Genomic DNA, 55,459 nt, shown 5'->3' with positions numbered 1-55,459 from the left:
ACTCGGCGGCGGCAACGGCGGCAAGGACCGAGGTAGGGACCGGACCGCGGGCAGCCCACACCAATACCCGCACAGGTTTACGGGAGACGGCATCTAGTTCGAGGCAGGCTGAATACACACCGTCTTCGGTGATCACAACTGCCAGGTCGCTGGTCAGTGATCCGCCTGTCGGGCACTCAACGATCCAACCGCGCTCCTTCAGTCTGTCGGTGATGTGGCGGGCGGTTAGCAAGTGGAAGCCTGGGTCATTGGCAGTAATCTGCTCGGCGTACTCGTGTCCGTCAGCCGTGAGGCGGGGAATAGCGACAAAGAAGCCCTGCACGCCGTCATCAGAACTGCTCTTACGTCTGGTGATCAGCTTGCTGTGAAAGACAGCCACCATGTAGGCCGGAACGTGGCTGGTGTAGGCCTTGCACTCAGCCAGTGCAGTCTGGCGGGTAATTTCATGGGAGGCTACAACGTCCAGCTCAATGCCATTAGCGGTGGTGTTGAGCCGCTCGGTGGTGGGTTTGCCGTAGCCGTAGGCATGAAGCAACCGGGCGACAAAGCTCTCGAACAGCCGCCCCCGGGCAGTGCCGACCGCAGCCGGCGTCGTACCAGAGGCAAGAATCAGGATGACCGGATCGGTGACGGTTATCGGGCTGCTCGGTGTCATCTGCTCATCACCTGGTCGCGCCACCGCTGCTCCTCGTCCCACTCAGACTTGTGCCGCCCGTCACACTGAAAGACAGCGTAGTACTAGATGGCACAGGCACGTCATGGTGAAGCAGCAGTAGCACCAGGCGGGATGAAAGCGGTGGTCGTCAGCTTGGCAACCGAGTAGAGGCCGGGCCTCGTCGCTCGGTGTAGCTGGAGCGACGAGGCCCGATGTGCAGCCTCTACTGACGACCCGTCAGTCCGGAATGGCTCCCGGTGCACAGTGGGTGCACATGAGGACGAGGGCAGACGAGAACCGCCGAGAGCTCACGAGAGGCGTTTTCGCAGGTCGGATGCCGTGTAGTGGCGGTTCGCCGAGTGGACCCAACAACCTCGGTTTAGAGGTCGTAGTACAGCTCGAAGTCGTGCGGGTTCGGGCAGGAACCGTCCGGGCCCGGGTCGCCGCCCCCTCCCGCGTCGCGGCGCAGGAGAGAACCCTCACTTGGTGACACCGCCCCCTCCCGAGTGCGACCGCCAGGGACGTGCGCACTGGCCTGCTACGTTGCCCTATTGGGGCCCATGAGGTGCATCACGAGCGCCGGAGGCGCGGGGTGGGGCAGTAGACGGTGCCGCCTTCGAGTGCAACAGTTAGCCCGGGGGCGATCTCGGTGAAGCCCGCGTCGCGGACCACCGGGAGGCCGCTCGCCACCAGCTCCGCCCACGCTTCCGGCGTCGGCGTCCGCACGGCGAGCGCGAAATCGGACTCGGCCCATTCCTTGCGCTGCGCCTCGTCCAGCCGCCACCAGGCGAGCTGGGCCGCGTGCCCGGTCTGGGCCATCGTCTTGCCCGCGCTCATCTCCACGTCCGGGTTGAGCCACAGCACCGGCAGGCCCGCCTGGGGGGCACCGATCTCCTCGGTCTCCTCCAGGTCCGTCCCCGAGACCTGCAGCTTCGCGAGCTCCTTCGGCCACCCGTCCAGCGGGACCGGCGGGAACACCCGCACCTCCGCCTCCCGCCCCCGCACGGTGATCCCGGGCAGTTCGCCGGCCCGGCGCCACTCCCCGCCCCGGGCCCGCCGGACCACCTTGCGGATCCGCGCGTCCTCCCACGCGGCGACCCGCTCGGTCCACTCGCCGTCCGCCTCGGTGACCCGCGGGTCGGCGAGCAGCGTGAGCACGGCGCGGGCCGAGGTCTCCAGCGCGTCCGTCCGCCCGGGCGGCGTGGCCCGCTCCATCCGCACCACCAGCGGCAGCACGTACTGCGGCCGGCCGTCGCGGTCGTCCGAGGTGGGCACGGGAACGGGGGCATCGAACGGAGAAGTCACCCGTCCAGCATGCCAGCCCCCCGGGTCACCCGATCACGGCAGGTCCCGCCCGGCCCCAGCCCTCTGCCGCACCCGTCGGTCACACCCGCCGGCCACACCCCGCCGGCCACACCCGCCGGCGGCTACCGCAGCCGCTGCCGCAGCTCGTCCACCGCCGCACGGATGCCCGCGCTGTAGGCGTCCTCCGGCAGGGCGTCCAGGCTGCGGACGGCACGCTCCAGTTGCTCGCGCGCGAGGTCGGCCTCGCCCAGCTTGAGGTGGTCGGAGGCCAGGTTGAGGTGCAGCGACGGGTAGAACGCCCGCACCTGGAGCGCGGACTCGTACGTCTGGGCCCGCTCGGCGGTCAGCGAGTCGGCGGCGGCCAGCGCCCGGCGGTCCCACTCCAGTTCGGCCCGCGGGTCGTCCTGGAGGTCCGCCAGGTAGTGGGCGAGCACGCAGCGGTGGAAGACGTCGCCGCGCTCGCCGAGCGCCTCCCACAGCGCCTCGAAGCTGGCCCGCGCCTCGGCCGTACGGCCGCGCTGCGCCGCCTGCACGCCGTCCAGTCCGAGCGCGATCCGGGAGAGGAACTGGTCGTCCCCGGCCGCCGGGAGCCCGTCCGGGCCTGCGGGCACGTCGCGCATATCAGATACATCGGACATGTCCGCAGCCTAGCCGCCGCCCCCGGAACGCGCCGGACGGCGGGTCAGCGCCGGTAGCCGCGCTGGCCGTCCCGCTCCTCCGCGTCCTCGTAGGCCAGGAACCAGCCCTCCGGGTGCGTCGCTGCCAGCAGCAGCTCGGTGCGCTGCTCGGTGGCGAGCTCCGGGTCGCCGTCGTCCGGCCCGTAGACGCCGAACAGCTCGTCGTGGCAGCCGTCCCAGTCGTAGTCGTACAGGTCGGCGGGCAGGTCGCCCATCATGTCGGCCACCGACTCGGGCTGCGCGCCGAGCAGCGCGCGGGCGTCGAGGAGGGCCATCCGCAGCGCGATCTCCTCGGCCAGGCAGCGCGGCAGCGGCCACTCGCCGAGCGCGAGGTCGTCGGCCAGGTCGTCGAACGCCCGGGCCATCCCGCGGCGCCAGCCCCGGTGGAGGCGCCAGGTGCGCTGGGGCAGCCGGGCGAAGACCGTCCAGTCGGCGTCCTCGCCGTCGGCGACCGGGTCGTCCCCGTGCTCGTCGAGGTCGTCGTACGCGGCGTCGGCCAGCCCGAGCAGCTGGGCGTGCAGGAGGCACGCGGTGCGCGGGGTGAGCGTCCAGTCCCCGCCCGCGCCGCCGCCGTCCTCGTCGTCGCCCTCCAGCGGGAACAGCTCGGCGAAATCCGGCGCGAAGTCCTCGGTGACGCTGATCTCCAGCGTCCCGCCGATCGCCTCGACGCCCGGGATCGCGGCCACCAGCCGGTCCGGGTGCAGCAGCGCGCCGAGTGCCGCGTTGGCGTCCTCGGCCACCTCGCGCAGCAGGTCGCGGCGCTGGCCCGCCGGATCGATGCCGTCGAAGTCCAGTTCCTCCACGGCCGCGATCGCCGCGGCGCGCAGCGCCGGCCAGTTGGTGATCCGCAGGCCCAGCACCACCGTCGCCTCGATCTCCTGCGCACCGGAGTCCTCCGCCGCGCCCGGCCCCTGTGGATGATCGCTTCGCTCGCCCATGGGGCTACGGTACGGCTTTTCGGCCGCCCGATCACCGGTCTGAACCAGCTTCCGGACACCTTGTCCGCCACGCCCCGGCCACGCCTCTGTCACTCGGACGCGCGACGGCGGCAGGATGGGCCCCATGGCTGACATCAACGAGTACGGCGGCGGGCAGGGCCCGAACGCCGACGTCCTGGTCGTGACCACCAACGACATCCCCGGCTTCCGCGTCGACCACGTGATCGGCGAGGTGTTCGGGCTGACCGTGCGCAGCCGGCACATCGGCAGCCAGATCGGTGCCGGGCTGAAGTCGCTGATCGGCGGCGAGCTGAAGGGTCTGACGAAGACCCTGGTGGAGAGCCGCAACGAGGCGATGGAGCGGCTGGTCGAGCAGACCAAGGCGCGCGGGGGCAACGCGGTCCTGATGATGCGCTTCGACGTGACAGAGGCGGCGGACGTCGGCACCGAGGTCTGCGCGTACGGCACGGCGGCCGTGATCTCCCCGACGACCTGAGGCGGCCGGTCCGGCTGGTCCGGGCCCCCAGGGGGCTCCGGGGGGCTCCGGGGCTCCCCGGAGCCGCCCGGGGCTGCCGGGCACTGCGGGGAACACCCGCCCCACCCCCCGATGTTTCATCGGCGTGACTGTTTACGGTGCAACCGACGACGCGGGGCAGCGGCGGGTGGACGTCCTGGTGGCGGGTGCCGGGCAGGCGGGCCTGTCCGCCGCCTACCACCTGCGCCGCCGCGGCTTCGCCCCCTACCGGGCGGACGCCGACGGCGGCTTCGTCGTGCTCGACGCGGGGAGCGGTCCGGGCGGCGCGTGGGCGCACCGCTCGCCCTCCCTGCGGATGGCCACCGTGCACGGTTTCCACGACCTGCCCGACGCCGAACTGCCCGCGCCCGACCCGGCCTCCGCCGCCCGCGAGGTCGTGCCGGGGTACTTCGCGGCGTACGAGGCGCGGCACGCGCTCCCCGTCGTGCGCCCCGTGACCGTCCACGCGGTGCGCGCCGAGTCGGACCGGCCGGACTCGCGGCTGCTGGTCGAGACCGACCACGGCACCTGGTCCACCCGGGCATTGATCAACGCCACCGGCACCTGGACCCGCCCGTTCCTGCCGCACTACCCGGGCCACTTCGCCGGGCGGCAGCTGCACTACGTCGAGTACCGCGGGCCGGCGGAGTTCGCCGGGAAGCGCGTGCTGGTGGTGGGCGGCGGGGCGTCCGCGATCCAGGTGCTGTCGGAGGTCGCGGCGGTCGGCGAGACGGTGTGGGTCACGCGGACCCCGCCGGTCTTCCACGAGGGGCCGTTCACTCCCGAGTACGGGCGGGCAGTGGTCGCGAAGGTCGAGGAGCGGGTCCGCCTGGGACTGCCCGTGCGCAGCGTGGTGAGCGTGACCGGGCTCGGCCCGTCCGTCGCGTACCGGCGTGCCGAGGAGCTGGGCGCGCTGCACCGCCGGCCGATGTTCGACCGGCTCACCGAGCACGGAGTCGCCTGGGGGGACGAGGAGTCGGCGGTGGACGCGATCGTGTGGGCGACCGGCTTCCGCCCCGAGGTCGGACACCTCGCCCCGCTCGGGCTGCGCTCCCCCGGCGGCGGCATCGCCCTCACCGGGACCCGGGCCACCGCCGATCCGCGCGTCCACCTCGTCGGCTACGGGCCGTCGGCGAGCACGGTCGGCGCCAACCGGGCCGGGCGCGCCGCCGTCAACGACCTGGTCCGCCTGCTCGGCGACCCGGCGGGGGATCTGGCGGGTGAGCCGACGAGGCGTCCCGACCCGGTCGGGGTCTGACGTGGTCGGGGTCCGACACGGTCCGGGCGCGGTCCGGGCGCGGTCCGGGTCCAGCTGACGGCGGTCCGGCGGCAGGTCCCGGGTCAGCTCAGCGGTCGTAGTCGACCGTCACCCGGTCCGTCAGCGGGCGGGCCTGGCAGGTGAGGACGTAGCCCGCGGCCAGTTCCTTCTCCTCCAGCGCGAAGTTGCGGCGCATCTCCACCTCGCCGTCGGTGACGAGCGCGCGGCAGGTGCCGCAGACGCCGCCCTTGCAGGCGAACGGCAGGTCGGGGCGGGAGCGCTGGGCCCCGTCGAGGATCGAGCGGTCGCGCGGGAGGGAGAGCGTGCTGCCGCGCCCGTCGAGGACGACGGTGACCTCGCTGTGCACGCCGTCCGCCCCGGCGTCCGCCGCGTCGGGGTCGTCGGCCCGCTCCGTGACCGGCTCGTCCTCGGCGTGGAACAGCTCCTGGTGGACGCGCTCGCCCGGCACGCCCAGTTCGGCGAGCAGGTCCTTCGCCCCGGCGACCATGCCGAACGGGCCGCACAGCCACCAGTGCCCGACCCGCCCGACGTCCACGAGGGCGCCGAGCAGCGCGCGCACCCGCTCGGGGTCCAGACGGCCGCTGAGCAGTTCGGCGTCCCTGGTCTCCCGGGACAGCACGTGGACCAGCTGGAAGCGGCCGAGGTAGCGGTCCTTCAGGTCGGCCAGCTCGTCGGCGAACATGACGGTGTCGCTGCGCCGGTTGCCGTAGAGGAGGGTGACGGTGGAGGCGCGGTCGGCGGCCAGGACGGACGCGGCGATCGACAGCATCGGGGTGATGCCGGAGCCGGCCGCGAGCAGCACGTGGTCGGCGGGGACGCCGAGTTCGGGGCTGAACAGGCCGGTGGGCGTGAGCACCTCCAGCTCGTCGCCGACCCGGGCCTCGCGCACCAGCCGACGGGAGAACAGACCGCCCGGCACCTCGCGGACGGCGATCCGCAGCGGGCCGCCGGCGGGGGCGCAGATCGAGTACGAGCGGCGCTCGTCGCAGCCGTTCACCTCCTGGCGCAGCGTCAGCGTCTGCCCGGGCCGGAACGCGTACGCGGCGGCGAGCGCGTCCGGCACGGCGAAGGTCACCGCGACGGCGTCCTCGCAGAGCCGTTCGATCCCGGAGATCCGCAGGTGGTGGAAGACGGGGCGGCGGGCGGCCGCGGGAGCCGCGACGCTGATCCCGGCGCTGGTCTCGGCGCTGGTCTCGGCACTGGTCTCCGTGCCGGTCTCGGCACTGGTCTCCGTGCTGGCGGCGGGCATTCAGATCTCCTTGACGCGTTCGAACGGCTCGCGGCAGGCGCGGCAGCGCCAGAGGGCCTTGCAGGCGGTGGAACCGAACCGGGACAGCTCCTCCGTGTCGGCGCTGCCGCACTGCGGGCACGGCACGGGGGCGGCGGAGGCGGCCGTCCGGGTGGGGCCCAGGGTGAGCGCGACCGGCGCCGCACCAGCGGCCCCCGCGCCCGGGCGCGGCGGGGCGATGCCCGCCTCGGCGAGCTTGCGGCGGCCCTCGGCGGTGATCATGTCGGTGGACCACGGCGGGTCCAGCCGCAGCCGCACCCGGACGTCCCGGTAGCCGGCCGCGCGCAGGCGGCGGTCGACGTCGGCGGCCATCTCCGCGACGGCCGGGCAGCCCGAGTACGTCGGGGTCAGCCAGGCGGTCACCGCGCCCGTGGCGCCGTCCGCCTCGACGTCGGCCAGCACCCCCAGGTCGGCCAGGGTGAGCATGGGCAGCTCCGGGTCCGGGACGGCCGCGGCGATCGCGCGGGCCAGGTCCCGCACGGTGGGCTCCACCGACACGCCCGCGCCCGTCACCACGTCGCCCCCGGGTGGGCGCGGGCCACCACCTGCAGTTCCGCGAGCAGCGGTCCCAGTACCTCCGTGTGCACGCCGTCCCGGCCCGCGCGGCCCAGGACGGTGGCCAGCGGCAGCACGTCCGGCACCGTCAGCCCCGCCTCGGCGAGGACCGCGGCGAGCGAGCGCAGCACCGGTTCGCGCAGCACCGCCGGGTCGACGCCCACGCGCAGCTCCACCGGGTGCGCCGTGAACAGCTCCTCCAGCAGCGGCCACACCGCGTCCAGCCCGGCCTGCATGCGCGCCGACGAGTACGGCGTGCCGTCGCCGAGCCGCAGCGTCCAGGCGGTCGCGTACTCGCGGTGGTACGCCAGCTCCTTGACGCCGCGGGCGGCGACGGCCGCGAGCACCGGGTCCGGGTGGGCGCTCAACACCTCGTACAGCGCGCCGCGGGCGGTCGCGAACACGAGCAGGCGGGCGACCGAGTGCGCGAAGTCGCCGTTCGGCGTCTCGACGAGGCGGACGTTGCGGAACTCGTGCTCCTCGCGCCAGTACGCGAAGTCGTCCTCGGTGCGCCCGGTGCCGTCCGCCTGGCCGGCCCTGGTGAGCAGCAGGCGGGCCTGGCCGAGCAGGTCGAGGCCGAGGTTGGCGAGCGCGACCTCCTCCTCCAGCTCGGGCGCGCGGGTGCACCACTCGATCAGCCGCTGGGCGAGGATCAGGGCGTCGTCGCCGAGCATCAGGCAGTAGGCGGCGAGGTCGGCGCCGTCCACGCCCTCGGGCAGGGCGCTGTCCACGCCGAGCAGCGGGTCGGCGAAGCCCGTCCCGTACGCCCAGCGGCCCTCGCCCTCGGGGCCGGGGGCGGCCTCGGAGAGGCTGAGGTAGACGTGGTCGTCGTCCGGTGCGGCGGCGGTGCCGGCGGGTGCGGTGTGGTCGTGCACGGTGGTTCCCCCGTCAGATGTGCGGGACATCCTCGGGGATGTCGTAGAAGGTCGGGTGGCGGTAGACCTTGTCGCCGCTGGGCTCGAAGAACGGGTCCCGCTCGTCCGGGGTGGAGGCCGTGATCGCGTCCGAGCGGACCACCCACAGGCTCACGCCCTCGTTGCGGCGGGTGTAGAGGTCGCGGGCGGCGAGCAGGGCCATCCGGTCGTCGGAGGCGTGCAGCGAACCGACGTGGACGTGGTTCAGGCCGCGCCGGGGGCGCACGAACACCTCGTACAGCGGCCAGCCGGCCTTGGCGGCGCCGTCGACGTTGGACTCGGTCACTTTCCGTTCTCCTGTTCGGTGCTGCTGGGCTGCTCGGCGGTCCCGTGCTCGGCGGTCCGGTACTCGGCGCCCCGGTGCTCGGTGCCCCGGTGCTCGGCGACGCGCTTCTCCGCGTAGGCGACGGCCGCCTCGCGGACCCAGGCGCCGTCCTCGTGGGCGGCCCGGCGGCGCTCGACGCGCTGGGCGTTGCACGGGCCCTGGCCCTTGATGACGCGGGTCAGCTCGGCCCAGTCGGGCTCGCCGAAGTCCCAGCCGCCGCGCTCCTCGTTCCGGCGCAGCTCGGGGTCGGGGAGGGTCACGCCGAGGTGCTCGGCCTGCGGGACGGTCATGTCCACGAAGCGCTGGCGCAGCTCGTCGTTGGTGTGGCGCTTGATCCGCCACGCCATCGACCGGGCCGTGTTCGGGGAGTCGGCGTCCGAGGGGCCGAACATCATCAGCGACGGCCACCACCAGCGGTCGACCGCGTCCTGGACCATCCGGCGCTGGGCCTCGGTGCCGCGCATGAGGGTCATGAGCAGCTCGTAGCCCTGGCGCTGGTGGAAGGACTCCTCCTTGCAGACCCGGACCATCGCGCGGGCGTACGGGCCGTAGCTGCAGCGGCACAGCGGCACCTGGTTGCAGATCGCGGCGCCGTCGACCAGCCAGCCGATCACGCCGACGTCGGCGAAGGTGAGGGTCGGGTAGTTGAAGATCGAGGAGTACTTCTGGCGGCCGGAGATCAGCTTCTCGGTCAGCTCGGCGCGGTCGACGCCGAGCGTCTCGGCGGCGGCGTAGAGGTAGAGGCCGTGGCCGGCCTCGTCCTGGGCCTTCGCGAGGAGGATCGCCTTGCGGCGCAGCGACGGGGCGCGGGTGAGCCAGTTGCCCTCGGGCTGCATGCCGATGATCTCGGAGTGCGCGTGCTGGGCGATCTGGCGGATCAGGGTCGCCCGGTAGGCGTCGGGCATCCAGTCCCGGGGCTCGATCCGCTGTTCGGCGGCGATCACCGCCTCGAACCGCTCCTCCTGCGTCTGTGCGGGGACCGGCTCGGCCACCTCTGCTGTCACCACGGTCCCCTCTCACGTGCCTTCGCCGCGCATCAACCGACTGACCGTTCGGTCGGTACCATTCTGCGCGGCGAGGCAGGGCCCTGGCAAGGGATGAGGGTGGCGGGGATGGCGCGGGTGACGGGGGATGCGGGGACGCAGGGGCGCCGGGAGGTGCGGGGGTGCGGTGCGGGTGGACAGACAGATGACAGCGAACAGATTTCAAAATCTGTTCGCTGTCATCTGTTATCTGTTCGCTGCCATCTGTTCGTCGTCAGTCGTCGGCCGCTCGCCCGTCAGCCCTCCGCGCGATCCCGCAGTCTCGGCAGCGGCACCGCGAGGAGCGCGGCGAGCAGGGCGATCCGGGGCGCGAGCTGATCGATCCGGATGTACTCGTGCCGGGCGTGCGCCCCGGCGCCGACCGCGCCGAAGCCGTCCAGCGTCGGCAGTCCTCGCGAGCCGGGCAGGTTGGTGTCCCCCGCGCCGCCCGCCGGACCGCCGTCGAGCTGCTGCCCCAGCACCGCCGCGAGCGAACGGACGTGCCTCAGCAGCGGATTGCCCGAGCGCTCCGGCCACGCCGGACGGCTCGACAGCACCTCGGTGCGCACCCGCGCCCCCGGTCGCAGGGCGGTCAGCCGGGCCAGGTTGTCGAGCGTCCGGCGCTGCGCCTCGGCGGTGGAGAACCGCAGACCGAGCTCGGCCTCGGCCCGCCCCGCGACGACGTTCGCACGCGAACCGCCGCTGATCCGACCGGCGTTGAGCTCCGTTCCGGGCTGACCGGCCAGGCCGCGGACCACGACGAGCTGGTCGACGAGCTCGTCGACGGCCGACACCCCGTCGCGGGAGTCGTTGCCCGCGTGGGCCTCCCGGCCGGTGACGGTGAGCCGCACCCGGCTGCTGCCGCGCCGGGCGGTCTTGAGCCGGCCGTCCGGATGCGGCGGTTCGAGGCCCAGGACGGCTGCGGCGCCCCGCAGTTGGCGCTCCACGAGGCGCCGCCCGTCCGGGCTGCCGATCTCTTCGTCGGACACCACGACCACCCGAACGCTGCGGTGCGGCCGCTGCCCGAGGTCGGCGAGGAGCGCGAACGCGCCTTCCAGGACGGCGAGGCCGCCCTTCATGTCGACGACGCCGGGACCGGTGAGCGTGCCGTCCTGTTCGGCGACGGGCCAGTCGGCGAGGGTGCCGACGGGCCAGACGGTGTCGTGGTGGCCGACGATGAGCAGGTGGGGCAGGGTCTCGTCCTGCCCCGCCCACTCCAGGACGAGGTGGTCGCCGGCCGGACCGGGTTCGCGACGGGCGGTGGCTCCGGTGGCACGGAAGCCGGCGGCCAACTCCTCGGCGAGGGCGTCGAGTCGGGGAGCGTCACCACTCGGGGACTCGATCCGCGCCAGGTCGGCGCAGCGGCGTCGGACGCCGCCAGCGAGGGTCCGGGCGCGGGTGCTGAGGGCCTGCGGGAGCCCGGGGAGGGCAGCGGTGGAGGCGGGTTGGGCGACGGCGCCGGGCCGGGCCTCGACGACATGGGCGTCGGCAGCACGGGTCTCGGCGCGGGCCGCAGCGCGGGCCTCGGACCGGGCCTCGGACCGGGTTTCGGACCGGGCCTCGCCCTCGGTGGCGCCAGGCACGGTCGCCCTCCCGGTGGCGGTCACAGTGGCGTTCACGGAGGAGGCGGCCTTGGGCACCGGCGCGGAGGCTGCGGTGGACGTCGTCCTGGGCGTGGACTTCGGCGCGGTCGTGGCGGGCGCCGTCGCGGCGGGTGCGGCCTCGGCGGGCGCAGTCGCGGCGGGCGCGGGTGCGGCGGGTCCGGGTGCGGCCGGTGCAGTCGTGGCGGCCGCGGTCGCACGCGGCGACCCGACGATCTGGGGACTCAACGCTCGCCTCCTCGGCCGCCGCCGGTATTCAGCGGCCGCACCGGCCGGCCGGTCCATCCGGCGTGCCGGACCCGGGCGGGCCGGGCCGGGCGGCCGGATTGGTGGGCGGTCCGTCCGGACGGCCCGTCCGGCCCAACTGCGGTGGAACGGCTGGTCGGCGTGCTTGGCATTGCGTCCTCCTCGCTCGATCCGGTGGCTCCGGTTCACCCGGTGCCCCGTGGACGGCGGCTTCGTAGCGGTGGGCGCGGTGAGCGCACCGCAGGGAAGCCGAGATGTGAGCCTAGAAGAACCGTTCGGCTTCCTGCGAGGTGGCCCTGCTCCCAGCGTGCCGGGCCGGACCCAGCCTCGGGCACCCGTCGGGGAACGGCGGCGGACGCTCGGCGTGCGGGCCCGGTTCGGCGCGCGGACGCGGTCGCCGGATCGCGTCCACCTCCACCATGGACCCGCCGCCGCGCTTCGGCAGCGCAAACCGCCAAGGCGCCGCATTTCCACGCCGGATGGGTGACACGGGCTCAGCGCGCGGTACGAATCCGGGGCGCGACCAGGGGCATCGGGGTCACCCGCCGGGCCGGGAGCCGGAGGCGGTGCCGGGACGCGCCGGGCTCAGGCGCCGTCCGCCACCAGCCCTGCGTCGCGTGCGATCAGCGCGGCCTGGACGCGGTTGCCGACGCCGAGGGCGGTGAGGATCCGGCTGACGTGTGCCTTGACGGTGCTCTCCCGCATCCCGAGGACACCCGCGATCTCGGCGTTGGAGAGTCCGTCGGCGAGTTCGCGCAGCACGTCGGTCTCGCGCGGGGTCAGCCCGGAGACCCTGTTGCGGGCCGCGACGGACCGGGGCGCGCCCGTGCGGTGGTAGCGGTCGATGAGGCGGCGGGCGGCGGACGGGTGGAGCATGCCCTGTCCGCCGGCGACGACGTGCACGGCCCGCGCGATCTCGGCCGGCGGGGTGTCCTTGAGCAGGAAGCCGTCGGCACCCGCGGCGAGCGCCCGGTAGACGTATTCGTCCAGGTCGAAGGTGGTGAGCGCGATGACGCGCGGGGCCTCGGGCAGCTCGCGCAGGCGGCGGGTGGCGGCGATGCCGTCGAGGCGGGGCATCCGGATGTCCATCAGCGCGACGTCGATCCGTCGGGCGGCCGCCAGTTCGACGGCCTGGAGGCCGTCGGCGGCCTCGGCGACGACGACGAGCCCCGGGTCCTGGGCGAGCAGGTCGACGAGGCCGAGCCGGACCAGTGCGTCGTCGTCGACCACCATTGTGCGGATCATGGGACGTCCTCGGGCAGCGGGGGCGGAGTGGGGGTCAGGAGGATGGGCGGGCCGGGCACTATGTCCGGATCCGGTCTGTCTGTCGACGGCCTGGCCGAAACCGGCCCAGCGGAATCCGGCCCTTCCGCGTCCGACTCGGCCGAAACCCGACCGTCCGGATCCGGTCGGCCTGGCCGCCGCCGCGGACCGTCCGCTCCAGCCGACACCGCCCCATGCGCGGCAGGGACCTCCGGGAGCGCCTGCGACGGGCGCTCCGCTGCCGGGAGGCGTGCCGAGAGGCGGTAGCCGCCACTGCCGTCCGGCCCGGCGTCGAGGTGTCCGCCGAGCGCGGCGACACGTTCGGCGAGCCCCACCAGGCCGTAACCTCCGCCACTCGCACAGCCGTTGGGCGTCGCCGATCCTGGACCATTACGAACCTCGACGGTGGTGGCCGGGGCTCCGTAGCCGACCCGGACGGTGACGGGTGCGGCGTGCGCGTGCTTGCGGGCGTTCGTCAGCGCCTCCTGGACCAGCCGGTGCACGGCCAGGCGGTGGGTGGTCGGGACGGTGTCGGGATCGCCGACGAGGGCGAGTTCGACCTCCTGTCCGGCCTCCACGGCCTCGCCGACCAGCTCGGTGAGATCGCACAGGGGAGGCGCCGCCACCCGCGCGGACTCCTCCGCCCGTGACCCCGGTTCACCGTCCTGCGGCCTCGGTTCACCGTCCAGCGGCCTCGGTTCGCGCGACTGCTGCCTGGGCGGCGAGTCGGCGCGCAGCGCCCCGAGGACGTCGCGCAGGTCGTCGAGGGAGTGGGCCGCGGTGGTGCGCAGGAGTTCGAGCCGGTGGGTGAGCCGGTCGGGGTCTTCGGCGACGGTACCGGCCCTGGCCTGGTCGCGCAGGACTCCGGCGTGCAGCACGAGGAGGCTCAGGCGGTGGGCGAGGACGTCGTGCATCTCCCGTGCGATGCGGGCCCGTTCGGCGGATCGGGCCTGCTCGGTGCGCAACTCCCGTTCGCGGCTCAGTGTTTCGACCTGTTCGCGTAGGGTGCGGATCAGGACGCGGCGACCGTGCAGCCAGAGGCCGACGGACAGTGTCGCGGCCTGGAGCAGGAGTTGGGATCCGGTGGTGCCGGCCCAGCCGACCAGTGTGTCGGCCCGGGTGGCGTTGAGCACGGCGATGGCGGTGCCGCCGACGACGGCGGGACCTACGCGGCCGAGATAGGCGAGGTGGTAGACGCTGAACAATCCGGGCAGGGCGCGGTTGAGCAGACCGCCGGTGAGGACCGGCAGCACGGCGGAGGCCACCGGACACCGGCGGGCGAGGAGCAGGGAAAGCGAGGCGAGGGTGGCTGCGACGGCCTCCGGCACACGCAACGGATCGTCCGTGCGGGACCAGTGGACGAGCGCTTCCTCGACGGCGAGCGCGAGGACGGCGAGCAGGAGCAGCGTGTCGACCCATGGGCGGCGGCCGGGTCCGTACCAGCCGAGCGGGCCCGTGCGCATCGGCCCACCCCCGCCCTCTCCCGACGATCCCTCCATCCGTCCGGCTCGATGCTACGGGCGGCCGACGCGGCGCGGCCCCCTCCTTGCGGTCACCGGGGCCCTCGACTTTCGTCAGGGGTCGGCGTGGTCCGACGGCCGATTCCGGGAACTTCGGGCGCTCCTAGCGTCGACGGCATGACGAACGAATGGTCCGACTCATCATTCCCGCAGGGCAGTTCACCCCAATCGGCGACCCGCGACCATCTCCTGTTCTTCGCCGAGGCACTGCGCACCTTCCACGACACCGGTGCGCTGGCGCCGAGCAGCGCGGAGCTGGTGAACGCGCTGGTCATTCCGGCGACCAGCCGTCCGAACCGGCCGATCTCGGTACTGGAGGTCGGCGCCGGAACGGGTGTGGCGACCCGGCGGCTGGTCCAAGTGCTGCGCCCCGGCGACCGGTTGCACGTCGTCGAGGCGAACCCGCGCTTCGCGGACCGGCTGCGCGAGGACCGGGTGCTGGCCGCGCGTCCGGCGGGGCTCGAACTGCGGCTCTCCGCTTGCCGGGTCGAGGAGCTGGACGATGCGGCGGGCCCGGCGGGCGGCCGCTACGACGCGATCGTGTCGGGGCTGCCGTTCACCAACTTCGAACCGGCGCAGGTCCGAAGGCTCCTGGACCTGTACGTGCGGCTGCTCGTCCCCGGCGGCGAGCTGACGTACTTCGGCTACCTGGGGACGACGGCCGCCCGGACCCTCACCTCCGGACCACGGCGCGGCGCCCGGCACCGGGCGGTGGTCCGCCTGCTGCGACGGTTCGAGGCGGCGTACGGACTGGGCGAGCGGACGGTGTGGCGCAACCTGCCCCCGGCACGGGCCTGCCTGCTGCGCGCCCCGGGCGGCCGGGCGGCCTGGGACGCGGCGCCGCGCACCGGACTCCGCCCCCTGGCCGGCGAGGACACGGCCACGGTATCCGGCGAACCGACGGGCGACGCGGCTCCGGCCGCTCGATGATGGACCGGGGCCACGCCCGGCCCCGCGATTCCGGCAGCGAGGAGCCCACGATGACCCTGTCCGTACGTGATGCCGAGGAGCGGAATCGCTTCGAGGCCTGGGTGGACGACCGCATGGCGGGCTTCGCCGAGTACCTGCGCAGCGACAACCTGGTGGTGTACCCGCACACGGTGGTCGAACCGGACTTCGAGGGGCAGGGCGTCGGGGGCGCGCTGGCCCGCGCCGCGCTGGACGACGCCCGCGCCCGGAACCTGCCGGTGCTGGCGACCTGCCCGTTCATCAAGGCCTGGATGATCCGCCACCCCGAGTACACGGACCTCGCGTACGAGAACCGCAGCCGGGTGAGCGACTGATGGGCGGCGACGGCACCGCCGCGCGCGGCGCGAAGGCGTACGAGGCCCCGGGGATCACGGTGACGTTCGACGCGGGGATCTGCCGGCACGCCGCCGAGTGCGTGCGCGGGCTGCCGGCGGTGTTCGACACCGGTCGGCGGCCGTGGATCTCCCCGGACGCGGCGCCCGCCGCGGACGTCGCCGAGGTCGTGCGGCGCTGCCCGACCGGCGCGCTGCGCTACCGGCTCGCGGACGGCGAGGCGGAACCGCCGGACCGGCCGACGACGGTGACGCGGACCGCGGACGGGCGGTTGCTGCTGCGCGGCGAGCTGCGCGTGGCGGGCCCGGACGGCGAGGTGCGGGAGACGCCGAGGGCGATGCTGTGCGGGTGCGGACACAGCTCCGAGCAGCCGTACTGCGACCGGAGCGGCGCGTGCGGGGGCGGGGCTGACGGCACGGATGGCGGGGGCGGGGGCGGGGGCACGGATGGCGGGGCTGCGAGTGACGAGTAACAGATGACAGATTTCAGATAACAGATGACAGCAAACAGATTTTGAAATCTGTTCGCTGTCGTGCCATAGTGGCACCCGGGTCACTTCGTCCATCGCCTCCCGGCGCCGTACCGACCCTTGGAGCCCTCATGTCTGCTTCCGACCGCACCCCGAAGCCCGCGCAGCGCGCCCTCGGCGCCGCCGGCCCGCTCACCTCCGCCCTCGGCCTCGGCTGCATGGGCATGTCCGACCTCTACGGCCCCGCCGACGAGTCCGAGAGCATCGCCACGATCCACGCCGCCCTCGACGCGGGGATCACGCTCCTCGACACCGGCGACTTCTACGGCATGGGTCACAACGAGCTGCTGATCCACGACGCCCTGCGCGGCCGCGACCGCACGGACGTGCAGATCAGCGTCAAGTTCGGCGCCCAGCGCGACCCGTCCGGCCAGTGGGTCGGCTACGACACCAGTCCCGCCGCCACCAAGACCGCGCTCGCCTACACCCTGCGCCGCCTGCGCACCGACTACGTCGACGTCTACCGCCCGGCCCGCCTGGACCCGACCGTCCCGATCGAGGAGACGGTCGGCGCGATCGCGGACCTCGTCAAGGCCGGCTACGTGCGCCACATCGGCCTGTCGGAGGTCGGCGCCGACACCCTGCGCCGGGCCGCCGCCGTGCACCCGATCAGCGACCTGCAGATCGAGTACTCGCTGCTCTCCCGGTCCGCGGAGGCAGCCGTCCTCCCCACCGCCCGCGAGCTCGGCATCGGCGTCACCGCCTACGGCGTGCTCTCGCGCGGCCTGCTCAGCGGCCACTGGAACACCGAACGCCCGCTGGCGGGCACCGACTTCCGCGGCCACAGCCCGCGCTTCCAGGGCGACAACCTCACCCACAACCTCGCCCTCGTCGAGGCGCTGCGCGACGTGGCGACGGCGAAGGGCGCGAGCGTCGCGCAGGTCGCCATCGCCTGGGTCGCCTCGCGCGGGGAGGACGTCGTCCCGCTGGTGGGCGCCCGCCGCCGGGACCGCCTGGCGGAGGCGCTCGGCGCGCTCGACGTCGAGCTCACCGCCGCCGACCTCGCGGCCATCGAGGCGGTCGTCCCCGCCGGTTCGGCCGCGGGCGAGCGGTACGCCGCCGACCAGATGGCCCGCCTCGACAGCGAGCGCTGACCGGCCGGAGCACGTCCCGGCCGGCACACCGCACGCCAGACACCCCCGCCCGTACCGCCGCCGTCCGCCCCCACGGCGGGCGGCCCTCCCGTAAGGACGTACCTCCCGTGACGACGGACACCACCCTCACCGCCGAGCAGATCCTGACCGCTGCGGAGGACGTCCTGCGGCGGTTCGGCCCGGCCAAGGCCACCGTCGTGGACGTCGCCCGGATCCTCGGCGTCAGCCACAGCAGCGTCTACCGCCACTTCCCGAGCAAGGCCGCGCTGCGCGAGGCCGTCACCCAGCGCTGGCTCGACCAGGCGCACTTCGTGCTCGCGAACATCTCGATCGAGGGCGGCCCGGCCGAGGAGCGGCTGCACCGCTGGCTGGTGACGCTGTTCGCGGCCAAGCGGAAGAAGGCGCTCGACGACCCGCAGCTGTTCGCGACCTACATGGTGCTGGTCGAGGAGAACAGCGGCACGGTCGAGGCGCACATCGACACGATGGTCCGCCAGATCGCGCAGATCGTCCAGGACGGCATGGAGAAGAAGGACTTCAAGCTCGCCCACATCCTCACGACGGCGCGCGCCGTCTTCGAGGCCACGGCGCACTTCCACGACCCCGCGTACGCGGGCGAGTGGTCCGACCCGAAGGCGAACGAGCGCTTCGAGGCCCTCTGGACGCTCATCCTCAACGGCCTGCGCGCCAGGTGACGGCGCACGTCCGGGCCCGGGCGGGCCGGCGCCGGAGCGAAAACCGGTCGCCGGTCCGCCCGGTGTTCGTGCAGACTTCCGCGCACGGTTGATCTCACTCGGAGGATGACATGCGCGCGGGCACCACCGGTCCCGTTCTCGACAGCCTGCACGGACTCGCCCTCGGCGACGCCTTCGGCGACCGCTGGTTCTCGGTGCCGCTCGACGAGGCCCCGGACGCGCTCGCGGCGCGCCTCACCCGGCCCGCGCCGTGGCACTGGACGGACGACACCGCGATGGCACTCGTCCTCGTCCGCCACCTGGCGACCCACGGCGAGATCCAACAGGACTCGCTGGCCCGGGACTTCGCCGCGGAGTACGCCCGCGAGTACGGGCGCAAGTACGGCCCGTCGATGCACCGGGTGCTGCGCGCGATAGATCAGGGCGAGGACTGGCGGATCGTCACCGCCGCCCAGTTCGACGGGCAGGGTTCCCACGGGAACGGCACCGCCATGCGGGTCGCACCGCTCGGCGCGTGGTTCGCGGACGACTTGGACGAGGTGGCCCGGCAGGCCGAACTCCAGGCGCTCACCACGCACTTCCACCCGGAGGCCGTCGCCGGCTCGGTCGCGGTCGCACTCGCCGCGGCGCTCGCCGTCCGCAGCCGGGGTCAGAACCCGCCCTCCCGCGCCGAGTTGCTGGCCGAGGTTGCCGGACGACTGCCGGACGGCGACGTGCGGTCCGGCCTGCGGATCGCCGCCCGACTGCCCGAGCACACCAGCGTCCGGCACGCCGCGAACGTGCTCGGCTCGGGCTTCCTGCTGTCCGCGCCGGACACCGTGCCGTTCGCGCTCTGGTCCGCCGCCGGGCACCTGGACTCGCTGCCCGACGCCATCTGGCACACCCTCGAAGGCTGGGGTGACAAGGACACCACCTGCGCCATCGCCGCCGGGGTGGTCGCCGCCCGGACCGGCCTCGCCGGCGTCCCCGCCGCCTGGCTGGCCGCCCGCGAGGACCTGCCGGACTGGGTCACCGAGCTGCCGGCGACCGCCTGACCGGCGCGGCGCCCGGCCGCCGTCCACCGTCCGTCGGCCGCCGGGCCTGGTCAGCGCCGGGAGTTGCCGAACAGCAGCCGGTAGATGATCAGCAGTACGAGCGCGCCGCCGATCGCCGACGCCCAGGTCGCCAGGTCGAAGAAGTGCGTCGCCACCGGCCGGTGCAGGAAGCGCGCGGAGATCCAGCCGCCGACGAAGGACCCGGCGATGCCGATCAGGGTCGTCACGATCAGGCCGCCCGGGTCCCTCCCCGGCAGCAGCAGCTTGGCGAGGCCTCCCGCGATCAGGCCCAGCACGATCCAGGCGACGATGCTCATGTGCCCTCCCGTTCTCCAGCGGACGGCCCCGTCCGACCGCTCTGCCGGTACGGACGCCCGAGGGCGGTCCGCCGGTTCCGGCACGCACTGGCGGACGGTCGCCGACCGGGCCCCGTACACGGGCGGCCGCAGGGTGGACGCACGGGCGTGGCACCCTCCCGGCACGGCGGCGGCGCCGGGATACTGCGGCCATGCGCATCCTGATCGCCACCGCCGGATCGCGGGGCGACGTCGCCCCCTTCACCGGGCTCGGCACCCGCCTGCGAGCGGCCGGGCACCAGGTCGCCGTCGCCACCCACACCACGTTCGCCGACCAGGTGCGCGCCGCCGGACTCGAATTCCGCCCGCTGCCCGTCGACCCGCGGGCCGCACTCGCCTCGGACGAAGGGCGGCGCCTGCTGAAAGCCGGTTCGGGACCGCTCGTGGTACTCCGACTTCTGCGCCTGGGACGTCAGTTCATGCCGGCACTCGGGGACGGCATCGCCGACGCCACCGCACTCGGCACCGACCTCCTGCTCACCACCAGCACCACCAGCGCGCTCGGCCAGGCCGCCGCCGAGGCCGCCGGCATTCCCAGCATCGGGCTCTACCTCCAACCGATCGCTCCCACCCGGGAGTTCGCACCGGCCGTGACGGGAACCCGGTCGCTCGGCGGGCCCGGCAACCTGCTCGCCGGCCACGCCGTCCAGACCGCGACGGACCAGCTCTTCGCCCCCGCCGTCCGCGCGCTGCGCCGCCGCCTCGGCCTGCCGCGCCTCAGCATCGCCCGCGCGCGGCACAACCACGCGGTCCTGCATGGGTTTTCGCCCACCGTCATTCCTCGGCCGACCGACTGGCACCCGCGCCTGGACGTCGCCGGGTACTGGTGGCCGTGCCCGGACCGGCGATGGCAGCCGCCGGAGCGTCTGCTGGACTTCCTTGCGGCGGGCCCGCCTCCGGTGTTCGTCGGATTCGGCAGCCTGGTCGTCCCCGATCCGGAGCGGCTCACCGCCACCGTCCTCGCGGCGGTCCGTGCCGCCCGGGTGCGCGCCGTCCTGCAGTCGGGGTGGAGCGAGCTCACCGCGGCGGACACGGACGACGTGCTCACGATCGGCGACACCCCGCACGAGTGGCTGTTCCCTCGGGTGGCCGCGGTGATCCACCACGCGGGCGCCGGGACTACGGCCGCGGCCCTGCGCTGCGGCACACCAGCCATCCCGGTGCCGGCCCAGCTGGACGCACCGTTCTGGTCGGCGCGCCTGGCTCGGCTCGGGGTCTCGCCCGGCCCGGTCCCCCTCCGCGACCTCACCGCCGCCCGCCTCGCGACCGCCATCCGCCGGACCCTCGATGATCCCCGGTACCGCGACCGGGCCGCGGGGGTGGCCGCCACGCTCGCCGCCGAGGACGGCACGGCGAAGGTCCTCGCGGCGGTCGAGCGGGCTGCCGGCTGACGGGGAGCGGTGCGCGCGACCAGCGACGGACGACAAGCAACGGACGACAGGTGACAGGTGACAACAAACAGATGACAGATAACAGAGTTTGAAATCTGTTATCTGTCATCTGTCAGTCGTCCGCCATCAGCCGCCCCCTCCCCCGCCACCCCAGCCCCGCGTACAGCACGAACGACGCCGCGAACCCGACCGCCCACCCGTAATCGGCGAGCGGCCTTAGCGCCGGCACCAGCCCGTCCGCCGGGAACGGCCCGCCGTGCGACCCGCCGACCGCCAGCACGCCGCCGACCACGAGCGCGGCCACGGCCCGCCAGTTCCACCCGCCCGCGTACCAGTACGCCCCGCCCGGCCGGTACAGCTCCGCGAGCCGGAGCCGGGTACGGCGCAGCACCCAGTAGTCGGCGATGAGCACCCCGGCGACCGTGCCGAGCAGGCCGCCGACCACTCCGAGCCAGGTGTAGATGTACACGTGAGGGTCGGAGATCAGCTTCCACGGGAAGATCGCGATCCCGACGACGCCCGTCACGAGCGCCCCGGTCCGGAAGCCGATGAACCTGGGCAGCAGGTTGGAGAGGTCGTAGGCGGGCGAGACGACGTTGGCGGCGATGTTCACCGACAGCGTCGCGACCAGGACGGTGAGCAGCGCGAAGAGGAGGCCGACCGGGCTCTCCATCTTCGCGGCGAGTTCGATCGGGTCCCACACCGGCTTGCCGTAGACGGCCTGCGAGCCCGAGGTGACGAGGACGGAGAGCAGCGCGAAGAGCGTCATCGTGGTGGGCAGGCCGAGGGCCTGACCGCGGATCTGGGCGCGCTGGCTGCCGCCGAAGCGGGTGAAGTCGGGGATGTTGAGCGAGAGCGTCGACCAGAAGCCGATCATGCCCATCAGTGCCGGGAAGAAGACCTTCCAGAAGCCGCCGCCCCAGCCGAGTTGGGACGGCTGGTCGAGCAGCGGCCCGAGCCCGCCGGCCTTGAGGGCCATCCAGACGAGGAGCGCGAGGGCGCCCACGATGACGAAGGGCGCGGCCCAGTTCTCGAAGCGCCGCAGCGTTTCCATGCCCCGGGCGATGATGGCCATCTCGATCAGCCAGAAGATCAGGAAGGAGAGCCACTGCGTCCACGGGTAGCCGCCGAACTCGCCCGCGGTGCGCCAGGATTCGCCGAGGAGTTTGCCCGCGAGCAGGAAGATGCCCTCGCCGCCGATCCAGGTCTGGATGCCGAACCAGGCGCACGCGACGGCGGCCCGGATGAGGGCGGGCAGGTTGGCGCCGCGCAGCCCGAAGGAGGCGCGGGCGAACACCGGGAACGGGATGCCGTACTTGGTGCCCGCGTGTCCCGTGAGCAGCATCGGCGCGAGCACGATGAGGTTGGCGAGGGCGATGGTGAGGACGGCCTGCTTCCAGTCCATGCCGAGTGCGACGAGGCCGGAGGCGAGCGTCCATGAGGGGATGTTGTGGGCCATGCCGACCCAGAGGGCGAGGAAGTTGTAGGTGGTCCAGGTCCGCCGCGCCACCGGGACGGGCCGCAGGTCGTCGTTGGTGAATCCGTTGGGCGGCAACTCCCCGCTGGACGGGTCGAGTTCGACCCGTCCGTCGGAGTGCTGCAGCTGTCCGCCGCCGGTGGTCGCGGTGTCGGCCATGGGTAACTCCCCTATCCGTTCCCGGGTGTGGTCCGTGCAGGGCGTGACCGCCTTGGGCGCCACGGCGCGGTCGCGCGTCACAACTGCGGGATGACGTCCGTCCCGTAGGCGTCGATGGTGGCCTCGACGGCGTCGTGCATCGCGTAGACGGCGAACTGGTCGACGCCGAGCGAGCGGAGTTCCTCCAGCCGCGCGAGCTGCGCCGCGGGGGGCCCGATGAGGCAGAAGCGGTCGACGATCCCGTCCGGGACGAAGGCGGTGTCGGGGTTCCCGGCGCGGCCGTGGTGGCTGTAGTCGTAGCCCTGGCGGTCCTTGATGTAGTCGGTGAGGGCGTCCGGGACGAAGTCGGAGTGCTCGCCGTAGTGGTTGACGAGGTCGGCGACGTGGTTGCCGACCATGCCGCCGAACCACCGGCACTGCTCACGGGCGTGGGCGAGTGCGGCGGGCGAGTCGTCGGCGGTGACGTAGGCGGGCGCGGCCACGCAGATGGTGACGCTGTCGGGGTCGCGGCCGGCCTCGACGGCGGCGGCCCGCACCGCCTTCACCATGTACTCGGTGAGGTAGGGGTCGGCCAACTGCAGGATGAATCCGTCCGCTTGGCGTCCGGTCAGCGCGAGCGCCTTCGGCCCGTACGCCCCCATCCAGATCGGCAGGGAGGCGCCGGGCCGCACCCACGGCAGGTGCATCTCGGTGCCGTCCACCTCGACGGTGCGTCCCTCGGCCAACTCCTTGATGGCGTGCATGGCGTGGGAGAGCCGGTCGAGGGTGGCGGGGCGGCGTCCGGCGACGCGCATGGCGGAGTCGCCGCGGCCGATGCCGCAGACGGTGCGGTTGCCGTACATGTCGTTGAGGGTCGCGAAGAGGGAGGCGGTGACCTCCCAGGTGCGGGTGGAGGGGTTGGTGACCATCGGGCCGACGGTGAGCCGTTCGGTCTCGGCGAGGATGCGGCTGTAGATGACGAAGGGTTCCTGCCACAGGACGCAGGAGTCGAAGGTCCAGCCGTGGCTGAACCCGGCCCGTTCGGCGCGGATCATCCGGTCGACGAGCAGGCGGGCGGGCGGATCGGTCTGCAGGACGAGGCCGATGTCCATCGGTGGCTCCAGGAAGGGGACGGGGCCGCCGCCCGGGGCCGGAAGGAGCCCGGGCGGCGGACGGACCGGAGGAGGAGGGGAAGGGAAGGGCGGTGTCAGACCAGGTACTGGCAGGTGTCGCGGCGCAGGAAGGTGCCGTGTCCGGCGCGGCCGAGCCACCTGTCGCCGTCGAGGACGACGGTGCCGCGCGAGAGCACCGTCCGCGCCCGGCCGGTGAGTCGGCGTCCCTCGTAGGCGGAGTAGTCGACGTTCATGTGGTGGGTGGCGGCGGAGACGGTCTGCACCGCGGTGGGGTCGTAGACGACGATGTCGGCGTCGGCGCCGGGCGCGATGGTGCCCTTGCGCGGGTGCAGGCCGAACATGCGGGCCGGCGTGGTGCAGGCGATCTCGATCCAGCGGCGGCGGGTGAGGTGCCCGTCGACGACGGCCTGGTGGAGGAGGTCCATCCGGTTCTCCACGCCCGGAAGGCCGTTGGGGATCTTGGAGAAGTCGCCGCGCCCGAGTTCCTTCTGCCCGGCGAAGCAGAACGGGCAGTGGTCGGTGGAGACGACCTGGAGGTCGTTGGCGCGCAGCCCCCGCCACAGGGCCTCCTGGTGCTCGCGCGGCCGGAGGGGCGTGCTGCACACGTACTTGGCGCCCTCGAAGCCGTCCGCGCCCTCCTCGGCGAGGTTGTCGGTGGAGAGGAACAGGTACTGCGGACAGGTCTCGCCGAAGACGTTGAGCCCGGCGTCGCGGGCCTGGGCGATCTCGGCGAGGGCGGAGGCGGCGGAGACGTGGACGACGTAGAGCGGGCTGCCGGCCACCTGGGCGAGCTTGATGGCCCGGTGGGTGGCCTCGGCCTCCAGGAGTTCGCGGCGCACCTCCCCGTGGTAGCGGGGCGCGGTGCGCCCGGCGGCGAGCGCCTGTTCGACGAGGACGTCGATGGCGATGCCGTTCTCGGCGTGCATCATGACGAGCCCGCCGTTGGCGGCGCCGCGCTGCATGGCGCGCAGGATGCGGCCGTCGTCGCTGTAGAACACGCCGGGGTAGGCCATGAAGAGCTTGAAGGAGGTGGACTCTCCGGAGTCGACGAGCGCGTCCATCTCCTTGAGGACGCCGTCGGTGACGTCGGAGACGATGGTGTGGAAGGCGTAGTCGACGGCGCAGTTTCCGTCGGCCTTGGCGTGCCAGGCGTCCAGGCCCTCGCGCAGGGAGCCGCCGACGGGCTGGACGGCGAAGTCGACGATGGTGGTGGTGCCGCCCCAGGCGGCGGCGCGGGTGCCGGTCTCGAAGGTGTCGGAGGCCGCGGTGCCCCCGAAGGGCAGTTCCATGTGGGTGTGGGCGTCGACGCCGCCCGGGATGACGTAGTGGCCGGCGGCGTCGATGACGGTGTCGGCGCTCCAGGCCCCGGCGGCGGAGCTGCCGGTGGTGGCGAGGGCGGCGACGCGTTCGCCCTCGATGAGGACGTCGGCGTGGAGTTCGTCGGCGGCGGTGATGACGAGGCCGCCGCGGATGACGGTGCGGTGGCGGGGGTCGGGAGTGGTCATCGGGGTGCTCCTCAGGCCTCGGCGAGCGGTCCGTAGGCGTCGGGGCGGCGGTCGCGGTAGAAGGCCCACTGCCGGCGGACCTCCTCGATCAGGCCGAGATCGAGGTCGCGGACGACGAGTTCCTCCTCCTTGTCGGAGGCGACCTCGCCGACGAACTGGCCGCGCGGGTCTACGAAGTAGGAGGTGCCGTAGAAGTCGTTGTCGCCGTACTCCTCGGTGCCGACCCGGTTGATGGCGGCGACGAAGTACTCGTTGGCGACGGCGGCGGCGGGCTGTTCGAGCTGCCAGAGGTAGGCGGACAGGCCGCGGCTGGTGGCGGAGGGGTTGTAGACGATCTGCGCGCCGGCGAGGCCGAGGGCGCGCCAGCCCTCGGGGAAGTGCCGGTCGTAGCAGATGTAGACGCCGACCTTGCCGACGGCGGTGTCGAAGACGGGCCAGCCGAGGTTGCCGGGCTTGAAGTAGTACTTCTCCCAGAAGCCCTTGACCTGCGGGATGTGGTGCTTGCGGTACTTGCCGAGGTAGCGGCCGTCGGCGTCGATCACGGCGGCGGTGTTGTAGTACACCCCGGCCTGCTCCTCCTCGTACACCGGGACGACGATGACGAGACCGAGCTCGCGGGCCAGGTCCTGCATGCGGCGGACGGTGGGGCCGTCGGGCACGGCCTCCGCCCAGCGGTAGTGCTCGGGCTCCTGGACCTGGCAGAAGTAGGGGGCGTTGAAGACCTCCTGGAAACCGATGATCTTCGCGCCCCGGGCGGCTGCCTCGCGGGCGTACCGCTCGTGGAGGGCGATCATGCTCTCCTGGTCGCCGGTCCAGTGGGTCTGGACGAGCGCGGCACGGACGATCTGCGACATGGGTACCTCCGCAACTCCGGGGCCCGGCCGGGGAGCCGGGCCTGCGGTGTGAGGGTTGACGGGGTGGCTCTGGCCTGCGGCGCGCAGGCCGGTGTGCGGGGTCGCGGCACGGTCTCCGCGCGCCTTTCCGCGCACGCTCGGCAGGCGTGGCAGGGGCTCCGCGTGCGTCCACGCGGAGCCGCGTGCGGCGGCGTGCGTCTACGTGCGTAGAAATTGCGATCTGTCGACCGTAGGCCGGGTTCGGTGGCCTGACAATACGTTGGGGGTAACGCGTCCGGGGCGATCTTGTTACACGGACACGCGGGTCCGCCTGGACGGGATGAATCGGTCATCTACCCCGGGAGTGCGCTCCTTACTCATTCGAGTGAATCCGGGCGTTCCGGGTGCCGGTTCCGGCCAAGGTGGGTAAAACGCGCGTGGACGCCGCTTCGGACCGTTACCGTGCGGCGGCGCAGCGCGACTTCGCCCGCCGGCGCGGGCCCGGGGATCAGGGGGTGGCAGGCATGACGACGGCTCTCGGGAGGGCGGTGCGCAAGGCGCCGCCCGGGCTCGGTCCCGGCCGCCTGCTCGCGTGGGCGCGGCGGGCGGGTCTGCTGCTGGCGCTCGGCGCGCTGCTGCCCGTCGCCCTCGGCGGACTGCTGTTCCGCCGGATGGCGCCGCCCGGCGGGGTGGTGGCGCTGCGGCTGGCCGGTTCGCGGACGGCCGCGCTGGCGGCGCTCGGCGGCCGCGCCGGGGACGGGCCGGCCGCCCTCCGGGCCGACGCCTGGCTCACCGGCGGCGCCGGTCTGACGCTGGCCGCCGCCGCGCTGCTCGGCCTGTACGTGTTCGGGCGGGCGCGCTGGCGGCTGACCGCGCTCGCCACCGGGGGTGCCGGGCTGCTCGCGGCGTGCTGCGCCTTCGCGGCGGACGTGCTGCTCGCCCGCGCCCTGGACCGCCCGGACGGTTCGGACGCGCCGTTCGCCGTCGCCTCGGGGCTGGCCACCACGGCGTGGCTGCTGCTCCTGCCCGCCGGGGCCGCGGCCGCGGGGGCGCTCGCCGTCACCGCCGTCCGAGCGGTGCGGGGGCTGCGGCCCCGTCCACCCGTCACGGCCCCGGGCCCGGACGGGGACGCGACGCCCGGCGGCTCCCCCGACCGTCCCGCGCTGATCCCGCCCTGGCCGGTCGTCACCACGCACGGGGCGCTGTGGCCACCGCACAACGGCGCACCGGGCTCCCCTCCCGAGGCGCCCGCGGACGCCACCGCCCGGGCGGGCCAGGCCCGTTGGCGTGACGGCTCCCGGGTGCCGCCGGGGCGCGAACCCGCCGAGCTGGGCTTCTGCGCCTCGGGCGGCGGCATCCGCTCGGCCTGCGTCACGCTCGGCGCGCTCCAGTCGCTGCGGCCGTGGCTGAGACGGGCGCGGTACCTGGTCTCCGTCTCGGGCGGCGGCTACGCGGTCGGCGCGATGCAGCTCGCGCTCAGCGACTCCGCGCCCGGCGCCTCCGTGCACGCCGTCTCGGGCCTGACGGCCGACACCGTGCTGGAGCCCGGCTCCCCCGAGGAGGACCACCTCCGCCGCCACGGCAAGTACATCGCCGACGGCTCGGGCGAGTGGCTGGTCGCCCTCGGCACGCTGCTGCGCGGCGTGATCTCGGCGTTCACGCTGCTGCTCACCGCCGTCCTGGTGGTCGGCCTCGGGCTCAGCCGGCTCTACCGGCTCGTGCCGGTCACCCCGCTGGACGGCCTGGCGGCGGCCGGGCTGCGCACCGGCGGGGCGGGGTCGCCGGGGGCGCTGGTCCTCCGCACGCCTGCTGTCACCGTCCTGACCGTCCTGCTCGTCACCGCCGCCGCGTGCTGGCTGCTCTCGGTGCTTGTGTTCCCCCCGCTCGGGTGGGACGCCATGCTGCCGCGCGTGCTCCGCCGGCTCTTCCAGGGCAGCCTCGCGCTGGCCGCGCTGGTGGCCACCGGTGTCCTCGCGGTGCCCGTGCTGGCGTGGAGCGCGGTGCGGCTCCAGGCCGCGCTGGCCGCGGGCCCGCGGCTCACCGGTGCCGGGCTCAGCCTCACCGTCGTGCTCAGCTACCTCGCGCTGCTGCTCGGCATACTCTGGCGCGACCGCCGGACGATCCGCCGGGGCGCGGCGGCGGTCGCCGGGGCGCTGCGCGGGGCGGGCCGGTTCGGCGGCGGCCTCACCGCCAACCTCCCCCAGTACGTGGTGGTGTGGGCGGCGCTGGCGGCCCTGTCGGCCGGATCGCTGCTCGCGCTCGGTTGGGCGGTCGCGACCGGGTACGCGTGGCCGACGCCCGTGCAGGTGGCGCTGCCGCTGGTGCTCGGCGCGGTCGGGCTCAACCTGGACCAGACGTGGATGAGCCTGCACCCGTTCTACCGACTGCGGCTGGCAAGGGCGTTCGCGGTCCGCCGGGTCACCGAGGGCGGCGCGGTGGTGGCCCGGCCGTACGACTTCTTCCGCGAGGAGACGTGGCTCAGCCACTACGGCGCCCGGCACCCGGACTTCCCCCAGGTGATCTTCTCGGCGGCGGCCAACCTCTCCGGGGACACCCGCACCCCGCCGGGCCGCCGGGCGGTGTCCTTCACGCTGTCGCACGACTACGTGGGCGGTCCGGACGTGGGCTACGCCCGCACCGACCTGCTGGAGCGGCGGACCCGGCGGCACATCGCCCGGGACCTCACCGTGCAGTCGGCGATGGCCGTCTCGGGGGCGGCGTTCTCCTCGGCGATGGGCCGTCAGTCCAAGGCGTACCAGGGGCTGTTCGCGGTCACCAACGCACGGCTCGGCACCTGGCTGCCCAACCCGGCCGTGCTGGGTCCGGACTGGTCCGGCGTGCCGGACTGGCGGCGCCCCGCGCAGCCGGCCGTACGGCGGCTGCAGTACCAACTGCGGGAGCTGACGGGGCGGTTCCCGATGGACGACCGGTTCCTGCTGACCACCGACGGTGGGCACTACGAGAACCTGGGCCTGGTCGAGCTGCTGCGCCACGGCGTCCGGACGGCGGTCTGCATCGACGCCAGCGGCGACTCCGGGTACGCGGCCAACCTCGCCGCCGCGATCACGCTGGCGCGCGAGGAGCTGGGCGTCGTCATCACGCTGCACGAGCCGGAGGTGCTGATCCCGGGGAGCGCCGCGGAGCAGGTGGCACAGGCCGCCCAGGCAGCGCAGGCCGCGGCCGCTGACGGCAGGGCGTCGTCGGACGGGCCGCAGCCGTTGCGGGGGCTCGCGGCGCAGCTGTCCGCGCGGCTGTCGGAGCGGGCGGTGGTCACGGGGGACATCCACTATCCGGTGCCGCTCGCGGGTCTCGCCGGGGAGGGCGGATCCGGCGAGCGCGAATCCGGCGCGGGCGGATCCGGTGGGAGCGATGGCGCCCGGCACGGCACGCTGATCGTCGTCCAGGCCGTCCTGACCGCCGACATGCCGTACGAGCTGCTGTCCTACGCGGTGGGCAACGCGGCGTTCCCGAACGACCTGACCAGCGACCAGTGGTTCGACCACCGGCAGTTCGACGCGTACCAGACGCTGGGCCGCTATCTGGGCGACCAGGCGGCTCCGCTGGTCGAGGCCGCGCTGGCGGCGCAGCGGGTGGCCGGTGGCGGGGCGGGGCCCGTACCGGCGCAGTCGCCCGGCAGCGCCGGTACGGCCCGATCGGCCGTCACTCCCCCGGCGCCGCGGCGCTCTGCCGAGGGGTGACGCGGGCCTGGAGACGAGGGTGGAAGGAGCGGGGTGTCCGAGGTGTGAGCAGCCTTGGTCCGAGGTATGGACGCACTGCGGGTCCCGCTTGACTCCCGCCGCGCGGGTCGGGAAGGATCCGGACCATGGATTCCGGCACCACCCTGGTCTGCCGCCTGCACGTCGATCTGCGACGCCAGGCGAGCTCCATGTGTGCCTGTTGACCTTGCCCCTCCGCGCCGGTTCCGCCCTGTGACGTCTGCCAGGGCCCGCGCCGCGCACCCGCATCCGCAGTTCTGAACCCGCCCCCGCCCGGTGCACCCCTCGCGCTGCCGTGCCGCTCCCTCGGCACCGCTCCGCCGCGGCTCCCGGACGGCGGGCGCACCCTCCCGACGTTCCCGCCGCACCCGAGGACGCCCCATGAGCCTGGACCTCGCCCCCGACCGTCCACCCACCGACGCCACGCACGCCGCCGCCACGAACACCGACGCCACGTACGCCGCCGACACCCACGCCGCCGCCGGCACAGCCGTCGAGGAAGCCCGCGCGCCGCTCACCCCGAACGCCCTGCGCGCGATCGTCCGCGAGCTCGCCGAGCGGCCCGACCAGTGGATCCACCACGTCCGCCTGTCGACGGACGAGCGCTGGTACCGGCGCCTGGTGGCCGACGACGACCACGAGGTGTGGCTGATCAGCTGGCTGCCCGGCCAGTCCACCGGCTTCCACGACCACGGCGGCTCGCGCGGCGCCTTCACCGTCGCCCTCGGCGAACTGGAGGAGCTCTCGCTCGGCGGCCCGGACCAGGGCCTGCTGATCCGCCGCGTCCCGGCGGGGACGGCCCGCACCTTCGGCCCCGAGTACGTGCACGACGTGCGCAACACGGCGTCGGGCCCGGCCGTCACCCTGCACGCCTACTCGCCCCCGCTGAGCTCGATGGCGCACTACGACCTGCGGGCCGGCGGGCTCGTCCGCACCTCCGAGGAAGGACCGGAACAGTGGTGACCACGATCGACGACCTGGTGGAGCGGGCCCGCGAGGGCGTGTACCGCCCGCGCGCCCGGGAGGCGTACCAGGCGCAGCTGGACGGCGCGCTGCTGGTGGACATCCGTCCGGCGGCACAGCGGGCGGCGGAGGGGGAGATCCCCGGGGCGCTGATCATCGAGCGCAACGTGCTGGAGTGGCGGCTGGACCCGACGGGCGGCCACCGGATCCCGCAGGCGTCGGGGTACGACGTCGAGTGGATCGTGGTGTGCTCGGAGGGGTACGCGTCGAGCCTGGCCGCGGCGTCGCTGCGCGAACTGGGGCTGCACCGGGCGACCGACCTGGACGGCGGTTTCGTCGGCTGGGCGGCGGCCGGACTGCCGACCCGTCAGGGCGGCTGAACGGCGGCTCGACGACGACTGAACAGCGGCGCGACCGACCGGCTTGACTCCCCGACGGAGCCCTGCCGCAGCGGCTCCGCTCCTCGTGACAGGCGGTAAATAAGGGACAGGAGATGATGTAAGTCATAGTCTGATCAGAGTTTCCGCCGGTCCGAAGCCGGGCAGCCACGCGGGCGGAAGAACGTCCGGGCAGGAGATCCGACAGGCACCACCGCGGTCCGCACCGCCACCGTTTGTCGACAAAACCGCCATCAACCGAGAGACCGACGACAGACCGACCAACGGCGCCGCCACCGCGGGGCGCCCGGACGAGGAAACTCCCCGTGATCAGATTCGACGGCGCCGGCAAGCGCCACCCCGACGGCACCACCGCCGTCGAGGGCCTCGACCTGGACGTGCCGACCGGACGGATAACCGTCCTGGTCGGACCGTCCGGGTGCGGCAAGACCACCCTCCTGCGCATGGTCAACCGGATGGTCGAGCCCACCTCGGGCCGGGTGCTGCTGGACGGCGCGGACGTCGCCGGGCTGGAACCCGCCAAGCTGCGCCGCGGCATCGGCTACGTGATCCAGCAGGCCGGGCTCTTCCCGCACCGCAAGGTGATCGACAACGTCGCCACCGTGCCCTACCTCCTCGGCTGGGACCGCAAGAAGGCCCGCGCCCGGGCCGCCGAACTGCTCGACCTCGTCGGGCTCGCGCCCGAGACCGCCAAGCGCTACCCGTTCCAGCTCTCCGGCGGCCAGCAGCAGCGCGTCGGCGTGGCCCGCGCCCTGGCCGCCGACCCGCCCGTGCTGCTGATGGACGAGCCGTTCAGCGCCGTCGACCCGGTGGTGCGCGCCGGGCTCCAGGAAGAACTGCTGCGCCTCCAGTCCGAACTGCACAAGACGGTGCTGTTCGTCACCCACGACATCGAGGAGGCCGTCCGGCTCGGCGACCAGGTCGTCGTGCTGCGCGGCCAGGGCCGGATCGCCCAGCTGGCCGACCCGCACACCCTGCTCACCGCGCCCGCCGACGACGACGTCGCCGCCTTCCTGGGCCGGGATCGTGGCCTGCGCGGCCTCGGCCTGCGCCCGGCGAGCACAGTCGCCACCCGCCCACTGGCCGGCGGACTGCGCTTCGGCGGCTGGGAGCTGGCACTGGACGACGAGCGCCGCCCGATCGGCTGGATCGACCGCGACGCCCCCACCGCCGAACTGCGCCCGGCCCCCGGCTACCGGCCGGACACCGACACGCTGCGCACCGCGCTCGACGCCGCCGTCCTCTCCCCCGCCGGGGTCGCCGTGGCCCTCGACTCCGACGGCCGGGCCACCGGCACGGCGGACCGCGAGGCCGTCCTCCGCGCCCTGACGGCGCCGGGCGGCACGGCCGCCGCCGCCCCGAGCGACACCGGGACACTCGTGAAGGGCGAGGCGAAGGGCGAGGAGAGGGACGGGGAGAAGGCCGAGGCGAAGAGCGCGGCGAAGAGCGCGGCGGACGGCAAGGGCGGGGCCACCGGTGGACGATGAACCGATCGTCCGCTGGTACTGGATCGGCGACCACCTCGGCTACCTCGGCAACCTGCTCGCCGACCACGCCGTGATCGCCCTGGTCCCGGTGCTCATCGGCCTGCTGGTCGCCGTCCCGCTGGGCCTGGCCTGCGCCCGCTTCCCCCGCGCCTACCAGCCGCTCGCCGCCGTCTTCAACATCGTCTACGCACTGCCCGCCGTGGCCGTCTTCATGCTGCTCATCCCGTACACCGGCCTCGCCACCCAGGCCACCGTCATGATCCCGCTCACCTTCTACGCGCTCGCCGTGCTCCTGCCCACCACCGTGGACGGGCTGCGCGCCGTGCCGGACGCCGTCCGGCAGGCCGCCACCGCCATGGGCTACGGGCCGTGGCACCGGCTGACCGCCGTCGAACTGCCCGCCGCCGTGCCGTACCTGATCGCCGGACTGCGGGTCGCCGCGGTGTCCAGCATCTCGCTGGCGAGCGTCGGCGCGCTGGTCGGGCGCGGCGGGCTCGGCTACCTGTTCATGGACGGGTTCCAGCGCACCTTCCCGACCCCGATCGTGGCCGGCATCGCACTGATCGCGGCACTCGCGCTGACCGTCGACCTGGTGCTGGTGGGGGCGCGGCGGCTGCTCGCGCCCTGGGCCGTCCGCGAGAAGGGAGCGGGCCGGTGAACTGGCTCTCCTGGCTGAGTGACTTCTTCTCCGACCCGGATCACCGCAGCGGTCCGGACTCGATCGCGCACCGGATCGCCGAACACCTGGTGTTCTCCGGCGAGGCGCTGCTGTTCGCCGCGCTCGTCGCCGTCCCGCTCGGGCTGCTGATCGGCTACACCGGACGCGGCGTCACCGCCGTCACGGCGCTGGCCGGGTTCGCCCGCGCGCTGCCCACCCTGGGGCTGGTCACGCTCGCGGTGCTGCTCGCCGGGGTCGGCGACACGGCGGTGCTCGTCCCGCTGGTCGCGCTCGCGGCCCCGCCGCTGCTGGTCGCGGCCGTCGAGGGAGTGCGCGGCACCGACCCGGACGTGCGCGACGCGGCGCGCGGCATCGGGCTGACCCACCCGCAGGTGCTGTGGCAGGTGTGCCTGCCGTCCGCGGCGCCGACGCTGCTGGCGGGCTTCCGCACGGCGGCCGTCCAGGTCATCGCGACCGCGACGGTGGCCGCGTACGTCGGGCTCGGCGGCCTCGGCCGGTACGTGTTCGACGGGCTGGCCACCCGCAAGTACGCGGTGACGGCGGGCGGCGCGGTGCTCGTGGTGCTGCTCGCGGTCGCCGCCCAGCTGCTCTTCGTCCTGCTCGCCCGGTACGCGCTGCCGCGCGGGGTGCGCGCCCAGCGCCGGGCCGCCGACCGGACCCGCTGACTTCGGCCAGCCGGCATTGACCTGCCGACTCGCGCCCGTTGGCTTCGGCCCGTCGGCTCCGGCCCGTCGGCTTTGTCCCGTCGGCTTTGCCCCGTCGCCTTGAGCCCATTGCCTTGGGCCCGTTGATGCGGGTCCGCGGCCGGATCCCCTGAACCTCTGTCTCCATCGTCTCGGAAGGACACCTGTCACCATGTCGACAATTCGCAGAACCAGGCGCGCCGCCGTCCTCGGCACTCTCGCTGCCCTCGCCCTCGGCGCCACCGCCTGCGGCTCCTCCGGCGGGAACCCGCTCGACAGCGGCTCGTCCTCGGCGGCAGCCGGCGGCGGCGCGAGCACGGCCGCCGGGAGCGGGGGTGCGGGCGGCGGCGCCGGCGACGGCGGGACCGTCGTGGTCGGCTCCGCGAACTTCCCCGAGAACGTGCTGCTCGGCTCGATCTACTCGCAGGCGCTCAAGGCCAAGGGCGTCAAGGTCGAGGAGAAGTTCAACATCGGCAGCCGGGAGGTGCTCTACGGGCAGCTGCAGAGCGGCAACCTCACCGTCCTGCCCGAGTACAACGGCGCCCTGCTCGCCTACCTGGACGCCAAGTCCACCGCCACCGCCAAGGACGACGTCAACGCGGCGCTGACCAAGACCCTGCCGGCCTCGCTCGGGATCCTGGACTCCTCCCCCGCCGAGGACAAGGACTCCCTCAGTGTCACTCAGGAGACCGCCGACAAGTACGGGCTCAAGACCGTCGCCGACCTGGCCGCCAAGGCGGGCGAGTTCACGATCGGCGGGCCGCCGGAGTTCAAGTCCCGCCGCGAGCAGCAGTTCAAGGACGTCTACGGGCTGACCTTCAAGGAGTGGAAGCCCACCGGCGACACGACGGCCAACGCGCTCAAGGACGGCGCCATCCAGGTCGGCAACGTGTTCACCACCGACCCGAAGATCGTCCAGTTCAAGCTCGTCCCGCTGGCCGACCCGAAGGGCGTCTTCGGCGCGCAGAACGTCACCCCGCTGGTCAACAAGGCCGGGGTGGGGCCGACGGCGACGGCCGCACTCAACGCGGTGTCGGCCAAGCTCGACACGACCGGGCTGACGGCGCTGATGAAGCGCGTGTCGGTCGACAAGGAGGACCCGTCCGCGGTGGCCAAGGACTGGCTGAAGGCCAACGGGCTGGGCTGACGGATTGCGGGCGACCGCCGACAGATGACGGGTAACAGGTAACAGCTGACAGATAACAGATTTCAACATCTGTTATCTGTCAGCTGTTCGCCGCCCACCGTTACCCCAGCCTGAGGGCCTTCCCTCCCGCGCCGCGAACATGACAGTGTGACGCCATGCGCACTCGTCTCCTCGCCGCCACCCTCACGGCTTTCGCCGCGGTGAGCCTCGCCGCGTGTTCCAGCTCCGGCTCGACTTCCGCCTCGGGCTCCGGAGCGGGCACCGGCACCTCAACATCCGCGGCTGCCTCCCCCACTTCGGCCGCCGCCTCCGCCACCGCAACCCCCGCCCCCGGAGCCACCCCGCCCGCGGACGCCTCGACGGGCTCCGCCGCCGGGGACGCGTCCGGAGGTTCGGGCGCGACCGGCGGTTCGGGTACCGCGGGCGGGTCGGCGCCGGCCAAGCCCGCACCGCCCACCGACGCCGGAATGCCCGCCAAACCGGGCACCGACGTCACCGCCAAGCTGGTCGCCGCGCTGGACGCGATCGACCCGGCGATCGTCGGCGGCAAGCCCGACCAGGCCATCGACCGGGCCCGCAGCCAGTGCCAGTCGATGTACCAGTTCCCCAAGGACAAGGCGAAGCTGGTCGAACTGGCCGACCAGCGCTTCACCACCCCCGACCACCCGCAGGGCTTCGGGCCGGACAAGGCCGCGAAGATCAACGAGGCGCTGCGCACGACCCTCTGCCCGCCGCCGGCCTGACCCGGCGCGGCGCCCCCGCGCGCCCGGTGTCCTGAGCGCCGGGCCGCCGCGGCCGCGCGTCGTCAGCAGACGCGCGGCCGTGGCACCTCGGACACCCACACCCAAGTGCCCTACCGGAAGCGGGAGCTGGGCACCGGACCACTCGTGCGGCAGCGGTCGCGCGGGCCGTCCAGCCAGCGTTCGCGCACGGCGCGGGCGAAGGCCGTCAGCGCCTCGTCCGGGTCGGACGGGGTCTCGCCGTCGCCGCCGTCCGGGGCCGGGTCGGCGGCCAGGATCTCGGCCGTCAGCTCCTCGGCCGGGCGCTCGTCCGGCTCGTTGCCGAGCATCCGCCACGGCGGGGCGACGGTCTGGCCGAGCAGGCCGCTCACATCCGCGGTGACCGGCGGCGTGTCGGTCCAGCAGGTCGCGTGCTCGTACAGCACCTCGCCCGCGGAGCGCGTGCGCAGCGCCGTCAGCGTTTCCGGGCCGATGCCCTCGACGTCGCTCAGGTCGTAGGCCACGACCACGGTGTCCCCGGTGCCCGGCTGGTACGGCCGGGCGGGCAGGCCGAGCAGCTCGGCGGCGGCGAGGCCGAGGGCCCGGTCGGCCCGGCCCGGCAGCAGCGAGACCGACTGCGGGCGCACACCGGCGGCGTCCAGGATCAGGCGAAGCCGCTCCAGCCCGTGCCGGCACAGGCCGTAGGAGTCCTGGAGGAAGGCGTAGCGGCCGGTCATGCCCGCCGTGAACCCGTACGGGGAGAGGGTGGCGAGCAGGCCGCCGGTGAGGGCGAAGTGCCAGCCGCGCAGGTCCTGACGGTTCAACGGGTCCGTGGTGGACGCGGCGGCCTCGACGGTGTCGGCCCGGCCGAGGGCGCGGCGCACGCGGTCGGCGGCGGGGCGCCACTGGTCGTCGGGGGCGGAGAGCCGGTCGAGGGTGGTGCGGGCGGTGGTCCGGTCGCCGGCCATCAGGGCGTTGTAGGCGAGGAGGTAGCGCTCGGGCCAGTCCCGGAGGACGGACTCGTGGGCTTGCAGGGCGGTGACGGCCTCGGCGTGCCGTTCCTCGTCCTCCAGGGCGGAGACGAGTTCGGCGAGGATCGGCAGGCGGTTGTCGGGGCCGGGCTTGCTGCGGCTGAAGAGGCCGCGCTTGGTCTTCTCGCCCTCGCGGACCTCGGCGGTGGCGATGCGCAGGGCCTCGGCGAGGGCGGGTGCGGCGAGGAAGGCGGCGCCGCGTTCGACGCAGGCGTAGCCGTACTTGTAGAGGGCGACGGCATCGGGGGTACCGGCCCCGGTGGCGCTCCCGGCGGTTGCCCCGCTCGCGGTGGCGAGGCGGGCGGCGGCCTCGGCCAGGTCGTCGAAGCCGCTGCCGGCGGCCAGCCGTTGGACCAGCGGGGCGACCTGGGCGGCGGGCACGTCCTCGGCGAGGGCGCGCAGTTCGCGCAGGACGGCCTGCGGGTCGCCGGCTTCCAGGTGGCGCCAGGCTTCGTCCAGCGAGGGGGTCGTCACAGGGCTGTTCCTCCGGGGTGGGTGTGGTGCCGTGTCGGGCGTCCTGTCGGACAAGGGTCCGATCCTCCCGGACGGGGTTCGGTGTCCACAATCCAATAACCGGCCCGGGGTCCGGCCGCCCGCCTTCGGCGGCTCCCGACGCGGCCGGGGCCGTGCGGCGACGAACCGCAAGGCACCTTGACAGAGAAGTGGTCTAGTCCAACCATAAGCATGTCGATCCGACCGGGATGCACTGTGGGGGTGTGACCACCGGCGGCCGAGGCACCGCCCTGCCCTGTTCCGCTCCACCCCCCGAACCCGCCCGGCGCGCGCGTCCGCACCACCCGCACCGCCGTTCGCCGCCGCGCGAGTCCGTGGACACCGCCTGCCCCGAGCACGCCGCCCGCTCCCCGCCGCGCGACCCGTACGTCCCTGTGCCGCCCCAACGTCCTGCCCCACCATGTCTGTTGGAGAATCGATGCGTCTACGCAGAACCATCCAGGCGGCCCTGACGGCCTGTGCCACGCTGGCCGCCTCGGCCGGCCTCGTCGCCGCCGGGACGGGCTCCGCCCAGGCCGCGACCCCGCTCCCCAGCCGGGTCTTCGCCCCCTACTTCGAGTCCTGGACCGGCCAGAGCCCCGCCACGCTGGCCGCGCAGTCCGGCGCCAAGTACCTGACGATGGCCTTCCTCCAGGCCTCCGCGAAGGGCTCGTGCACCCCGTACTGGAACGGCGACACCTCGAAGCCCGTCTCCTCCTCGACCTTCGGCGCCGACATCGCCACCATCCGTGCCAACGGCGGGGACGTGATCCCGTCCTTCGGCGGCTACACGGCCGACCACAACGGCACCGAGATCGCGGACAGTTGTACCGACGTCAACCAGATCGCGGCCGCCTACGAGAGCCTCGTCACGACGTACGACATCAGCCGGATCGACCTCGACATCGAGGACAACTCGCTCACCGACTCGGCGGGCATCGACCGCCGCAACAAGGCGATCAAGCTGGTGCAGGACTGGGCCGCGGCCAACGGCCGTTCCGTCCAGTTCTCGTACACGCTGCCGACCACCACGAGCGGACTGGCCGACAACGGACTCTCCGTGCTGCGGAACGCGATCGGGAACAACGCGCGGATCGACGTCGTCAACATGATGACCTTCGACTACTACGACGGCGCCACCCACGACATGGCCGCCGACACCCAGACCTCCGCCCAGGGCCTGTACAACCAGCTGGCCACGCTCTACCCCGGCAAGTCCCCGGCGCAGCTGTGGGGTTCGATCGGGATCACCGAGATGGTCGGCATCGACGACTACGGCGCGGCCGAGACGTTCACCGTGGCCAACGCGACGACCGTGTACAACTGGGCGGTGTCGAAGGGCCTCAACACGCTGTCCTTCTGGGCGCTCCAGCGCGACAACGGGGGCTGCCCGGGCACGGCCGGGAACGACTCGTGCTCCGGGATCGCCCAGAACGCCTGGGACTTCACGCACATCTTCGCGCCGTTCACGAGCGGCACGCCGACGACGAACGACTTCTCGGTGGCCGTCAACCCGAACTCCGGTACGGTGGCCGCCGGTTCTTCCACGTCGGCCTCGATCGCGACGGCCGTGACGTCGGGCTCGGCGCAGAGCGTCAGCCTCTCGGTGAGCGGCGCCCCGGCGGGCGTCACCGCCACTGTCACCCCCGGCAGCGTCACCGCCGGCACCGGCGCCACGCTCAGCGTCACGGCGACGGCGGCGGCCGCGGCCGGCACGTACCCGCTGACGGTGAAGGCGAGCGCTCCGTCCGGTACGCACACCGCCACCTACACGCTGACCGTCACCGGCAGCACTCCGCCTCCCGGCGGTCTGGCCAACGGCGGCCTGGAGAGCGGCAGCCTCGCCCCGTGGACCTGCCAGGGCGGGGGTGCCGTGGTGAGCACGCCGGTCCACTCCGGCTCGTACGCGCTGCAGGCCGCGCCGACCGAGAGCCAGACCGGCGAGTGCACCCAGACCGTCACCCTGAAGCCCAACACCAGCTACACGCTGAGCGGCTGGGTGCAGGGCAACTACGCCTACCTCGGCGTCAGTGGCGGGGCGAACGCCAGCACCTGGACCAACTCCGCCGGCTGGACGAAGCTGAGCGTCCCGTTCACCACCGGCGCCACCGGCACCGTGACGGTCTACCTGCACGGGTGGTACGGGCAGGGGAACGTGTACGGCGACGACTTCGCGATCGGCTGACAGGGCCGACTGACGGATAGCGGGAAACGGATCACCGGTAACGGATAACAGCTGACAGATAACAGATGACAGATTTCAACATCTGTTATCTGTCAGCTGTTCATCGTCCCCCGTCGGCCGCCGGCCGCCCCTCAGCCCGCCTGGCTCCCCGTACGCCCCGGGACCTCAGCCCGCGCCTGCCACGGCCGGCACAGCGCCACGTACGCCGCGCTCGCCAGCACCGCGCTCGACAGCACGACCACCGCCAGCAGCACTGCCGACGGCCGCCCGCCCAGGCTGCTCAGCGGTGCGACCAGCGCCCCGCACAGGAAGTTGCCGGTCCCCAGCAGCGCCGAAGCCGTCCCCGCCGCCTGCGGCTCGACCAGACCGAGCGCCTGCGCCGCCGAGTTCGGCAGGATCATCCCCATGCTGCCCATCATCACGAACAGCGCCGGGCAGACCCCGAGCAGCCCGAAGTCCCACACCGTCGTCACCAGCACCAGCGCCACGCCCGCGACCACCGCCAGGCCCAGCCCGGCCAGCATCAGCGCGCCCGCCGTGAAGCGCCGCGCCAACACCCGCCCGTTGATCTGCGTCATCCCGACGATGGCCACCGAGTTCAGCCCGAACAGCAGGCTGTAGGTCTGCGGCGACACGTGGTAGACGTGCTGCAGCACCGTCGACGACCCGCTGATGTACCCGAACAGCGCCCCGAACCCGAACGTGCCCGTGAGCATCAGCCCGAGGAACGGCAGGTCGCGCAGCAGCCCGCCCATCGTCCGCAGGGTGGACCCGAACCCTCCGCCGTGCCGCGCCTGGGCGGGCAGCGTCTCGCGCAGCGCGCCGAACGCCACCAGCGCGAGCAGCAGCCCGAGCGCCGTCAGCGCCCCGAAGGTGCCGCGCCACGACGTCACCCGGAGCAGCTGCGCGCCGATGATCGGCGCGAGGATCGGCGCCAGCCCCGATATCAGGGTGATCGAGGCAAGGAACCGGAGCATCGCCACGCCCTGGAAGCGGTCCCGGGCGACGGCCCGTCCGATGACCAGTCCGGCGGCCCCGGCCGCGCCCTGGACGAACCGGGCGGCGATCAGCAGCGGCAGGTTGGGCGCGATCACGCACACCGTGCTGGCCAGGGTGTAGAGGACGAGCCCGGCGAGCAGCGGCGGGCGGCGTCCGAAGCGGTCGCTGAGCGGCCCGAACAGCAGTTGTCCGGCCGCCACCCCGAACATCGAGAACGTGAGGGTGAGCTGCACCGCGGCCGGATCGGCGGCGAGGTCGTCGGCGATCGCGGGCAGGCCCGGCAGGTAGAGGTCGGTGGTCAGCGGGCCGAGCGCGACCAGGCCCCCGAGCACGGCGACGGTGCCCCGGCCGGGACCCGCCGGGGCCGCCGAAGCGGCCGCAGTGGCCGCAGTGGCCGCAGCGGCTGGAGTGGCCGAATCGGCTGGAGCCCCGGCTGGGGCCGACGACAGGTCGGTGGTGGGGCCGGCGGCAGGGCCGGGCGTCTCGTCGGACGGGCCGGCGCTAGGGCCGGGGCCGGGGCCAGGCATGGGGCTCCCTTGCTGGACGGGCGGGACGGGGCGGGACGGGTTTGTCCACGCTCCGTCCTATCGCAGCCCGGCCCCGCTCCGACAGCGGGGGCACCGGACCGTTCACCCGTCCGCCCGGGGCCCCGTGCCTCAGCGCTTCTCGGGACGCTCCGCCCGCATGGCCGCCTGGACGGCGGCGCCGTCCTGCCAGGCGTAGAGCTGGTTGCCGGAGAGCATCACGTTGTAGTGCCCGCAGGTGCCGGTGGCCTTGCCCGCGACGCCGTCGGGGAACCAGCCCGCCTTGAGCGACACCGGCACCGGGTGCACCCCCTTGCCGGTCAGCCCGGTGGTGCAGCCGACGGGCAGCCGCCCCTCGGGGAGGGTGGCGCGCAGCAGGCGGTCGTCGCCGGTGGTCGACATCAGGTAGCGGACGGCGGAGGCGTTGTCGGGCAGCCAGCCTGGCATCGAGTGGCGGTCGGCCTTGGCCTCGCTGCCGGTGGCGTACGAGACCTGCTCCTGGTGGCGGCCGTCGTACCACTCGGACACGCGTGGGCCGATGACGACGGCGGCCACGGCGACGGCCATGCCCGTCCCGGCGACTCCGAGCGCGACCTTGCTCACGATGCCCTTCATGTCCGCCTGCCCTCTCCCTGTCCGGTTTCCGTGTCCGCTGTCGGTGCGGGTGTCGAGTGTTCCGTTCGGCCCGTGGTGTTCCCCCGGCCGGTGTAACCATCCTGGCCCGCGCCGGACGGCCGGGGCGTCACCACGAGGTCGCGATCACGCCTCCATCCCACGGGGTAGCCTCTCCACCTTCAGACGTACGTGCCGCCACCCGCGGTTTCGGGTGGCGGGCGCCGCGCCGGCGGTGTGCGCCGGAGCGGTGCCGGGGTCCCGATAGAGCGTCACTCAAGTCCGGCCCGTGCGCAGCCCGGTGTGCTGCACCCGGGGCACCGGCCCCGTACCGTACACCCGTCAGACGGCGGCGGGCACCGGCCGGGAGACGGGGAACGGGCGGCCGTCGAGGGTCCAGTGCGGGTCGATCGGGCGCAGCAGGGAGGCGTACACCTGGGCGGCGACGTCGGGGTGGCGGATCTCCCCCGTGGGCGGGCCGGCGGGGATGCCGTGGCCGGCGCAGGCGACCCAGGCGGTGCGCTCCTCGGTGGTGCGGCCGCCGTGGCCGCCGGCGTCGACGTGGCCGTGGTCGGTGACGACGATGACGGTCCACTGTTCGTCGGGGTGGGTGGCGCGGCCGCGGACGGCGTCGAGGAGGCGGCCGAGGCGTTCGTCGGCGTTGCGCATGGCGGCGCGGTACTCGTCGCCGCAGCCGAGGAAGTGGGCGGTCTCGTCGACGGCGCCGAGGTAGACGAAGGAGGCTTCGGGGTCGGCGGTGGCGAGGACGTGGACGGCCTCGCGGGTGACCTCCTCGTCGACGGTCTCCCAGGCTTCGGGGGTGTCCTCGGCGGGGGCGATGTAGGAGAGGCGGCCGGGGGCGCGGAAGAGGGGGCCGCCGGACTCGTTGATCATCAGCGGGTCCCAGCCGGCGGCGACGAAGGTGCGTCGGCGGTCGCCGCGGTTGAGGCGGGTGGCGAAGTCGGGGAAGACGTCGAGGCGGTTGCCGGCGAGGTGGTTGCCCCAGACGCCGTGCCTGGCGGGCTCGACGCCGGTGACGATGGTGGCCCAGCAGGGCCCGGACATGGTGGGGGTGGTGTCCGCGACGGTGACGGGCACGAGGAACCCGGCGTCGGCGACCTCCGTGAGCCGCGGCATCGGCACGTGCTCCAGGTAGTCGTACCGGACGCCGTCGATGCCGACGACGAGCACGCGGGGGCGGGGCCACGGGGCAGCGGTCATGGGGGTTCCTTTCGGTCGTGCGCATCCGGCGCGCGCCCGCCGAGGGCGCCGCCGACCGCGCCATGGTTCACCGCTCGCCGTACCGGTTGGTGTCCGGTCACCGAACGGGCAGTGTCCGTGGGGTGTCGGGCGATTGTCCTTGCACCCCGCCCTTCGGCGGGGGCCGGAGCTCGGGGGGCGGTCAACGGCGGGCGGCGGCGGGCGACGGGCGGGCGACGGCGGGCGGCGGGCGTCAGGCCTGCGGCCGGAACTCGTGGACGACCTCGATCCGGCCGACGATGTGCCGGTTGAACTCGGCCAACTCCTCCGCCGGCACCCAGAGTTCGAGGATGGTCCGGCCACCCGCCCTCTGGACGGGGTAGCGGGCGAGGAACTCCGTCTCGACCTCGAAGCGGGTGACGTAGCCGACGCCGGAGACCGGGACGTTCCAGTCGCGGGCGATCCGGACCGCGTAGTCCTCGTTCAGGACGGGGTAGAAGATCGGCTGCTCGGGCAGGCGGGGCGGCCAGGCGCGCCAGTCGGCGGCCTCGACCAGGGCCAGTTCCTCGGGGCCGGTCGGGCGCCAGAGGGTCGTGGTGGCGGTCAGGGCGCTCGGTGTGGTCGAGGCGCTCGCCGTGGTCGGGGCGTCCTGTGCGGTCGGGGCGCCCTGCGTGGTCTGGCCGTTCATGGGAGGGGACGGTAGCCGAGCCCGCCCGGGCCCGGCCACCGCGTTTCTCCCGCCCGCCACCGGCTCACCGGGCGTCAGCGGTAGGCGGACTCCCCGGTGATGGCCTCGCCGAGCACGAGCGTGTGGATCTCGCTGGTGCCCTCGTAGGTGAGCACCGACTCCAGGTTGTTGGCGTGCCGCAGCACCGGGTACTCGGTGGTGATGCCGTTGGCGCCGAGGACGGTCCGCGCGCTGCGCGCGATCTCCAGCGCGGTGCGGACGTTGTTGAGCTTCCCGAAGCTGATGTGCGCCGGACGGGCGGCGCCCTCGTCCTTGAGCCGGCCGATCCGCAGCGCGACCAGGTACGACTTCTCCACCTCCAGCATCATCTCGACCAGCTTCTGCTGGGTCAGCTGGAAGCCGGCGATGGGGCGCTCGAACTGGATGCGGGTCTTCGCGTAGTCCAGGGCCGCGGTGTAGCAGTCGCGGGCGGCGCCGACGGTGCCCCAGAGGATGCCGTAGCGGGCCTCGTTGAGGGAGGACAGCGGGCCGCGCAGGCCGACGACCCCGGGCAGCACGGCGTCGGCCGGCAGCACGATGTCGTCGAAGGCCAGCTCGCTGGTGACGGAGGCGCGCAAGGACAGCTTGCCGTGCACGTCGGTGGCGGTCAGGCCGCGGGTGCCGCGCTCCACGAGGAAGCCGCGCACGCCCTCCTCGGTCTGCGCCCACACGACGGCGACGTCCGCGATGCTGCCGTTGGTGATCCACATCTTGCTGCCGGACAGCACCCAGTCACCGCCCTCTCCGCCCTTGCGCACCGCCCGGGTGCGCATGTTGGCCGGGTCGGAGCCGAAGTCCGGCTCGGTGAGGGCGAAGCAGCCGATCAGCTCGCCGGCCGCCATGCCGGGCAGCCAGCGCTGCTTCTGCTCCTCCGAGCCGAAGGCGTGGATCGCGCGCATGGCGAGCGATCCCTGCACGGAGACGAAGCTGCGCAGCCCGGAGTCGGCGGCCTCCAGCTCCATGCACGCGACGCCGTAGGCGACCGCGCTCGAACCCGTGCAGCCGTACCCGTCGAGGTGCATGCCGAGCACACCGAGCGCGCCGAGCTCGGGGGCCAGTTCGCGGGCCGGGAACACCCCGCGCTCGAACCAGTCGCCGATGTGCGGGCGGATCCGCTCGTCGGCGAACTTCCGGACGGTGTCGCGGATGAGCCGCTCCTCGTCGGTGAGGAGATCGCCGACGGCGAGCAGGTCGGCCGGGTCGATCCGGGTCGGCTTCGTCATCGAAGCTCCTTGGGGTCTCGGGGTCTCGGTAGTCTCGGCGGGATGACGGGATACCGGGGAGTATTCCGCACCCGGCGGGGCGGCGGGCGGGCGCGAGCGAGTGAGGAAAGCGACATGTCCGGTGGCGGGTACGTGGTCGGCGAGGTGACCGCCGAGGAGCTGCGCGGCGCGGCGGACGAGATGGCGGGACTGCTGGTGGAGACCGTCCACGGTGGCGCGTCGGTCGGGTTCCTGGCACCACTGGAGGCCGCTGAGGCCGCGCGGTGGTGGCGGGCGCTCGTGCCGGACGTGGCGGACGGGCGACTGGTGGTGTGGGCGGCGCGGGCGGAGGCCGACGGGCGGCTCGCCGGGACGGTGCAGCTACGGCCGGCGACGACCGCGAACGGGCGGCACCGGGGCGAGGTCGCGAAGCTGATGGTGCACCCGGCGGACCGCGGGCACCGGCTGGCCGGGCGGCTGCTGGCGGCGCTGGAGGAGCGGGCGGCGGAGCTGGGTCTGCGACTGCTGGTGCTCGACACCGAGACAGGCAGCCCGGCCGAGCGGATGTACGAAGCGGCGGGCTGGAACCGGGTCGGCGAGGTGCCGGACTACGCCACCGACCCGGCGGGCGCGCCGTGCTCGACGACGGTGTTCTTCAAGGCGGTGGGGGCGGGCGGGAGGTGACGGGTGGGGCGAACAGATAACAGATAACAGCGAACAGATGACAGATTTCGAAATCTGTTATCTGTCATCTGTTCGCTGTTATCTGTTCGCTGTTATCTGTTCGCCGTCACTCGTCACCGGTCGGCGGTCAGCCCACCCCGCACAGCCGCAGCACCGCGGTCGTCGCCGCGCCCGCCACGACGACGGCCGGGAACGGCGCACGACGCAGGGCAAGGACGCCTGCGACCAGGACGCCCGCCGGCCGGGCCCACCCCGCGAAGCCATGGCCCTGAGTGAGCGCGCCCGTGGCGACCAGGGCAACCAGCAGGACGGACGCGGCCACGGCCAGCAAGTGCCGGAGTCGCTCGGAGAGTTCGATCCGGTGCCCGAGCAGCGGCCCGGCAAGACGGTAGGCGTACGTGCCTGCGGCCAGCAGCAGCACGGCATGCAGCGGCATCAACGGACTTCCTCCTTAACGGCGTTGGACCGGTTCTCCACGGCGACCACACCCTCGACCCCTGCCGCCCGAGACTCCCCCACCACCGAGGACTTCCCGGCGAACAGCAGCCCGACGAGCGACAGCAGCACCGGCAGCCCGGCCGGCAGGTAGGGCGTCGCCACCACCGCGACCACCGCTCCCGCCACCGCGGCCGCGCGCGTCCGACGGTCGTCGAGCGAGGGCAGCACGAGGGCGAGCAGCACCGCCGGGAAGGCGGCGTCGAGGCCGAGCGCGTCCGTGTCGCCGATCAGCCCGCCCGCGGCCGCGCCGAGCACGACGGAGACGTTCCACACCACGAACAGCGCGACCCCGCACAGCCAGAACGCGGCCCGCCGGCGCCGCCCGTCCGACTGCCGCAGGACGAACGCGGCACTCTCGTCCGTGATGAGCTGGGCACCGAACAGCCGTCGCCACCACGGGCCTTCGAGCACGTCGGCGACGGTGAAGCCGAATGGCAGCAGGCGAGCGTTGAGCACCAGCCCGGTGGCGACGGCCGCGAGCGCACCGCCGCCGGACAGCACCACACCCACGGCGGCGAACTGGGACCCGCCCGCGAAGACGAGGAGGGACATGACGACCGGCACCCAGAGCGGCAGGCCGCCGGAGACGCTGATCGCACCGAAGGAGGCGCCGACGAGGGCGTCGGCCAGGCAGACCAGAGCGATGTCACGGACGGTGGCAGACTCCAGTGTTCGAAAGAGCGAACGCATGTCCATTAGAATGAACCCGAGGCCAGTCGTTCGTCAAGGCGAACCCTTGGACCGCCACACCGAACGCCAGGTCCTGGGAGCCGGGGAACCAGGGAGCTCGGGAGCCCAGGAGCCAGGGAGCCGGACATGGGAGCATGGCGCGGCCGACAAGGCAGACGGGACCGCAGGAGGCGCGAGGAAGCGTGAGTGGACAGCATGAGTGACCCGACCCCCAACCCCGCCCCTTCCGCCGGATCCGGTACGGCCTCCGGCGCGGGCTCCCCCCTGGGCTCCGGCACGGAGCTGATCGGCCTGATCGCCGCGTCGATCCGGCGCGAGCGCGAGCGCAGCGGCCTGTCGATGGCCGAGCTGGCCCGACGGGCGGGCATCGCCAAGTCCACGCTCTCGCAGCTGGAATCGGGGTCGGGCAACCCGAGCGTGGAGACCCTGTGGGCGCTCGGCGTGGCACTGAACGTCCCGTTCAGCCGGCTCGTCGATCCGCCGCGCCCGGCGGTGCGGGTGATCCGGGCGGGCGAGGGCCCCGTCACGCACTCGGAGCGGGCCGACTACGCGGCCACCGTGCTGTCGTCCTGCCCGCCGAACGCCCGGCGCGACATCTACCGCATCGAGGCGCAGCCGGGCGAGACCCGGATCTCCGACCCGCACATGCCCGGCACGGTCGAGCACGTGATGCTGGGAGCGGGCCGGGCGCTGGCCGGGCCGACGGAGGCCCCGGTGGAGCTGGGCCCGGGCGACTACGTGAGCTACCCGGGCGATGCCCCGCACGTGTTCCGCGCGCTCGCCCCGGACACCCTGGCGGTGATCGTCATGGAACACATCTGACGAACCCGATGGATCGTCGATGGCCGACCGTTCGGAGTCGGCTACGTCAACAGGCCGTCCAGGAAGGGGTTTCCGAAGACCCGGTGGGGGTCGTGCCGGTTCAGGACGGCCACCGCCTCGTCCCAGCCCGGCCCGCCGCCGTCGCGCAGGCTCGCGGGGATGACCCGGCCGAGCAGGTCCGGGTCGGACCAGGCCGCGTCGGCGGTGTAGGCCCAGCCCTTGGACCACTCCACGCGCAGGCCGGCCCGGGTGCCGTCGAAGGTGCGCAGCAGCCACTGTTCGAGGTCGCGGGCGAAGCGTTCGAGGCCCGGGGTGCCGGGGAAGGCCAGGACGTCGAGCCAGACGGCGGTGTCCCACTCGGGGCGGTCCGGGCGCGGGCGCAGCGCGGAGAGCAGGGGCGGCCGGGCGCCGGGGACGCCCGCGTAGGCGGGGTCGTCCAGGCCGGTGACGCGGATCTCGACCGCGCCGTTCACCGGGAACTCGCCGCGCGCCTGGTAGTCGGCGAGCAGCTTCCGGTACTGGGCGGCGAATTCGCTGACGACCCACTGCAGGTCGGCGCGCTTGCAGAGGATCGCGTAGCCGTTGGCGGTGACCCGCAGGGTGGTGGGGCGCACGTACTGGAGGAGGGTGCGGGAGGGGCCCCACAGGTCCGAGCGCAGCCCGGCGGCGAGGAGGTGGGTGAGGAGGTCGCCGGTGAGCAGGTCGCGCAGCAGCCCGCCCGAGAGGAGGACGTCCGTGAGGTCGCCGGTGAGTCCCACTTTGGCGACGAGGTACTGGAGTTGGCCGAAGAGCGGGGCCGACGCCCAGGCGCCGGAGACGATCTGGCCGGCGAGCCGGGCGACGGGTTCCGGGACGTTGTCCGAGAACGGGTAGTTGTAGGGCTGGTCGACGGCGCGGGCGGCGAGCGGTTTGGCCGGGGCGACGCTCCAGGTCTTGAGCCAGGGGTACTCGGTGTAGGCGAACCAGATGGCCTCGGTGCGCCCGTCGCGGTCGACGAAGTCGGCGAAGGTGCGCGGTGGGCCGCCGCCGAGCAGGCCGCCCAGGAGTCCGCCGCCGCCGGTGTCGCCGGGACGGGCGAAGAGTTCGCTCGCCGGGATGTCGAGGCGGCTGACGCAGCGCAGCGGCCGGTCGGCGCCGGCCCGCAGGACGACCTCGGTGAGGAACGCCCGGCCGAGGTGGACCAGGAAGGCGGCGCTGTCGGCCTCGGAGCGGTCGAACGTGCGCAGGACGTAGCGGCCGGTGGCCGGGTCGAGGACGACGGCGGTGAGCCGGGTGACCTGGTTGCTGACCGATCCGTAGCCGTGCCCGTCCTGGCGGGTCTCCCCGACGGCCGGGACGGCGGTGCCGTGGCCGCCGATGGCGAGGACGCCGCCGACGGTGAGCTCTCCGGGCGCCGGGCAGGCGGTGAGGCCGAGGCCCCGGCCGGCCAGGTGGGCGAGCAGGTCCTCCATGGTGGCGCCGGTCTGGACGCGCACGGTGGTCGGTGAGTCGGCCGTGATCGCGGTGAGGTGGCGGCTCGTGTCGACCAGGAGGACGCGGGCGCTGTCGGGGGTGCCGTTGGCGACGGTGAGCGGCGCCCAGGTGTGGCGGTAGCCGGTGGCGCGCAGGCGCCAGCCGTTGGCGTGCGCCCAGTCGGCGAGGGCGGGGACCTCCTCCGGGGTGCGGGGCGCGCACGTCCACAGCTGGTCGGTGCGGATCTCGCCGGACCAGTTCTGGAAGACCCGCTGGTACAGCTCGGTGCCGGCGGGCAGCCCGGGTGGGACGGGCGCGGCGGCCTCGGCGCTGTCCGGGCCGACGGTGCCGCGCAGCAGCCAGGCCCCCGCGCCGAGCGCCGCGGACGCGCCGAGCATCTGCCGCCTGGTCAGGCCGCCGCCGTGCGCTCGTGCCCCGTCGGCGGAGCCCGGATCCGCCGCCCGCACCGCTTCGCCGTCCCGGCCGCCGCCGGCTCCGCGCCACCGTCCTGTGGTCAACCGTCCCGCCCCCTGAGCTCGTCGCCCGGGTGTCCGTCGTCGGCCCCGGGTCCGGGCAGGAGCGTACGAAGTGGCGGACGGCCGTTTGAAGCGTTCCAGCCGATCATTCACCCGTACGAGTGATCATGGCTCATGCCGATGCGCGGTCGGGGCCGCCGGAGTGGCCCGGGGCCCATCAGCGCGGCGAGGGCGGGCCCGGGACACGTCAGCGCGGCGAGGGCGGGCCCGGGGCCCGTCAGCGTGGCGCGGCGAGGGCGGCCTCCGCGTAGCGCTGCCACTGCCCGGCCGCCGATTCGGGAAGGCAGACCCAGTCCTTCATCGGCCGCCCGTCCGCCGGGTCGAAGAGGTGCGCCCCCTCCGTCGCGAGGGCCTCCGCGTGCTCGGCCGAGTCGCGGCCGAGGCGGCAGACCAGTTCGCCGCTGTGCAGTCCGGCGAAGGCCTTGCCGTTGACGTCCTTCAGGCAGGGCATGCCGAACATCTTGCTCCGGTGGGCGCCGCGCGGCGCCAGTTCGTCGGCGATGGCCTCGTAGCGGGCGGTGGCGCCCTGGTCGTTGGTCATGCGGCTCATAGTGGCGTGCCGGCGTGCGGCTGACCAGCCGTGCCGGAGCGCGACCCCGGTTCCGTCCTGCCTAGCCCTCTACCTGGATGGCCGCCCGCCGAAGCCTCTTGTCGGGCCATCGGACGACCGCATAAGTTGATCTTTTCCGCCTCGCGCCCGGGAGCACCGCCATGCCCGCATCCCTGACCGTCGCCGTCGCCCAACCCGTCTGCGAGGAGCCCGGCCGGCCGGACACCGTCTCCGGCAACGCCGCCCGGCACGCCGCGGCCGTCCGGGAGGCCGGAGCGCGGCTCGTGGTGTTCCCCGAGCTGTCGCTGACCGGCTACGACCTCACCGCCCCGGCCCTCGACCCGGCGGACGCGCGGCTCTCGCCGCTGATCGCCGCCTGCGCCGAGACCGGCGCCACCGCGCTGGCCGGGGCCCCGGCCGCGGACGCCGACGGGCGCGAATACATCGTGACCATGGCGGTCACCGGCGAGGGGGTCTCCGTCGTCTACCGGAAGATGCGGCTGCACGGCGAGGAGCTGAACCGTTTCACCGCCGGGGACGCACCCGTCGTCCTGGAGCTGGACGGGGTCAGGCTCGGCCTCGCGATCTGCGCGGACGCCGCCGATCCCACGCACGCCGAGGAGACGGCGGCCCTCGGCATCGACGCCTACGTCGCGTCCACCCTCTACGGCCCCTCACCCGAATCCGCAGCCCGCCGCGACGAGCACCTCGGGGCCAGGGCCGCCGCCCACGGCGTCTGGAGCGTCCTCTCCACCAGCGCCGGGGCCAGCGGCGACTTCCCGGCCACCTCGGGCGGCTCGGGCTTCTGGGCACCGGGCGGCGCACCGGTCGCCCAGGCCGGCACCGCGCCCGGCGGCCTGGTCCGCGCCGAACTGCCGTAACCCCCGGGGGTGAACGCGCGGGCCACCGGAAATACCCGGGGCCCGCGCGCGGCTGTCAAGATCGGAGACCGGGACGGGGACGCCGTTCGGGACCGTTCAGGAGGTGCAGCACGCGATGGGTGATCAGCAGGGCCACGGACAGCGGGCCGACCAGAACCACCGGGGCCACCAGGCCGGCCAGGTCCACGAGGCCGGGCAGGAGTACCGCGTCGAACACGACTCGATGGGCGAGGTCCGCGTGCCCGCGGCCGCCAAGTGGCAGGCGCAGACGCAGCGGGCGGTGGAGAACTTCCCGGTGTCCGGGCAGCGCCTGGAGCGCGCGCACATCGCCGCGCTGGCCCGGATCAAGGCCGCGGCGGCACGGGTGAACGCCCGGCTCGGCGTGCTGGACGAGGAGACGGCGGCGGCCATCGCGGCGGCGGCCGAGGAGGTCGCGGAGGGCCGCTGGGACGGCGAGTTCCCGGTGGACGTCTTCCAGACCGGCTCGGGCACCTCGTCCAACATGAACGCGAACGAGGTCATCGCGACCCTCGCCGCCGAGCGGCTGGGCCGGCCGGTGCACCCGAACGACCACGTCAACGCCAGCCAGTCGTCCAACGACGTGTTCCCGTCCTCGATCCACATCGCCGCCACCGCCGCCGTCACGCACGACCTGATCCCCGCGCTGGAGCACCTGGCCGAGGCGCTGGAGCGCAAGGCCGCCGAGTTCGCGCAGGTGGTCAAGTCGGGCCGCACGCACCTGATGGACGCCACGCCCGTCACGCTGGGCCAGGAGTTCGGCGGCTACGCCGCCCAGGTGCGGCACGGTCGCGAGCGGCTGCTGGCCACGCTCCCCCGGGTCGCCGAACTCCCCCTCGGCGGCACGGCGGTGGGCACGGGCATCAACACCCCGCCCGGCTTCCCGGCGGCCGTGATCGAGGAGGTGGCCCGCGCCACCGACCTGCCGCTGACCGAGGCCCGCGACCACTTCGAGGCACAGGGCGCGCGCGACGCCCTGGTCGAGCTGAGCGGTCAGCTGCGCACCGTCGCGGTTGGGTTCACCAAGATCGCGAACGACCTGCGGTGGATGGGCTCGGGCCCGCGCACCGGCCTCGGCGAGATCAACCTGCCGGACCTCCAGCCCGGTTCGTCGATCATGCCGGGCAAGGTGAACCCGGTGCTGCCCGAGGTGGTGCTGATGGTCGCGGCACAGGTGGTCGGCAACGACGCGACGGTCACGCTGGCCGGCGCGAGCGGCAACTTCGAGCTGAACGTCATGCTCCCCGTCATCGCCCGCAACGTGCTGGAGTCGGTGCGGCTGCTCGCCAACAGCGCCCGGCTGCTGGCCGACCGCACGGTGGACGGCATCACCGCCAACGTCGAACGGGCCCGGGAGTACGCCGAGTCGTCGCCGTCGGTGGTCACCCCGCTGAACCGGTACATCGGGTACGAGGAGGCGGCGAAGGTCGCCAAGCAGGCCCTGGCGGAGCGCAAGACCATCCGTCAGGTGGTGCTGGAGCGCGGGTACGTGGAGGAGGGGAAGCTCACCAAGGAGCAGCTGGACGAGGCGCTGGACGTGCTGCGGATGACGCGTCCGTAGCGGGGGCCGTCACGGACGGGTGCGGCGACGGGCTCGGCGGCGAAGGCCCGTGCGGCGGGCGTGCGGCCGGTGTGCGTGCGGCCGGTGTGCGCCGGGGCGCGGAGGGCGGCGGGCCGCCGGTCCGTGCCCCGGACGCGGGCTGCGGGGAAGGTCAGCCCTTGGCGCGGCCGGCCCGGCCGAGTCGCATCGCTGCTCCGTTCGACGTGATCGTGGCCATCGAGATCGCCGCGAGGCCGAGCAGGAACATCACGGCGCCGACGATGACGCAGGTGACGATGTTCTTGCCGTGCGCGACCGATCCGGAGACGGCCCAGGGGGAGATGATCGTCCAGATGCCGAGCGCCGCGGCCGCCCAGGCCCGCGCGTGGGTGCGCTCGTAGGCCGACCCGTAGCCCGCCATCAGCAGGGTGTAGGCCAGACCCACGATCAGGCAGGTCACGGTGAGGGTGCTGAAGGCGGTGAAGCCGACGATCCAGGGCGATGCGGCCAGGAACAGGCCCGCCAGCACGGCCAGGGCCTCGATGCCCTGGGCGCGCGGGGTCGAGGTGACCCGCTCGTAGTGTTCGCGTAGTTCGACGATGTCCGGATGGTGCTCCATGCCCATCGGGGTGTGGGTTGACACCGATACCACCTCCTGTGGTTCGGATCGTGGAAGGCGCTTGCCCCGTACCCATTCTGGCGCTTCTCGAACGTTTTGCACCTAATAGTCCGAAAAGGTCGATAACCATCCGATCACGGCGGTGACCTGCGTCTCACCGCTCCGGCGCGCCATTGCCTATGCAACTCGTTGCATAGCAGGATGCGGGGCATGGCACTGGAGCACGCGATCCTCGTCTCACTGCTGGAGCAGCCCGGCTCCGGCTACGAGCTGGCCCGGCGCTTCGATCGCTCGATCGGCCGCTTCTGGACCGCCACCCACCAGCAGATCTACCGGGTGCTGCGGCGCATGGAGGCGGACGGCTGGATCGCCGCCGAGGAGATCGCCCAGGACGGCCGGCCGGACAAGAAGGTCTACTCGGCGGCCGGGCCCGGCCGGGCCGCGCTCGCGGACTGGCTGCGCGAACCGGTCGAGCCGGAGACCGTCCGGCACGAGCTCGCGGTGAAGATCCGCGCCGCCGCCTTCGACGACCCGGCCGCGCTGATCTCCGAGGTCGAGCGCCACCGCGACGGCCACGCCGCCCTGCTCACCCGCTACCTGCACGGCGAGCAGCGCGACTTCCCCGACCTCACCTCGCTCGACACCGCTCAGGAACTCCAGCACGTGGTGCTGCGCGGCGGCATCGAGTACGAGCGGATGACCCTCGCCTGGCTGGACGACGTGCTCACCACCCTGCACCGCCTCGTCGCCGACGGCACCGGCCCTGACGACGCGACAGGCAACGGGGAGCGGACCGCGGCGAACAGATGACGGCCGACAGATGACAGAAGACAGATAACAGAGTTTGAAATCTGTTATCTGTTATCTGTCCGTCGTCGGCCGTCGACCGCCCTCCCGCGCCGCCCCTGGCCCCACCCCACAGCCACCCCACAGTCACTCCACACCCTCGACCCCCGGGAGCCCGTGATGCTCTTCAACCCGCGTACCTACGACCCCGCGCAGTTCGACGAGCCGACCCGCCGGCTGCTGCGCGCGACCGTCGACTGGTTCGAGTCGCGCGGCAAGAAGGCGCTCATCGACACCTACATCGACCGCACCTGGTACGGCGACTTCCTCGAATTCGCCGCCAAGGAGGGCCTGTTCGCGGAGTTCCTGACCCCCTCCGCCGCCGACCCGGACAAGCGCTGGGACACCTCCCGGATCGCCGAGCTGAACGAGATCCTCGGCTTCTACGGCCTCGGCTACTGGTACACCTGGCAGGTCACCATCCTCGGCCTCGGCCCGGTGTGGCAGAGCGAGAACGAGGCCGTCCGCGCCCGCGCCGCCCGCCTCCTGGCGGAGGGTCACGTCATGGCCTTCGGCCTCTCCGAGCGCACCCACGGCGCCGACATCTACTCCACCGACATGATCCTCACCCCGGACGGCGAGGGCGGCTTCACCGCGACGGGCCCGAAGTACTACATCGGCAACGGCAACGTCGCCGGCCTGGTCTCGGTGTTCGGCCGCCGCTCGGACGTCGAGGGCCCCGAGGGCTACGTCTTCTTCGCCGCCGACAGCCGCCACGAGGCGTACCACCTGGTCAAGAACGTCGTGAACAGCCAGATGTACGTCAGCGAGTTCCGGCTGGAGGACTACCCGGTGCGCGCCGAGGACGTGCTGCACACCGGCCAGGCCGCGTTCGACGCCGCGCTGAACACCGTCAACGTCGGCAAGTTCAACCTGTGCACGGCGTCGGTCGGCATCTGCGAGCACGCCATGTACGAGGCGGTCACGCACGCCCACAACCGCGTCCTGTACGGCCGCAAGGTCACCGACTTCCCGCACGTGCGCCGCGAGTTGACCGACGCGTACGCCCGCCTCGTGGCGATGAAGCTGTTCAGCGCGCGGGCCGTGGACTACTTCCGCACCGCCTCCCCCGAGGACCGCCGCTACCTGCTCTTCAACCCGATGACCAAGATGAAGGTCACCACCGAGGGCGAGAAGGTCATCGACCTCATGTGGGACGTCATCGCGGCCAAGGGCTTCGAGGCGGACACCTACTTCGACAAGGCCGCCAAGGACATCCGCGGCCTGCCGAAGCTGGAGGGCACCGTCCACGTCAACCTGGCGCTGATCCTCAAGTTCATGGCCAACTACCTGTTCGCCCCGGCCGATTACGCGCCCGTGCCGACCCGCAAGGACGCCGCCGACGACGTCTTCCTGTTCCACCAGGGCCCCGCCCGCGGCCTCGGCGCGATCCGCTTCCACGACTGGCGCACCGCCTACGACCGGCACGCGCACCTGCCGAACGTCGCCCGCTTCCGCGAGCAGGCCGACGGCTTCTGCGAGCTGCTGCTCACGCACGCGCCGAGCAAGGAGCAGCAGGCGGACCTCGACTTCCTGCTGGAGATCGGCCAGCTGTTCGCGCTGATCGTCTACGGCCAGCTGGTGCTGGAGCAGGCCGAGTTGACCGGCCTGGAGGCGGACGTGCTGGACCAGGTCTTCGACGCGCTGGTCCGCGACTTCTCCGCGCACGCGACCGAGCTGCACGGCAAGGCCTCGGCCACGGAGGAGCAGGCCGCCTGGGCGCTCGCGCACGTGCGTCGGCCGGTGGCCGACGCCGAGCGGGCCGCGAAGGTCTGGGCGCGCGTCGAGGCGCTGTCGGGCGCGTACGAGATGCAGCCGTAGTCCTGCGGACGGCTACGCAGGGCCCGGGGGGTGCGGGGGGGGGGCCGGCCCCCCCCGGTGGCCGCGGGGGGCGGGGGGGGGAAAACCCCTCGGGCGGGAGGGTCCCGGGGGCGTGGGGGGTGGGGTAGGTCATACGCCCCCCCGCCGGG

The 55,459-nt window shown here is 73.6% G+C and carries 53 protein-coding genes (1 of these 53 only partly in view); 25 read left to right on the top strand and 28 right to left on the bottom strand.

All coding sequences use genetic code 11. The features are described 5' to 3' along the window. The 4 genes from ACFVU9_RS04070 to ACFVU9_RS04055 all read right to left on the bottom strand — a co-directional run. A protein-coding gene (locus tag ACFVU9_RS04070; RefSeq protein ID WP_387589672.1) for a restriction endonuclease crosses the window boundary here: on the bottom strand, nt 1–655 show its 5' end (the start). The gene continues 2,081 nt to the left of window position 1, outside the view; only the first 655 of its 2,736 coding nucleotides appear in the window; the start codon lies at nt 653–655; the stop codon falls past the left edge of the window. A 570-nt stretch (nt 656–1,225) separates the two neighbouring features. Then, nucleotides 1,226–1,960: a peptidyl-tRNA hydrolase gene (locus tag ACFVU9_RS04065; RefSeq protein WP_387589669.1), complete on the bottom strand. Its 735-nt coding sequence runs from the start codon at nt 1,958–1,960 to the stop codon at nt 1,226–1,228. A 122-nt stretch (nt 1,961–2,082) separates the two neighbouring features. Further along, nucleotides 2,083–2,598, bottom strand: a complete 516-nt coding sequence (locus ACFVU9_RS04060) for a hypothetical protein (RefSeq protein WP_380437294.1) — start codon at nt 2,596–2,598, stop codon at nt 2,083–2,085. A gap of 44 nt (nt 2,599–2,642) precedes the next feature. Beyond that, a complete protein-coding gene (locus ACFVU9_RS04055; protein ID WP_380437296.1) occupies nt 2,643–3,575 on the bottom strand; it encodes a hypothetical protein in 933 nt (310 codons plus the stop codon). Nucleotides 3,576–3,699: 124 nt separating this feature from the next. Here ACFVU9_RS04055 and ACFVU9_RS04050 point away from each other — a divergent pair, with 124 nt between their 5' ends. Both ACFVU9_RS04050 and ACFVU9_RS04045 read left to right on the top strand, forming a co-directional pair. Next, the gene (locus ACFVU9_RS04050; protein WP_359957476.1) at nt 3,700–4,071 is read left to right on the top strand and encodes a YbjQ family protein; all 372 of its coding nucleotides are present in this window, start codon (nt 3,700–3,702) and stop codon (nt 4,069–4,071) included. A 124-nt stretch (nt 4,072–4,195) separates the two neighbouring features. Further along, a complete protein-coding gene (locus tag ACFVU9_RS04045) occupies nt 4,196–5,347 on the top strand; it encodes an NAD(P)-binding domain-containing protein (RefSeq protein ID WP_387589664.1) in 1,152 nt (383 codons plus the stop codon). An 88-nt stretch (nt 5,348–5,435) separates the two neighbouring features. Here the strand turns inward: ACFVU9_RS04045 and paaE are convergent, their stop codons facing one another. The 8 genes from paaE to ACFVU9_RS04005 form a co-directional block, all read right to left on the bottom strand. Further along, the gene (paaE, locus tag ACFVU9_RS04040) at nt 5,436–6,617 is read right to left on the bottom strand and encodes a 1,2-phenylacetyl-CoA epoxidase subunit PaaE (protein WP_387589661.1); all 1,182 of its coding nucleotides are present in this window, start codon (nt 6,615–6,617) and stop codon (nt 5,436–5,438) included. Beyond that, nucleotides 6,618–7,172, bottom strand: coding sequence for a 1,2-phenylacetyl-CoA epoxidase subunit PaaD (gene paaD / locus ACFVU9_RS04035; RefSeq protein ID WP_387589658.1), 555 nt, complete (start codon nt 7,170–7,172; stop codon nt 6,618–6,620). Then, nucleotides 7,166–8,086, bottom strand: a complete 921-nt coding sequence (gene paaC, locus ACFVU9_RS04030; protein WP_387589655.1) for a 1,2-phenylacetyl-CoA epoxidase subunit PaaC — start codon at nt 8,084–8,086, stop codon at nt 7,166–7,168. Before paaC ends, paaD begins: the two co-directional genes overlap by 7 nt. Before the next feature lie 13 nt (nt 8,087–8,099). Continuing rightward, complete coding sequence (gene paaB, locus ACFVU9_RS04025; protein WP_380437306.1) at nt 8,100–8,411, bottom strand: 1,2-phenylacetyl-CoA epoxidase subunit PaaB; 312 nt, start codon at nt 8,409–8,411, stop codon at nt 8,100–8,102. Then, nucleotides 8,408–9,454: a 1,2-phenylacetyl-CoA epoxidase subunit PaaA gene (paaA, locus tag ACFVU9_RS04020; RefSeq protein WP_387589651.1), complete on the bottom strand. Its 1,047-nt coding sequence runs from the start codon at nt 9,452–9,454 to the stop codon at nt 8,408–8,410. The genes paaB and paaA overlap by 4 nt, the downstream gene beginning before the upstream one ends. Nucleotides 9,455–9,729: 275 nt before the next feature. Next, nucleotides 9,730–11,301, bottom strand: coding sequence for a M20/M25/M40 family metallo-hydrolase (locus ACFVU9_RS04015; protein ID WP_387589648.1), 1,572 nt, complete (start codon nt 11,299–11,301; stop codon nt 9,730–9,732). Between the two features lie 603 nt (nt 11,302–11,904). Beyond that, nucleotides 11,905–12,564 carry a response regulator gene (locus ACFVU9_RS04010; protein ID WP_380437312.1) on the bottom strand — a complete coding sequence of 220 codons (660 nt, stop codon included), beginning with the start codon at nt 12,562–12,564 and terminating at the stop codon, nt 11,905–11,907. Next, the gene (locus tag ACFVU9_RS04005) at nt 12,561–14,045 is read right to left on the bottom strand and encodes a sensor histidine kinase (protein WP_387589645.1); all 1,485 of its coding nucleotides are present in this window, start codon (nt 14,043–14,045) and stop codon (nt 12,561–12,563) included. The genes ACFVU9_RS04010 and ACFVU9_RS04005 overlap by 4 nt, the downstream gene beginning before the upstream one ends. 174 nt (nt 14,046–14,219) lie before the next feature. Here ACFVU9_RS04005 and ACFVU9_RS04000 point away from each other — a divergent pair, with 174 nt between their 5' ends. From ACFVU9_RS04000 to ACFVU9_RS03975, 6 genes are all read left to right on the top strand, one after another. Beyond that, the gene (locus tag ACFVU9_RS04000) at nt 14,220–15,032 is read left to right on the top strand and encodes a class I SAM-dependent methyltransferase (RefSeq protein ID WP_387589642.1); all 813 of its coding nucleotides are present in this window, start codon (nt 14,220–14,222) and stop codon (nt 15,030–15,032) included. 50 nt (nt 15,033–15,082) lie between these two features. After that, entirely contained in the window at nt 15,083–15,385 is a 303-nt protein-coding gene (locus ACFVU9_RS03995) for a GNAT family N-acetyltransferase (protein WP_380499944.1), read from the top strand. After that, nucleotides 15,385–15,876, top strand: a complete 492-nt coding sequence (locus ACFVU9_RS03990) for a (4Fe-4S)-binding protein (protein ID WP_387589639.1) — start codon at nt 15,385–15,387, stop codon at nt 15,874–15,876. The genes ACFVU9_RS03995 and ACFVU9_RS03990 overlap by 1 nt, the downstream gene beginning before the upstream one ends. A 128-nt stretch (nt 15,877–16,004) precedes the next feature. Next, a complete protein-coding gene (locus ACFVU9_RS03985; RefSeq protein WP_387589636.1) occupies nt 16,005–17,027 on the top strand; it encodes an aldo/keto reductase in 1,023 nt (340 codons plus the stop codon). 107 nt (nt 17,028–17,134) lie between these two features. Then, nucleotides 17,135–17,722 carry a TetR family transcriptional regulator gene (locus ACFVU9_RS03980; protein WP_380437323.1) on the top strand — a complete coding sequence of 196 codons (588 nt, stop codon included), beginning with the start codon at nt 17,135–17,137 and terminating at the stop codon, nt 17,720–17,722. Nucleotides 17,723–17,832: 110 nt separating this feature from the next. After that, the gene (locus ACFVU9_RS03975; protein WP_387589632.1) at nt 17,833–18,756 is read left to right on the top strand and encodes an ADP-ribosylglycohydrolase family protein; all 924 of its coding nucleotides are present in this window, start codon (nt 17,833–17,835) and stop codon (nt 18,754–18,756) included. A 50-nt stretch (nt 18,757–18,806) separates the two neighbouring features. Here the strand turns inward: ACFVU9_RS03975 and ACFVU9_RS03970 are convergent, their stop codons facing one another. Next, on the bottom strand, nt 18,807–19,073 hold the full coding sequence (locus ACFVU9_RS03970; protein WP_380437327.1) for a GlsB/YeaQ/YmgE family stress response membrane protein: 267 nt from the start codon (nt 19,071–19,073) through the stop codon (nt 18,807–18,809). Between the two features lie 191 nt (nt 19,074–19,264). Here ACFVU9_RS03970 and ACFVU9_RS03965 point away from each other — a divergent pair, with 191 nt between their 5' ends. Beyond that, nucleotides 19,265–20,503 carry a glycosyltransferase gene (locus ACFVU9_RS03965; protein WP_380499948.1) on the top strand — a complete coding sequence of 413 codons (1,239 nt, stop codon included), beginning with the start codon at nt 19,265–19,267 and terminating at the stop codon, nt 20,501–20,503. Nucleotides 20,504–20,615: 112 nt separating this feature from the next. Here ACFVU9_RS03965 and ACFVU9_RS03960 read toward each other — a convergent pair whose 3' ends face one another. The 4 genes from ACFVU9_RS03960 to ACFVU9_RS03945 all read right to left on the bottom strand — a co-directional run bounded on the left by ACFVU9_RS03960 (nt 20,616) and on the right by ACFVU9_RS03945 (nt 25,610). Continuing rightward, nucleotides 20,616–22,139, bottom strand: coding sequence for an NCS1 family nucleobase:cation symporter-1 (locus ACFVU9_RS03960; protein ID WP_387589628.1), 1,524 nt, complete (start codon nt 22,137–22,139; stop codon nt 20,616–20,618). Between the two features lie 77 nt (nt 22,140–22,216). Then, the gene (locus ACFVU9_RS03955; protein ID WP_380499950.1) at nt 22,217–23,230 is read right to left on the bottom strand and encodes a TIGR03842 family LLM class F420-dependent oxidoreductase; all 1,014 of its coding nucleotides are present in this window, start codon (nt 23,228–23,230) and stop codon (nt 22,217–22,219) included. 95 nt (nt 23,231–23,325) lie between these two features. Next, nucleotides 23,326–24,756 (bottom strand): dihydropyrimidinase, encoded by a 1,431-nt coding sequence (gene hydA / locus ACFVU9_RS03950; RefSeq protein WP_380437333.1) that lies wholly within the window; start codon nt 24,754–24,756, stop codon nt 23,326–23,328. Between the two features lie 11 nt (nt 24,757–24,767). Beyond that, nucleotides 24,768–25,610, bottom strand: coding sequence for a nitrilase-related carbon-nitrogen hydrolase (locus tag ACFVU9_RS03945; protein ID WP_387589624.1), 843 nt, complete (start codon nt 25,608–25,610; stop codon nt 24,768–24,770). A 503-nt stretch (nt 25,611–26,113) separates the two neighbouring features. Between ACFVU9_RS03945 and ACFVU9_RS03940 the strand changes: the two genes are divergently transcribed. The 9 genes from ACFVU9_RS03940 to ACFVU9_RS03900 all read left to right on the top strand — a co-directional run bounded on the left by ACFVU9_RS03940 (nt 26,114) and on the right by ACFVU9_RS03900 (nt 35,405). Further along, the gene (locus tag ACFVU9_RS03940) at nt 26,114–29,287 is read left to right on the top strand and encodes a hypothetical protein (RefSeq protein ID WP_387589621.1); all 3,174 of its coding nucleotides are present in this window, start codon (nt 26,114–26,116) and stop codon (nt 29,285–29,287) included. 125 nt (nt 29,288–29,412) lie between these two features. Next, on the top strand, nt 29,413–29,490 hold the full coding sequence (locus tag ACFVU9_RS03935) for a putative leader peptide (RefSeq protein WP_380386513.1): 78 nt from the start codon (nt 29,413–29,415) through the stop codon (nt 29,488–29,490). 196 nt (nt 29,491–29,686) lie between these two features. Beyond that, a complete protein-coding gene (locus ACFVU9_RS03930) occupies nt 29,687–30,268 on the top strand; it encodes a cysteine dioxygenase (RefSeq protein WP_387589618.1) in 582 nt (193 codons plus the stop codon). After that, entirely contained in the window at nt 30,262–30,648 is a 387-nt protein-coding gene (locus ACFVU9_RS03925) for a rhodanese-like domain-containing protein (protein WP_380437341.1), read from the top strand. The genes ACFVU9_RS03930 and ACFVU9_RS03925 overlap by 7 nt, the downstream gene beginning before the upstream one ends. 323 nt (nt 30,649–30,971) lie before the next feature. Further along, on the top strand, nt 30,972–32,153 hold the full coding sequence (locus ACFVU9_RS03920; RefSeq protein WP_387589615.1) for an ABC transporter ATP-binding protein: 1,182 nt from the start codon (nt 30,972–30,974) through the stop codon (nt 32,151–32,153). Continuing rightward, entirely contained in the window at nt 32,143–32,811 is a 669-nt protein-coding gene (locus ACFVU9_RS03915) for an ABC transporter permease (protein WP_380445602.1), read from the top strand. The genes ACFVU9_RS03920 and ACFVU9_RS03915 overlap by 11 nt, the downstream gene beginning before the upstream one ends. After that, nucleotides 32,808–33,497: an ABC transporter permease gene (locus ACFVU9_RS03910; protein ID WP_387589612.1), complete on the top strand. Its 690-nt coding sequence runs from the start codon at nt 32,808–32,810 to the stop codon at nt 33,495–33,497. The genes ACFVU9_RS03915 and ACFVU9_RS03910 overlap by 4 nt, the downstream gene beginning before the upstream one ends. 190 nt (nt 33,498–33,687) lie before the next feature. Beyond that, the gene (locus ACFVU9_RS03905) at nt 33,688–34,662 is read left to right on the top strand and encodes an ABC transporter substrate-binding protein (RefSeq protein ID WP_380445598.1); all 975 of its coding nucleotides are present in this window, start codon (nt 33,688–33,690) and stop codon (nt 34,660–34,662) included. A gap of 155 nt (nt 34,663–34,817) precedes the next feature. Then, on the top strand, nt 34,818–35,405 hold the full coding sequence (locus ACFVU9_RS03900; protein WP_387589609.1) for a hypothetical protein: 588 nt from the start codon (nt 34,818–34,820) through the stop codon (nt 35,403–35,405). Between the two features lie 110 nt (nt 35,406–35,515). Here the strand turns inward: ACFVU9_RS03900 and ACFVU9_RS03895 are convergent, their stop codons facing one another. Further along, nucleotides 35,516–36,886, bottom strand: coding sequence for a hypothetical protein (locus ACFVU9_RS03895; RefSeq protein ID WP_387589606.1), 1,371 nt, complete (start codon nt 36,884–36,886; stop codon nt 35,516–35,518). A 457-nt stretch (nt 36,887–37,343) separates the two neighbouring features. Here ACFVU9_RS03895 and ACFVU9_RS03890 point away from each other — a divergent pair, with 457 nt between their 5' ends. Beyond that, nucleotides 37,344–39,089 (top strand): glycosyl hydrolase family 18 protein, encoded by a 1,746-nt coding sequence (locus ACFVU9_RS03890; RefSeq protein ID WP_387589603.1) that lies wholly within the window; start codon nt 37,344–37,346, stop codon nt 39,087–39,089. Between the two features lie 131 nt (nt 39,090–39,220). Here ACFVU9_RS03890 and ACFVU9_RS03885 read toward each other — a convergent pair whose 3' ends face one another. From ACFVU9_RS03885 to ACFVU9_RS03865, 5 genes are all read right to left on the bottom strand, one after another. Next, entirely contained in the window at nt 39,221–40,420 is a 1,200-nt protein-coding gene (locus tag ACFVU9_RS03885; protein WP_387589600.1) for a multidrug effflux MFS transporter, read from the bottom strand. A 324-nt stretch (nt 40,421–40,744) separates the two neighbouring features. Beyond that, nucleotides 40,745–41,227 (bottom strand): hypothetical protein, encoded by a 483-nt coding sequence (locus ACFVU9_RS03880; RefSeq protein WP_380445589.1) that lies wholly within the window; start codon nt 41,225–41,227, stop codon nt 40,745–40,747. 339 nt (nt 41,228–41,566) lie between these two features. After that, a complete protein-coding gene (locus ACFVU9_RS03875; protein WP_387589597.1) occupies nt 41,567–42,445 on the bottom strand; it encodes an alkaline phosphatase family protein in 879 nt (292 codons plus the stop codon). A 232-nt stretch (nt 42,446–42,677) separates the two neighbouring features. Further along, nucleotides 42,678–43,031 carry a hypothetical protein gene (locus ACFVU9_RS03870; RefSeq protein ID WP_387589699.1) on the bottom strand — a complete coding sequence of 118 codons (354 nt, stop codon included), beginning with the start codon at nt 43,029–43,031 and terminating at the stop codon, nt 42,678–42,680. Between the two features lie 155 nt (nt 43,032–43,186). Beyond that, nucleotides 43,187–44,374 carry an acyl-CoA dehydrogenase family protein gene (locus tag ACFVU9_RS03865; protein ID WP_380445584.1) on the bottom strand — a complete coding sequence of 396 codons (1,188 nt, stop codon included), beginning with the start codon at nt 44,372–44,374 and terminating at the stop codon, nt 43,187–43,189. A gap of 114 nt (nt 44,375–44,488) precedes the next feature. On the opposite strand from ACFVU9_RS03865, the gene ACFVU9_RS03860 reads away from it, so the two are divergent. Continuing rightward, nucleotides 44,489–45,037: a GNAT family N-acetyltransferase gene (locus ACFVU9_RS03860; protein ID WP_380445582.1), complete on the top strand. Its 549-nt coding sequence runs from the start codon at nt 44,489–44,491 to the stop codon at nt 45,035–45,037. Nucleotides 45,038–45,164: 127 nt separating this feature from the next. Here the strand turns inward: ACFVU9_RS03860 and ACFVU9_RS03855 are convergent, their stop codons facing one another. After that, on the bottom strand, nt 45,165–45,473 hold the full coding sequence (locus ACFVU9_RS03855; protein WP_380445580.1) for an AzlD domain-containing protein: 309 nt from the start codon (nt 45,471–45,473) through the stop codon (nt 45,165–45,167). After that, a complete protein-coding gene (locus tag ACFVU9_RS03850) occupies nt 45,473–46,225 on the bottom strand; it encodes an AzlC family ABC transporter permease (RefSeq protein WP_380499963.1) in 753 nt (250 codons plus the stop codon). The genes ACFVU9_RS03855 and ACFVU9_RS03850 overlap by 1 nt, the downstream gene beginning before the upstream one ends. Nucleotides 46,226–46,564: 339 nt before the next feature. Between ACFVU9_RS03850 and ACFVU9_RS03845 the strand changes: the two genes are divergently transcribed. Beyond that, the gene (locus ACFVU9_RS03845) at nt 46,565–47,047 is read left to right on the top strand and encodes a helix-turn-helix domain-containing protein (protein ID WP_387589696.1); all 483 of its coding nucleotides are present in this window, start codon (nt 46,565–46,567) and stop codon (nt 47,045–47,047) included. 41 nt (nt 47,048–47,088) lie between these two features. On the opposite strand, the gene ACFVU9_RS03840 is transcribed toward ACFVU9_RS03845, so the two are convergent. Continuing rightward, nucleotides 47,089–48,897: a cholesterol oxidase substrate-binding domain-containing protein gene (locus ACFVU9_RS03840; RefSeq protein ID WP_387589693.1), complete on the bottom strand. Its 1,809-nt coding sequence runs from the start codon at nt 48,895–48,897 to the stop codon at nt 47,089–47,091. A 355-nt stretch (nt 48,898–49,252) separates the two neighbouring features. Beyond that, nucleotides 49,253–49,576, bottom strand: a complete 324-nt coding sequence (locus ACFVU9_RS03835; RefSeq protein ID WP_380445578.1) for a hypothetical protein — start codon at nt 49,574–49,576, stop codon at nt 49,253–49,255. A gap of 170 nt (nt 49,577–49,746) precedes the next feature. Between ACFVU9_RS03835 and ACFVU9_RS03830 the strand changes: the two genes are divergently transcribed. Together ACFVU9_RS03830 and ACFVU9_RS03825 are read left to right on the top strand one after the other, a co-directional pair. Then, nucleotides 49,747–50,466 (top strand): carbon-nitrogen hydrolase family protein, encoded by a 720-nt coding sequence (locus tag ACFVU9_RS03830; protein ID WP_387589591.1) that lies wholly within the window; start codon nt 49,747–49,749, stop codon nt 50,464–50,466. A 115-nt stretch (nt 50,467–50,581) separates the two neighbouring features. Next, nucleotides 50,582–52,045, top strand: a complete 1,464-nt coding sequence (locus ACFVU9_RS03825) for a class II fumarate hydratase (protein WP_380445576.1) — start codon at nt 50,582–50,584, stop codon at nt 52,043–52,045. A gap of 151 nt (nt 52,046–52,196) precedes the next feature. On the opposite strand, the gene ACFVU9_RS03820 is transcribed toward ACFVU9_RS03825, so the two are convergent. Beyond that, nucleotides 52,197–52,667 (bottom strand): SPW repeat protein, encoded by a 471-nt coding sequence (locus tag ACFVU9_RS03820; RefSeq protein WP_329930749.1) that lies wholly within the window; start codon nt 52,665–52,667, stop codon nt 52,197–52,199. 186 nt (nt 52,668–52,853) lie between these two features. On the opposite strand from ACFVU9_RS03820, the gene ACFVU9_RS03815 reads away from it, so the two are divergent. After that, nucleotides 52,854–53,453 carry a PadR family transcriptional regulator gene (locus ACFVU9_RS03815; protein ID WP_380445575.1) on the top strand — a complete coding sequence of 200 codons (600 nt, stop codon included), beginning with the start codon at nt 52,854–52,856 and terminating at the stop codon, nt 53,451–53,453. A gap of 156 nt (nt 53,454–53,609) precedes the next feature. After that, a complete protein-coding gene (locus ACFVU9_RS03810; RefSeq protein ID WP_387589587.1) occupies nt 53,610–55,310 on the top strand; it encodes an acyl-CoA dehydrogenase family protein in 1,701 nt (566 codons plus the stop codon). Nucleotides 55,311–55,459: the final 149 nt, after the last annotated feature.

The sequence above is a fragment of the Kitasatospora sp. NPDC057936 genome, from assembly GCF_042887525.1.
Lineage (GTDB): Bacteria > Actinomycetota > Actinomycetes > Streptomycetales > Streptomycetaceae > Kitasatospora.
Note: the sequence above shows the minus strand (reverse complement) of the source record. Positions and strands in the feature narration are given on the sequence as shown.

Coding starts and splice junctions, on each gene's coding strand:
- hydA (WP_380437333.1), bottom strand. CDS start 24,756: ATGACCACTCCCGACCCCCGCCACCGCACCGTCATCCGCGGCGGCCTC.
- ACFVU9_RS03935 (WP_380386513.1), top strand. CDS start 29,413: ATGGATTCCGGCACCACCCTGGTCTGCCGCCTGCACGTCGATCTGCGA.
- ACFVU9_RS03845 (WP_387589696.1), top strand. CDS start 46,565: ATGGCCGAGCTGGCCCGACGGGCGGGCATCGCCAAGTCCACGCTCTCG.
- ACFVU9_RS03875 (WP_387589597.1), bottom strand. CDS start 42,445: ATGACCGCTGCCCCGTGGCCCCGCCCCCGCGTGCTCGTCGTCGGCATC.
- ACFVU9_RS03905 (WP_380445598.1), top strand. CDS start 33,688: ATGTCGACAATTCGCAGAACCAGGCGCGCCGCCGTCCTCGGCACTCTC.
- ACFVU9_RS03995 (WP_380499944.1), top strand. CDS start 15,083: ATGACCCTGTCCGTACGTGATGCCGAGGAGCGGAATCGCTTCGAGGCC.
- ACFVU9_RS03960 (WP_387589628.1), bottom strand. CDS start 22,139: ATGGCCGACACCGCGACCACCGGCGGCGGACAGCTGCAGCACTCCGAC.
- ACFVU9_RS03830 (WP_387589591.1), top strand. CDS start 49,747: ATGCCCGCATCCCTGACCGTCGCCGTCGCCCAACCCGTCTGCGAGGAG.
- ACFVU9_RS03855 (WP_380445580.1), bottom strand. CDS start 45,473: ATGCCGCTGCATGCCGTGCTGCTGCTGGCCGCAGGCACGTACGCCTAC.
- ACFVU9_RS03810 (WP_387589587.1), top strand. CDS start 53,610: ATGCTCTTCAACCCGCGTACCTACGACCCCGCGCAGTTCGACGAGCCG.
- paaE (WP_387589661.1), bottom strand. CDS start 6,617: ATGCCCGCCGCCAGCACGGAGACCAGTGCCGAGACCGGCACGGAGACC.
- ACFVU9_RS03865 (WP_380445584.1), bottom strand. CDS start 44,374: ATGACGAAGCCGACCCGGATCGACCCGGCCGACCTGCTCGCCGTCGGC.
- ACFVU9_RS03965 (WP_380499948.1), top strand. CDS start 19,265: ATGCGCATCCTGATCGCCACCGCCGGATCGCGGGGCGACGTCGCCCCC.
- ACFVU9_RS03880 (WP_380445589.1), bottom strand. CDS start 41,227: ATGAAGGGCATCGTGAGCAAGGTCGCGCTCGGAGTCGCCGGGACGGGC.
- ACFVU9_RS03860 (WP_380445582.1), top strand. CDS start 44,489: ATGTCCGGTGGCGGGTACGTGGTCGGCGAGGTGACCGCCGAGGAGCTG.
- ACFVU9_RS03840 (WP_387589693.1), bottom strand. CDS start 48,897: ATGCTCGGCGCGTCCGCGGCGCTCGGCGCGGGGGCCTGGCTGCTGCGC.
- ACFVU9_RS04050 (WP_359957476.1), top strand. CDS start 3,700: ATGGCTGACATCAACGAGTACGGCGGCGGGCAGGGCCCGAACGCCGAC.
- ACFVU9_RS03970 (WP_380437327.1), bottom strand. CDS start 19,073: ATGAGCATCGTCGCCTGGATCGTGCTGGGCCTGATCGCGGGAGGCCTC.
- ACFVU9_RS03985 (WP_387589636.1), top strand. CDS start 16,005: ATGTCTGCTTCCGACCGCACCCCGAAGCCCGCGCAGCGCGCCCTCGGC.
- ACFVU9_RS04055 (WP_380437296.1), bottom strand. CDS start 3,575: ATGGGCGAGCGAAGCGATCATCCACAGGGGCCGGGCGCGGCGGAGGAC.
- ACFVU9_RS04005 (WP_387589645.1), bottom strand. CDS start 14,045: ATGCGCACGGGCCCGCTCGGCTGGTACGGACCCGGCCGCCGCCCATGG.
- ACFVU9_RS03955 (WP_380499950.1), bottom strand. CDS start 23,230: ATGGACATCGGCCTCGTCCTGCAGACCGATCCGCCCGCCCGCCTGCTC.
- ACFVU9_RS03945 (WP_387589624.1), bottom strand. CDS start 25,610: ATGTCGCAGATCGTCCGTGCCGCGCTCGTCCAGACCCACTGGACCGGC.
- ACFVU9_RS03815 (WP_380445575.1), top strand. CDS start 52,854: ATGGCACTGGAGCACGCGATCCTCGTCTCACTGCTGGAGCAGCCCGGC.
- ACFVU9_RS03940 (WP_387589621.1), top strand. CDS start 26,114: ATGACGACGGCTCTCGGGAGGGCGGTGCGCAAGGCGCCGCCCGGGCTC.
- ACFVU9_RS03850 (WP_380499963.1), bottom strand. CDS start 46,225: ATGCGTTCGCTCTTTCGAACACTGGAGTCTGCCACCGTCCGTGACATC.
- ACFVU9_RS04010 (WP_380437312.1), bottom strand. CDS start 12,564: ATGATCCGCACAATGGTGGTCGACGACGACGCACTGGTCCGGCTCGGC.
- ACFVU9_RS04060 (WP_380437294.1), bottom strand. CDS start 2,598: ATGTCCGATGTATCTGATATGCGCGACGTGCCCGCAGGCCCGGACGGG.
- ACFVU9_RS03930 (WP_387589618.1), top strand. CDS start 29,687: ATGAGCCTGGACCTCGCCCCCGACCGTCCACCCACCGACGCCACGCAC.
- ACFVU9_RS04000 (WP_387589642.1), top strand. CDS start 14,220: ATGACGAACGAATGGTCCGACTCATCATTCCCGCAGGGCAGTTCACCC.
- ACFVU9_RS03990 (WP_387589639.1), top strand. CDS start 15,385: ATGGGCGGCGACGGCACCGCCGCGCGCGGCGCGAAGGCGTACGAGGCC.
- ACFVU9_RS03900 (WP_387589609.1), top strand. CDS start 34,818: ATGCGCACTCGTCTCCTCGCCGCCACCCTCACGGCTTTCGCCGCGGTG.
- ACFVU9_RS03975 (WP_387589632.1), top strand. CDS start 17,833: ATGCGCGCGGGCACCACCGGTCCCGTTCTCGACAGCCTGCACGGACTC.
- ACFVU9_RS03825 (WP_380445576.1), top strand. CDS start 50,582: ATGGGTGATCAGCAGGGCCACGGACAGCGGGCCGACCAGAACCACCGG.
- ACFVU9_RS03890 (WP_387589603.1), top strand. CDS start 37,344: ATGCGTCTACGCAGAACCATCCAGGCGGCCCTGACGGCCTGTGCCACG.
- ACFVU9_RS03835 (WP_380445578.1), bottom strand. CDS start 49,576: ATGACCAACGACCAGGGCGCCACCGCCCGCTACGAGGCCATCGCCGAC.